Here is a 57,671-nt window from a genome sequence, read left to right as displayed (position 1 = left end):
GAATTCAATAAAACGGCTTTATCAGAATTCGTTAACGTGTAAGGGGCCGTGGCCGGTAAGCCCTTTAGTAACACAGCCTGTGGTTTTTACCCGAGCGCTCTGTAACAATACAGTGTTACCTAAAGGCTGGTTTGTACGGTCAGGTTATATTCATCCCGGCGGCGGTAGTTATGCCTCACGTTATTTGGAAAAGTATCCAGACAGTGTCGACAGCCTGACTGAGTATTTGCATATTCAGGAGCGGGCACTGTCACCAACCAATACGGTGCTGGGTCGATTGCAACGGATGAGCAGTGAAGAAATAACCGTTTTTAGTGCCGGCGCAGACGCTTTTATTTCAAATGGTGAGCTATGGTTCCGAAATGGCAATCAATACCATGTGTATGATCAACCGACATGGTCACTTGTGTTAAATCGGTACGATATCTATTTTAAGCGGCTAAACAAATCAGATTTTTGTCTCGTAAAAAGCGGTAACATCTGCTGGCAAGAAGAAGATAAGTCGCATTTAACCTTTTACTTGTTAATCAGTTTGCTGGTTATTAATGTGGGCTTATTAATTGGATGGATAGCCTACCGTTGGCAGATCCGTCGCAGAGCAATGCAGGAACGTATGCTTGTATTGCAGATCCTGACTCACGAACTCCGAACACCGATTGCAAGCTTAGCGATGACGGTAGAAGGCTTTCGGCGTCATTTTGATGATTTACCTGAGTCACTGTATGATGAGTTCAGGCGTTTAACTGAAGATTCAAGACGACTACGTCAACTTGCAGAAGCCAGCAAAGACTACCTGCAGGCAAATCAACAAGAATTAAGTGTTCACCAGGTAGATTCATTTAATGAGTGGATCGAGTATCTAAGTGAACCTTATGATGTAACACTGGCTTTATCTGAAGATATGGCAGTAAAAGTCAATATTTACTGGCTGGGTACCTGTATCGACAACTTATTGTCTAATGCTCAGAAATATGGTGTTGCACCAATGACATTGACCTCATCGTTCAATGATGGAAAGTTGATTGTAAGAGTGGAAGATCAAGGACTACTGGGGCCCAATGACTGGGCTAGATTGAGAAAACCCTTTGTCAGTGAAAAAGGCTTAGGGCTTGGTCTTACAATCGTTGAATCGATGATCCACAGAATGGGTGGACGACTGAAATTAGAAGGTCCGCCTACAACGTTTATTTTGGAGATACCGTGTGAATCAAACCCTGCTACTGGTTGAAGATGACCGCAACCTTGCTGATGGTTTACTCGAGAGTTTAAAGCAAGCTGGTTATGAATGCCTTTATGCCGATTGCGCGAGTAAAGTTGCAGACTTATGGCAAAGTGCAGACCTGGTGGTACTTGACCGTCAGTTACCGGAAGGTGATTCATTAGACTTTTTGCCTGCTTGGCTGCAAATCAAACATGTACCTGTCATTTTATTAACGGCAATGGTGTCTGTCACAGACAAAGTCATTGGCTTAGATTCAGGTGCAAAAGATTATTTAACCAAACCGTTTGCTGAAGAAGAGTTGCTTGCTCGAATTCGGGTCCACCTCCGTAATGGAGAGCAGGAGGCGGAGGCTGCGAACATTATCGCAGTTGGAGATACTATAATTAACCTAGATAGTCGCGAAGTACAGCAGGCGGGTGACACTGTCACTTTGACGCGTACTGAATTTGAACTGCTACTGTTTCTCGCCAGACATGCAGGCCGCGTGTTTACCCGTGACGAACTTTTAGATCAGGTTTGGGGCTATAATCACTATCCAACAACTCGTACTGTTGATACTCATATTTTGCAGTTACGTCAAAAACTTGCAGGTATTGAGATCGAAACGTTGCGAGGTGTCGGCTACCGCATGAAATCTTGAAACCAATGGCCAAGTTTTTTTTTACTTGTACGCTTCTCTTGTTGCACTCGGCGCTATTCGCGCCGAGAGCTTACGCTACATGGTTTGCAGGCAAAGATCTGTACACCACAGCACATCAACGCTTACTGGAAGGTGAAACTTCGGCCAGTTTTGAATCGATGATCCAGGCCTGGCAGCAGACACCGAATGCTGAACAACGCATTAATCTTAATAATCTGTTAGAGCTTGCAATATCAGAAGATTGTGGCCATAGCCTTGAGCAAAAAGTGTTGCCGCAATGGTTGTCAAAACTTTCCATTCAGCGCGAGGTGATTCAGAACCTGAACCAGGTTACGTTCAAAGTATCCATCATTGGAATGACTCAGGCTAAAATCAAGTCAATCAGATTAACCAAATGGCCCGATGAAACGATGATGGACCGCTCTCCTGCGATAGAAGAAGGGGGCTATTTTTCAGTTGAGGCTCGGCGATTAGAAAAACCAGTGAATGCGGGTTTGTATAAATTAGCGATTAATGCGGAAGGTGATCAAGACTGGATCAGCTGGATACTATTAACAGAACCTTCTTTTAAGCAGCGCATTGGTTGGAAAGACAGTAAAAACTGGCGTATTGAACGAGGTCAGTTATCTAACTCGGCATGTCCGTCACCGGCGTTATCCATCAACTTATATGATCTGAATGATACGAGCTGGACCCCATTATGGACCGAACAAGTGGATGGAAAACTACCAACAACTTTACCGAAAATTGATGTTCCTGATGGCCGATACTGGTTAAGCGTCGGGTTAATCGATAGTCGCTGGCAAGGCGAAATATCGATTCTTGATATACAACGTATTACTCGGCCAGTTGATTACCCCGATTTTTAGCCTGATTAGCAGGCTAAAACCGGCAACTCTTTTTTAGCTTTGGCTTATATTTAAATGTGTATTTTAATTACCTCTTTAAAGGTGTATGATTTATGCATGTTTAAGTGTGGGTCAAGGTATACCGATGATGCAAATTTTAGATAACGAGAAAGAACAGCGAATTACCCCCTTTTTTAGATTAGCTTTTCGTCCGTTTTTTCTTGGTGCAAGTATTTTCTCTGCAGTCTCAATGACTGTCTGGGCTCTGTTCTGGTCTGGTACCGCCGATGTTTCTCAGTTGATGTATGGGAGTCCCATTTGGTGGCATAGCCACGAAATGCTGATTGGTTTTACCTGTGCCATCATTATCGGCTTTTTGCTGACGGCAGTTCAAAACTGGACCGGTAGCCCCGGTATAAGAGGAGGGAAGCTGGCCGTTATTTTCCTGTTCTGGCTTGCCGCTCGTATCGGTCTACTGTTGGGCACGCCGAACATTATTTGGATGGTCATTGATCTGATCTGGATCCCACTAGCCGCTTACTTCCTGGCGAAGCCAATCGTGCAGCGAAAACAGTGGAACAATGTATTTTTTGCCCCTTTACTGCTGGTATTAACATACCTGAATGCAAAGTTGCACCTTATTAGTTTGGGACTGACCTTTGGTGCTGAGCAATATGATCTGCGTTCAACGGCGTTATCGATCGTTACTATTATTTCCGTTATTGTGCTTGTTGTTGGTGGCCGTGTTATTCCATTTTTCACCTGGCGAGGTACCAATACGGAACAAATTACACGCATTACGGCGATTGAATTGCTGGCAATGCTACCAAGCTGGTTACTGGTATTAAATGTGTTATTGCCCGTACCTCAGGCAATCAACCAGGTTACTCTGCCTGCGTTATTTATAGGAACCGGCTTTACCCATCTTATTCGTTTTGTGCGCTGGAGAAGCTTTCAGACACTGAAAACGCCGTTGTTATGGTCATTGCATACAGCTTATATCTTTATGATTATTGGCATGTTTATGCTAGGTCTGCACTTTATGTCCGGCGATATTAGTTACAGTGTAGCGTTACACTTTATTACCGTCGGCGGTATCGGTGGCATGATCTTAGCGATGATCGCCCGTGTGTCTTTAGGGCATAGCGGACGTCGACTACAGGTAGGGCGCTGGATTGTTTGCGCTTTCATTGCAATTATTCTTTCGGCATTAGCCCGCACGGTTATGATTTTGTTTCTGCCGTCTTTGGCTATAAACGGCTACGTGATCTCGGCGATATTATGGGTGATCGCGTTCACCATCTTTTCTGTGCTGTATTACCCTGTGTTAACACAACCACGTCTTGATGGCCGTCCGGGTTAACACTTGCTCTAGGCTACTTGGGTATAGTGACAGGCGAGTAACTGCAGGCAAAGAGTGACAAGCTTCATGTTTAGCCCTAGAATGATCACCCTTTAGAGATGCAGAATAATAGCTATGTTTAATAATGTGCCTACTTTGAATCACGAAGAACAACAAAAAGCCGCAGACCGAATTCATGAGTTTATGGCCAATGGCATGAGTAGCGGAGAGGCTATTTTGATTGTCGCTAACGAAATCCGCGAAGCTGCAGCCAAGAAACAGGCTGAGCAAACAAGCGAAGAAGAATAATCCCAATCGGCTCCTTTCAAGGAGCCGTTTTTTTTCAAAATGTGCGTTAAATCTCATACACTTCATGTAAATTTAGTATATTCAGTCTCGCTGGAATAAAATATCTGTTGGGTGCTTTTCGCTCAGCTGGATAATCGTTTTAGTTAGGGGGCAGGATGAATAACCGTTATATCAAAGCGCGTACACTGGCCAGAGCTAAGCATACTGGACAAATGTATGGCAACCTGCCTTATTATGTTCATCTCGAAACCGTCTCTCGCCTTGCAAGTCCTTTTGGTATTGATGCAATGATTATTGCCCAATTACATGATGTCATGGAAGATACTGAAACTAGTGTTGATGAACTTGCCGCTGATTTTGGTTTTCTGGTTGCTGATGCCGTTCAATACATGACTGACGGTAAATTAGAAGAGAGAGCAAAGCGAAAGATAGATATTAATCAACGCTTAGGGCTGTTGGATACCGCTGAAGAAGCGGCCCGATTGGCTTTGATCGTAAAAACCTGTGATCGGTTAGCGAATGTCAGGGCGAGTAAAAGTAGCTCAAAACGGCATTATGATATGTATCGGGAAGAGCACCCTTCGTTTAAAAAAGCGGTTTACCGAAAAGGATTATGTGAAGCACTTTGGTGGGAGCTTGATAGCCTGATTGATAACCATTTTGACGTTTAAGTGAAAAATGAAGGCTTGCTCGCTGATAGAAGCCTTCATAAGTTACTTTAAACGGCGTTATTCGTTATCATAAATTGTCGGGATTGGCTGACGCTTGTGTTGGGTGGCCAGATAAATTTCGACAAGACGTTCTGCAACCTCGGTCTCGACAGGTTTGCCTTCCAGGAAGTCATCAATCTGATCGTAAGTTACCAGAAGTGCATGTTCATCGGGTTTCTGTGGTGCCAACTCCTCCAAGTCTGCTGTTGGTATCTTTCTTACCAGCAAGTCAGGTGCACCCAGTGCCGCAGCAAGTTGGCGAACTTGACGTTTGTTCAGACCAAACAAAGGCGCAAGATCACAAGCACCGTCACCAAACTTGGTATAGAATCCCGTAATATTCTCAGCCGAATGATCGGTACCCAATACCATGCCACCGACAAGCCCCGCAATTTCATACTGGGCAATCATCCGGGTACGTGCTTTTACATTACCCTTCACAAAATCTATCTTGGCGTGGCATGAAGGAAGCAGTTCCGTGCCTTCCAGCGCAGCTAAAGTACTCGCATGCGTACCGTCTACACCGTCCTTGATATTCACGCTAACAGAATGAGATGGTTTAATGAAAGAGAGGGCTAACTGAGCTTCATCTTCATCGTGCTGCTCGCCGTATGGAAGACGTACTGCGATAAATTGATATTCTTGAGAGTTACTTTCGTCATTCATTCTGTTAATAGCCAGCTGAGCCAGCCGTCCACACAGCGTTGAGTCAACGCCACCGCTGATCCCAAGAACAAGGGATTTACAGCGGGCTTGCTTCAATTTATGTTGAATAAAGCTGATGCGGCGTTGAATTTCAAAGTCAACGTCAATTTCGGGCAATACGCGCATTTCAGCGCGAATAAGCTGTTCCATAGTAATGAATCCTTAAGTGGGCTTAGCCCAATTTTTAATCAGTTAAATGGGTTTAATACGAAAAAGTGAATTTTTACATTAAACCTTTGGCAAAATCATGCGATAACTCTAAGGCAGGATCAATGCTGAATTGCGAATAAAATTTAAATTGAAGCGATTTCTACCAAACAAAGTGAAATTCGTTTGGAAATAGTATAAAAAGAGGCCATTCAAGCGATGACGCATTCTACTGCCGTTTTCGGAAGTGCATTTAACCCACCCAGTTTGGGGCACAAATCTGTATTGGAACGACTCAGCCACTTTGATCAGGTATTGCTGCTTCCTAGTTATGCCCATGCATGGGGGAAGGTCATGCTAGATTACGATGCGCGTTGTGAGTTGGTTGAGGCGTTTATTGAAGATCTGAATTTGCCCAACCTGTTTCTTTCAAGACTTGAAGAAGAAATGGCTGTTGCTGATGAGCCAATTACTACGTATGCGGTATTAACCGAACTGCAGAAGCGAATGCCTGATACTGAATTAACCTTCGTTGTTGGCCCGGACAACTTTATAAATTTTAATAAGTTTTATAATTCAGAACAGATATTGGCACAGTGGCAAGTTCTGGCATGTCCTGAAACAGTAAGAATACGAAGTACGGTAATAAGAGATAATATTGTCAAAAAGCGTCCTATTTCACATTTAACAACACCAAAAGTAGCTAGACTTTTGTTAACCGATGAGCGATATTTTTTCGATAAGGCTGAAGGCTGAAGGCTTTTTTGTATAAGGCATAATTTGAATCGTTGTAAGATAAAGCTACTTACATTCTTGGTTTTAACTGTTGTTTTTGTTTCGTGGGAAGTATTTGCATTACCCTGTAACTACTACGATTCTGAACAATTGTCTGCTATGCCTGACGATGAAGTGCAGATTTATCTTCAATCTTGCTCATTGTATTCATATGATCACCGAGAACATCCAAGGGCGGATGATATAGCATTCAGAACCGAACTAAATTCAGATTGGACCGAAGATAAAGAAGCAACTGGCAGCGAATTCTGGGAAGACTGGGCAGGAGATGGTGACTCGCCGTTTCTTATTAATAAATCAGCTTCTACTTTTTATGGATTAGGAGCTTGGATACCGAAAAAATATGATCAGCAAGAGATCGATACTATTCAAGATGCTCAGAAGTGGCTTAGAAATCACGGTTTACAGATGAGCTTCGGTGTGGGTGGTGAAGATCGCCTATCACCCAGATTTCGCGTTGATTACCGCTGGCATCAAGATGAAAAGAACGATCTATTCTTGCAAGTCGAAATACCGTTCCAGTAATTTCATTCTCTCGCGACTAAGAAAGCGACATATCCATGCCGCTTTTTCTTGTCAGACTCTTTTACCATTCGCATAGCCAGACTTTAGCCCGGTTAGACATTACCGTTAAAACGATTCGCCCGTAATCGGCTGGGCCAGCGCTTTTAACGTCTCAACAGAGGTATGTAGTTGTTCTGCAATTTGAGATAATTTTCGGCCTGAGCGAGATAGCTTTAATGCTTCACGTAACATAATGCAGGTTTCGAACTCATGAAGCGTTACATCAAGCAGTTTTGCCAGTTCAGTCTGCGCTGCAGAGTCAATAACCTTTTTACCCGTCAATAAAGCTGCTAGCGAATCATGATAATTTTTTGCTAAATGCGGCGAAGCAAATTTTGAGCTAACCTTAAGTTGCGTTGCTTGGTCACCGATAACACGTAACAATCGTCCATAAGGATCTTTCCAGTTTTGTTTTGATTCTGGACTATTGGCGAGCTCAACTAATACCGAACTTAGCAAAGCTGTTATTTTAAAAAAGCCGGCTTCTTTGCACAGCGAACTGAACATAACATCGGTCTGTTCAGAAGCCGTAACACGGGCTGAGATCTCAACTTTATAGAACTGGCTGCCAGGAAGTATAGTCAAAGCATGCAGACAATCGAAAGGGATCCAGAAACCTGTTCCTTGAGAGAGCAAGAACTCTTGTTTACCTAAGCGAATTAATGCAGATCCTTTTGTCACAACAATCATATACGATGTGTTGCTTTTACGACGAGGCCCTACATAAAGGTAAGTCTGATCGTTTTTAGTAAACTCAATTGCCTGTTTCATAATGACCCTCTAGCAGAATAGCCCGCACATAGTGTTATGTTTTCCTCGGAGCGTCAACATCAGACAAGCCAATGGCTGAGAAATTAATGATTTTCACATTAAACTGATGACTTAATAGCTAACAAAAATCGATAAAATGCGCTAAAGTGGCTAAAAATCACGCTTAATGACCTGGTATGACCTCCAACCACCGTGCTTGTTGCGTCATGTCATTGGGTAATTTCCCATTTCTAAGTAAAATGAGCCCGTTTTTACTACAGACGAAGCATAATTGTGCAAACAGATAACGATATATATAAAGAAATTCGTCCCTATAACGATGATGAAGTGAGTGGCGCTATCTCACGTCTCATTGACGATAAAGAATTTATTACGGCAATTTTACATTACCGTTTTCCTTTACTCTCCGGCATTTTCGGATGGCTACTGACCCCAATAATCAAGCGCTTCTTAGTCAAGAAATGGTCGAACGTTAAAACCGTTAAAGATGTTCAATATCAGGTTTCCAAATACATGAAGGGAACGATAGATCACTCATGTGACGGCGTCACATTTAGTGGGCTTGATAAGTTGGACCCGAATCAAGCGTATCTTTTCGTTTCAAACCACCGTGATATTGCGATGGATCCCGCTATGGTCAACTGGTGCCTTTTTCATGATAACTATAAAACTGTTCGCATTGCGATAGGTGACAACCTACTTAAAAAACCGTGCGTGACAGAGTTGATGCGTTTGAACAAAAGTTTCATTGTAAAACGTTCGGCCAAAGGGCCTCGCGAAATGATGAAAGCGATTGGTTTGCTGTCTAGTTACATAACGCACTCGCTGGAAACTGGGAATTCTATCTGGATTGCACAGAAGGAAGGCCGTGCGAAAGACGGAAACGATAGAACAGATCCCGCGATCTTAAAAATGTTCAATATGGAGGGGCGTAAGCGTAAACAGCCTTTCCCTGAATTTATGGCAAGTTTAAATATCGTTCCTGTGGCAATCTCTTATGAGAATGATCCATGCGATGTTGCGAAAGCGAATGAACTTTATGAAAAACAGACTTCAGGCTCTTATGAAAAAGGTGAGTTTGAAGATATTGAAAGTATTATTCAGGGAATTGTGGGGCAGAAACGCCACATCCATATCAGCTTTGGCGATGTCATTACATCGTCATTCGATACACCAGAAGAACTGGCTGAAGAAATTGATCGCCAAATTACGGCTAATTATCGGCTATTCCCTGCAAATTATATTGCTGCTGGTATCGAAGACGAGTCTGTCACGGAAGAAGAAAAAGCAAGGTTTGAAGAAAAGCTTTCTGCACTTCCTGCCGGCGTCGCCAGCATTCTCAAAAACATGTACGCATATCCGGCTTTGAAAAAGAACAATAAGTAATACCAATAAACGAAGGCGATAGCATAAAACTATCGCCTTATTGTTTTTCGATAACGGATCTTAGTTGGTAAACTGTGTTCAATAATGTCAGTTACAATGACTTCTAATACAGTTCACCTCCTGTAATGGTACTCAGAGTTCTCACAATGGCTTTCGGAGAAATAACTTCAACTCGCCGATTATGCTGTTTTGCCTGTTCACTATCCCCCATACTTAGTGGCTCATCGTTACCTAAAGCAACAAGTTGTATCCGATCTTCATCAATACCGAATACCGATGAAATGTATATTGCTACGCTGAAAGCTCGCTCAAAAGAGAGTGTTAAATTGTATTCGGCAGAACCTTCGTCATCGCTATGTCCAATCACGATTAACTGACTATCCGGATGCTGCTTCAAGCGTATCGCAATGGGGTCAAGAGTTCGCTGGTTATCAATGCTTAATTCGTAGCTGCCTTGTTCAAAAAAGACAACTTCACGTTTCTCAGGTAGATTAACCAATAACATTTTTGGAGCTGGAGTCGTCACAAAGGAGGGCTCATTAGTGACACTGTCACCTTTATTGGTTGCATTATAAGATCCACTGCAACCGAACAGGTTGAATAGTAGAATGAAAAAAATTAAAGATGGAGTTACATTACGAAATTCAGTCATTTGAGAACCTGAGGAACATAAGCCTTTCATTTAGGTTTAGAACATTCAGCAGGAAACACAATGCAATTAGTGAAAAGAAGCAAAGAAAGGGTGGTATAACCACCCACACGGATTGCTTTAGTCGTTGTCAGTTATCGGGTTTATTTTTCGATAAGGCGGTTGAGACATACGTTCAGACATAAAATCGATGAAGCATCTTACTTTCGGTGCCAAATACTTACGCCTAGGGTATACCGCATAAATTGGCAGCTCAACATCAGCTTTCCATTCGGGCAGCAACTGAACGAGCTTGTTGGTTTCAAATTCATCGGTGAGCAGGTAAGTAGCAAGATACGCGATACCCAAACCTCTTTTTGCGGCTTCCAATACAGCTGGCGCATTGTCTATGCGGTAATTACCACGAGCCCGAATGGATTGATGAACCCCATCACGGGTAAATTCCCAGTTGATGTATTTACGTTCACGGCTCTGATAAGTAATGCAGTTATGATGGCGTAAATCACCGGGTACTTTGGGGGCACTATGTTCAGCCAAATAATCGGGGGAAGCGACAACAACAAATTTACAATTAGATAGTTTTCTCGCCACCATGCCTTCAGGCGGATGCTCATGAATCGCAACCCAGCAATCAAAGCCTTCTTCCAACAGGTTAGGGCGATGATCAAATAAGCTGACTTCCAGTTCTAAATCGGAATGGGCTTTTTGAAATTCGGCTAAGGCCGATGTGATGTTCGAATTGCCGAATGACTGGCCAATACCAACACGAAGCACACCTTTCACTTCATTACGATAGCCCGCCACCATAGCTTCCGCTTCATTGACGATATCTAGCAGTTGCTGGCCATATTCACAGTACTGTAATCCAATATCCGTTAATGCAACTGTGCGGGTGCTGCGCTGTACCAACTGACACCCAAGTCTTTCTTCAAGAAAACGAATTTGCTTGCTGACCTGAGATTTAGAGATAGCAAGCCGTTCTGCCGCACGAGTAAAATTTTGCTCGTGACCGACTGTTGCAAGGATAACCATTTGTTGAAGATTTTCTAGCATAGTGGAGAACCATTAGAACTGATTTGGGAAGTATACCACTGATATACGTAAGATTTAATAAACAGTGTGTTTGGTTCGTCACACTGTAACAGAATAAATAAGGGGGCGGTCTTACATCAATTTACCGTTGTAATTTAATTTGTAAATAATCTTGGCGAACAACACCTTACTTTATAAAACTTAAACAGATTGGCACTAATGCTGATCCATTCCAGTAGGTGTTGAACAGTGTTTTTTACTCTAAAACAGTCAATTATAGTGTGTGCTCACTCCTGTCGATATTTTAACAAAATCAATTAAAACAATGTCTTGTTGCCATTGTCTTTGTGAGTAAACAATTTGTGGTAATTATTTCTAATAAAAGTACAAAACAGCGCTGTACGGGATTATATTCTGATCCATTGCATGATCTTCCTTTGAATTATTTTTATTGATTGTATGAATCAAAACTAACGATTTTATCAATCCAATACCGACGGTTAGTATACGAACCAAAAGGAGGTAACATGTTCAACGTCTTATGGCATTTCTTTGTTTTAGGTTTGTATAGTTTTGGTGGCCCAGCCGCTCACATTGGTTATTTTCATAGAGAGTTTGTACAGAAGTTAAAGTGGCTGAAAGAAGAAGATTTCACCCATGCGGTTGCTTTATGTCAGTTTTTACCTGGACCGGCCAGTAGCCAGCTGGGTATGTATGTGGGTTATAAAAAAGCCGGTTATGCGGGGGCGCTCGCTGCTTTTATGGGGTTTACGTTCCCATCCTTTGTCTTGCTGACATTCTTTGCGATGGCGAATCATAAGTTCAATAATGTCGAATACGTTAATACATTTATTCAAGCTGCGAAACTTCTTGCTGTTGTGGTGGTTGCCGATGCTTTGTTGGGTATGACGAAGAAGCTCATCACCGATAAACAAACTATTATTGTGGCATTGCTAACGGCAATATGGGCATTTTTCAGCATGGGTTTAATAGGGCAGATTATCCCCATTCTTCTGGCCGCTTTGGTTGGTTTTATGATGTCTTTTATATCGGCTAAAAATAGCCTCCGGGGGATAAAGAATGAATCTATTCGGCCTAATATTCTGATCTTGGGGATATTTCTATTTTTCTTACTGGGTATGCCGTTACTGACCACTGACTCACCGTTAGCAGCCATTTTTAACGTATTTTATCAGGCGGGCAGTTTTGTTTTTGGGGGCGGGCATGTGGTATTACCTCTACTTCAACCGATGCTTGAAGATATGGTTGAACCAGACACATTCATTGCTGCTTACGCGTCGGCTCAGCTAGTTCCTGGTCCTATGTTTACTATGGCCAGTTATCTAGGTGCAGCAGCATTAGGAACCGCACCAATTATGGGCAGTGCTATCGCTACTATCGCGGTATTTATGCCAGGAAGTTTATTACTATTTGCATTCTTACCTGCCTGGAAAGCGCTCTTCAGTCATTCTCGTTTAACTGTGGCGATCAAACTGGTAAATGCTTGTGTTGTTGGCTTGTTGGCCAGTGCATTTGTAAAGCCCGTGATGACAACATCGATTGGTTCGCCGGCTGATATGGCAGCAGTTACTGTGGGGTATGGATTAATTAAATACGGTCGATGCCCGGTTTGGCTGCTAGCGATTATGTTGTTTTTCTATAAGTTATTTATATAGGATTTAAAGCCATATAGCCGCTCGATATTGGAGCGGCTTAACTTTTACCGTCTTAAAATAAAAGTTCATGAAGGAAATGTTTCTCTGCACGCTGTGTCCAAGTAGATGTGCTAACGCACTATAACTTACTAAATGATTTTCTCAGACAAACTCTCAGTACATTGATGTATCAATACACCATAAATTTATAAATAATCATAATGTTTGTTACGGAAGGGGCCTGACTGACATCTTCACTATGTTTAGGTAGATGAACCGAGGCTTACTATAAACCAATAACAATCTCATGATTTTTAATGATTAATTCAGGTTTTGCTGTTTTTAGCAATGACTGTTTTATGTCGTTTTCATTTAACCGATATACCGGTCTTGTTGATAGAAATTGCCCCACAATAGCAACGATGGGTGATATTAATTGCTTATTGGCAAAAATGCCTAGGTCGTCAGGTGTTACATTGAGGGATTCGACATTTAAATCGTTTAGGTAAATAGCGCCTTCATCCTCGTCGTAGTAGGGGGTTGCGCTGAAACTGATATCCACTTCAACCTTTTGTTTCGGTTGGCCTGTGATCATCAGTTCGGCCTGACTTTTAGCATCTAAATTCACTCTATCTTCGGCAATACGCCCGATGCCAACTTTAATATCATTAAAAATGATATTGGCATGAGCTATGCCTTTTATACCAATTGTTCTTTCAAAGTTCGTGCGACTATCAAGGTAATCTTGGATTTCAGATTCTGTGACGCTGTAACTCGCACATCCGGCAATAAGTAGTGCAATAATGGCGGAAATGATGTGCTTCAATTTTTTACCTATCAAATATTCAGGCTTAAGTATATTGATAAGTATCAGCAATTATTTATATTGTTGCCATAATATTTGAAAGAATCTGTCAAAAACAGTATTTAAACTCTAGCTTATAAAGTTTTTCTAGCTTGTTCCTATATTTTTCACCCTGTTTTGATGTGTATTTCTGACGCATTTTATGGTTGATCTTAATGATTTTGTCTTTTGTTTCGCGACATTTCTGCTTCTTATTGGACTTGGCTTCTAGCGGTAGTGCAGGGTTAAGTAAGAATATCAGGATAACTCCCAGCATTATTGTTTTGTATTTCATTTGTTTCTCTCATTCCATCAGGGGATGAACATAGATACACGATGCTAATGCTCTGTAGCAAGGATATAACTATCATGATATTTAATATGCTGATCTCACTCTGGAAAATGGGGATGGCACTTCAAAAGTTGTTACTACAGTGAGATCTTGATCAAGTCTATAAGCAAGGCTGAAAACGATAAAATAGGGTTTCAGGAGGTTCTGAACAAGAGCACCAAATTATTTAGTGCTCCTATTTAAGTGACAATGTCATGCGGTGTGGTGTTACGCAGTTTCGGCGAAAAGAGTTGCCATATCGTAATTATCGCGATGCAGGGTGTTCTTAAGTTTCTTCAAAGAGCTAACCTGTAGTTGACGAATGCGTTCACGCGTTAAGCCAACTTCATCGGCAACTTGTTGAAGTGTTTGGGCTTCATACCCCAGTAACCCAAATCGACGGCAAAGAATTTCGCGATCTCGTTGATTTAAACTCTCTAGCATTGCCATAGCCAGCTTACGAACATCAAGTTGATCGACATGCGTTTCAGGGCTAGTTGATGAATCATCAGCAATGAAGACTGAAATCGACTGAGAATTAGCGTCATCACCAATCGTCTGATCGATAGAAATTACCGGCGCATCATAAGCAAGCACTGAAGTGATATCGTCGACACTACGTTCAAGCTCTTTAGCGACTTCTTCATGGCTAGGATCATGACTGGTATTCTTCATCAACCGCTTATGCGTTCTAAAAATAGTATTGATTTCTTTAGAAACGTGCACAGGCAAACGGATTGTACGGGCTTGGTTATGGATAGAGCGCTCAATGGTCTGCTTTATCCACCATGTGGCATAGGTAGAAAAACGAAAGCCCCGCTCAGGGTCATATTTATCAACCGCTGTTATCAGCCCGATGTTTCCTTCATCAATCAGATCACTAAGTTGCATTCCACTACCGCGGTATTTCTTAGCAATACTCACGACAAGGCGTAAGTTACTCTCAATCATGACCTTTTTAGCCGCCATATCACCAGTAAGACTTTTACGGCTATACAAGATCTCTTCTTTTTTGGTAAGGAGGGGCTTATGTGCAATTTCTCTTAGGTACAACTGAATTACATCAGCATCGAAGCTTTGTGTTTCATGTTTAACGATATCCATATCGATCCCCTAACTGCAAATTGTACGGAGGTACTTCTCTTATATTTATTTGCAACACCAATAAACATTAACATACACCAAGGGTATATTCTACATGTTGAGTATATCGATGTATCAAATTGGAATGAAACTTAGGTATATAATCAAGGCAGGAGCGAAAATACTTCATTACTTCAACTGATGGCGACATTGCAATAGATGATGCGGTTAATAATGCATAGCGTGATAATGAAACTAATTGTCAATTATCAAATATTTATCTCCACTCCATTGAAATGGGGTCTATCCGAAGAAAAGTCTCAAATAGTGGTAGGATATTGCGGAAGGCGAGGGCAGTACTATATGGTTACTTGGAAAGTGTTTTAGCTCACGAGAGGTGACGGCGTCACTAATGGGTTTTCTGGGCCCCAAAATAATTCATCGGGTCAGACAAACCTTAATCTGCTCCCTGCTTCATGTTCCTCAAGTTCATTAATCAGGTTATCCAGCTGTTTCCTGTGACTTACAATTAAATCCATAGCCTGTTTTTCGGCATGGACTAAAAGCTCTTTTACTGCCTTATCAACCGACCGGGCCGAATTTTCGGAAAAGTGGCGTGGCTGGGCTATTTCTTTACCCAAAAACGGATGCTCCTCACTATTTTCAGAATGGCAATACGATCATTACGGTCAGGTAATTCCAGCACCACATGACGATCGAAGCGCCCCGGACGTAAAATAGCCGGATCCAGTACATCCGGTCGATTGGTTGCACTTTTAATTCAACATGCTGTGCTTCAATAACTTGTAGGTTATTGATTATTAATGCCAAAAGTCATAGCATGGCTTAAGTGGAAGTTATCGATTCGACAGATTATTTACCTTGTTATGTCGAGGTATTCGAAATCGGACCGTTGAATACAATGTTATTCATCTCGAAATAAGAGGGTTATCAGTGAGTAGAATAATAATTCGTCATAGTGAGCCTAAAGATGCTCAAGCAATTAAAGAGATTTATGAGTGTGTGAACGCTTATTCAGGGACACTTCAATTACCATATCCATCTGGTAGTGTATGGGAGTCACGAATAGCGAACATACCGGAAAATGTTTATAGCTTTATCGCCGAAATGGACGGGAAAATAGTTGGCAACTTGGGCTTTGAACTTTGTAAAAATCCTCGTCGTCGACATGCCGGCTCTTTTGGTATGGGTGTTCGGGATGAGTATCAAGGTAAAGGGATCGGTAGTGCGCTTTTATCTGCTTTAATTGAGTTAACCGACAAATGGCTCAATGTAAGACGTATTGAGTTGACCGTATATACTGACAATCATTCAGCTATCGCATTGTACAAAAAATTTGGTTTTGTCGTTGAAGGTGAGTCACAATACTACGCGTTCAGAAATGGTCAGTACATAAGTGTTTATCATATGGCACGCATTGGCAGCAATACATAAACAATCAAGGTAATGCATTACACTTGGCAGTTTTGGCATGGCGTTCAAATCTCAACCTGATTCGCAACACGTAAATTTTTAATACCCAAAGGCTAGGGAAGTCGCTTAGCTTTCTTGGCTTGAGCCTTGCGATAAGTGACCACGTTAGAGCACACCGGCACATAATCCAGTTCGCATGGTACTCATCAAACGTCGGCCTTCGGGCGAGACAATCACACAGCGGTGTTCATCAATCTGAAAACCTTGCCTACGGGTATCATCCGGCTGATAGCTACGGGAACGGATGTGTCAACCCAAGTTTGTGAAAAACGATTAACACAAATAGATGCATCAAGATCGCTCAACTTGAGGTCTGGGTGTGATTTGTGTGATAATTAAATGTGACAGTGAATTAGTAAGGGCTTAGATATGTTGCAGCCAGATCTTCCTGTTTCAAATTTCTGACGTATACGATGATTGGGTTGGTACGCCCCTGCTTTTTTCTAATTATTTTCTCTGATTTTGGAATTTTTTGTGAATATTGAAATTTGGGTCGCCTATTTCAGTGCGACGGTTATATACAGTCTGATACCTGGTTCAGGTACAATTAATTCAATCAACAATGGAATGGTATATGGTCTTCGAAAATCAGTGATTTCGATTATTGGTCTGCAAATTGGCCTTGCGTTCTATATCATCCTCATCGGCATGGGGGTAGGCGTACTTGTTTCACAGTCGGCTATCGCGTTTACGGCAATCAAGTGGGTGGGGGTGACTTATCTTATCTGGCTGGGGATCCAAAAGTTCCAGGAAAATGCCACCACTAGCTCAGTTGGCGCACCACTGGAAACCTCTGAATGGAGGCTGTTCAGGAAGGCAATTGTAGTGAACCTTACCAATCCAAAAACAGTCATTTTCTTTGCCGCTCTGCTGCCGCAGTTTCTTGATCCTACAGGTTCACAAAACCTGCAGATTATCCAAATGGGAACAACAACTATCGTGGTAGATACTTGCGTGATGTTGATCTACGTCATCTTGGCCGCCAAGCTGTCCAGATACATCCAGTCTCCACGGATCTTAAAAAAGCTCAACCGCGTTTTTGGCTCGATGTTTATCAGTTGCGGTGCCCTGCTGGCTGCGGCTAAGGCATAGCTCCAAAAGCTAATTAAAAACCAGCAACTCATACGCCAATGCGATAGCCCGCTTGAAGAAGGAGCGACGACTGCGAGCTGATGTCGAGCAGCGGCAAGTGAAATCTGCTCGTCGGATTCGTTTATCACAAACATCTCGGATAGCATTCAGGCGTAAAATCTCTTTGTCATTCATAGTTACCAACATCGTTTGTTAACCTCACATCGACCAGATAGATACTGATCACCGTAGGAAAAACAGGACATTTTCACTTTGCAGAAAAGAGACACTTTAGCTTTGTGGCTACACCCTCAGTGCGCATTATGTACCTTATGTTAAATAGGTAGTTATGAATGATGACCCATCATGATGACCCATCATGACGGCCTTTAATATTCAGCTGTAATTGATGCTCTGTCCTCTTCATTTTACCATTGAGCAAACTAGTACGGTGAATTTAACAGTATTTACTATTTACCATAAAATAGGTAATAAACACTTTCTTTTTAGTCCTGCTGCAAATGGTCAGTTTGCCTGGTTCTACAAAGTCTGTGTTTATTCTTGTACTGCGATTTGGTTTGAGACTAATGCCAAGAAAAAAGCCTGAAGAACTTTCAGGCTTTAAAGTGATTATCCCCCCGCAAGTTTTACGGTGTGACCTTTTTTTTCTAACGCGGCTTTGATGATATCGCGTTTATCGCCCTGGATCTCAATTGTTCCATCTTTGACGGAACCGCCGCAACCGCAAACTTTCTTGAGCTCTGCAGCTACAAGTTTAAGTTGGGCATCTTCCATGTCCAGTCCTGTGACAATACAAACACCTTTGCCTTTACGGCCTTTGGTTTGGCGCTGAATGCGAACAATGCCATCACCAGCTTGGCGTTGCGGTGCGACTTTTTCTTCTTTGATTCGGCCTGTTTCTGTTGAGAATACTAAGCGGCTGTTATCATTCATTATATAACAATCTCGTGATTTTCTATGATTTGTGAGTCTGGTAACTAAGACTACCCATGTACCTTGCGCATTACCAGTTAAGGAATATTATCAATAAAAGGTAGTTGAACGGAAACGCTTATGATCCGTAATGTCATTTTTGATTTTGGGGCTGTGCTTTTTCAATGGAATCCTTGCAAAATCGTTCAAACATTCACGGATTCAAAGTACGAGCAACAGCTGTTATTGAATCAAGTTCTCCAGCATCCTGATTGGTTATCTCTCGATCGAGGGACGATGCTGATTGCTGAAGTTATTCCGAAATGTGCCGCCAGAACGGGGTTTTCTGAATCGAGAATGGAAGACTTTTTTGACCATATTCTCAACAGTCTAGTTAAGATTAGTTGTACACAAACACTTTTCTATCAAATATTAGATCATCACTACTCTATTTACTATCTGACCAACATGAGCAGTGCATTTTTTGAAACCCTTAACGAGCGCCATAGCTTTCTATCACTGTGTAAAGGTGGCCTGGTGTCAGGTAAAGAGCTGATAGTAAAACCAGATCCTGAAATATTCGAATTGCTACTTGAGCGATATAACTTACAAGCTGATGAATCCCTCTTCATTGACGACAGCGAAGATAACATTAAGTCAGCACGCAGCTTAGGGTTTCACACCGTACGTTTTGAGCAATCTGATGAGTGTTTAGAAGCCATTTATGATTTGTTAGATCTTACTAAGATCATTGAGTAAGATATCTTCAGAGTTCTTGTTGGTGAACAATATCTTGAATCTATTGTCTACTATTGATACTAAGGCTAACAGCTAACTTATCGGAGACTATGTGAATAAAATTCTACTATCAGCTGTGATTTTTCTTTCAGCCACATCCAGTTTTGTCACGGCAAACACTAAAATTCAAGATCACAAATCCATTGTTGGCCAGGTTGAAACAATCAAGGTTCACGAGCTCGGTATGGACTACAAAGCACGCATTGATACTGGTGCTGCCACAACATCTATCCATGCTATTGATATTACAGTGACAGGCGAAGATAGTGATAGTGATGATATGCGTGATCACTTAGGCGAAACCGTTGAGTTTACTTCAATGAATGAAAATGGTGAAAAAACCAGATTCAAGGGACGAATCATTAAAGTCAGTAAAATCCGTAATGCTCAGGGTGTAGAACGTCGATATGCGGTTAAAATGGATCTTGGCTGGAATGGTGAGCACAAGAGAGTCTCGGTCAACCTGAGAGATCGCGGCAAGTTAGAGTATAAATTACTAATAGGTCGTAACTGGCTTGAAGGTAGCTATTTAGTTGATGTGGAAAAGGCAGATGAAGACGATTAATCAGTCCCCTCTTCATCTTTTTTAATCCTTATAAAAAATGCCCTTTTGGGCATTTTTTCTGCGAATAAAACCACCACAGATGCGGCTTTAGCTGATTCATTTCTTACTTAGCTTTTCGAGCACTAGATCAAGGTGCCTTTTAATTGCAACGGGGGAACCTTTCAGCAGTTGCCCTCTTAGAATAATATACCATTCGTTTGGTTTGCCACTGTCATTCATGAGTTTGAAGCCTTTGTAGTTTTCAAAGTTTGAAGCTGCTTGCTGGTTTTGGCTCGACCCCTCACGTTCAAAACTTTCCGGTGGCAAGAATGTTTTCATATCACACCACCAATCGACGCTTTTCTTTAATAGCGCTAAACGACCAGAGATGGCATTACCGTTGATAGTTGTTTTCCAACCGTCTGGTGAACCAGTTGTGTTTTCAATGTTATAACTGCGATGGAACAGTCTCTTTTTCATCCATGCTCCTTCGCTATACGCTTCGACAAGCTGCTGATACAAAAAATAATTATAATAAAGCTCTTATATATTGAAGCATTTATCAATTGCTAATATTGAAGCATTAACCGTTGGTTCTGTATAGAGTTCTGCCTTCTATCAAGCAGATAAATTTCGATTTTGTGTTGTCATCTTATTTTCTGATGGCTGTTTATGGTTATTGGTTTATACTAATAAAGTTATAGTGCATTAGGTGATACTAAAATGGCTAAAAATATTCCCGCGATTAAAAACAATGAGCAACGGAAAATCAGCCAGTCTGCTTTTTCGGAAATCATGGATGGCCTTGATTTCTGGCAATCCCTAACTCATCGTTGCTACGCAAAAAATACTTTATTGGCCTTTAAAAACGACTGGAACACCTTCGTAGCCTATTGTCAGGCGAATAAAGCGTCAGCTCTACCCACCACCGTTCAGACCGTGCATAATTTCATTGAACTGATGTCGAAGACGCGTAAGCTTGCGAGTCTAAAGCGTTACATTGTCACGATCGGACTGGTTCACCGTTGCCATGCCCTGCCCGATCCCTGCTCGCACACTGAGGTAAAACTCGCCATGCGGAAGCAACGTTTAGAGAAGCACGATGACTACCGTCATGCCAAGGGGTTCCGAGATAACCACCTTCAGCAGTTAATCGCACTCCTCGACTTTTCACCGAAGGTTAAAGACATCCGTGATATCGCAATCTGGGCCGTTGCTTTTGAAGCTATGTTGAAACGAAGTGAACTCGCAGATCTAACCGTTGATAAACTCGAAGTAGAAAAAAATGGCCTTATCAATATTATTATCGACGAGCGTATTATTTCTCTTAGTAACGTTGCGTCAAAAGCCCTACAGCGATGGTTAGTCGTGGGTATTATTGATACCGGTTTTGTGTTTCGACGTATTGATCGCCACAGTAATATCGGAGATAAACCGTTAGACCATTCTTCTATCTATCGTGTGTTCCGTCGCGCCAGTGAGGAGCTGGGGTTACCTGCGAAAGTTATTTTCTCAGGGCAATCACCGAGGGTCGGAGCGGTTAAAGATCTGGCTGATTCTGGTTTGTCGATTAGTGAGATACAAACTCAGGGACGTTGGAAAAGCCCGGTAATGCCGGCGCAATATGTCGGCAATACTGAGAAACGAGATCAGGAAATAGCGAAATTTGTAAAAGAGAAACCATGGGAACATTAAACGTAGAGTCTCCCCCATACGGCTTCAACGGGTCTCACTACTATGTTGAACTTGGGCTGTCATTCCAGTGCTCACGATAGCCCTGATGGACGTCGATAGGAACAGTAATACGTTCAAAAAGCTTTTCTAATAAGCCTAAATGGCCAAAATAGCCCGCCTGGTTGGCATCAACCCATTCTTTTAGATTGATCCCTTCCCAGCAGATTTCGTACCCCGCGTTAATGGCCAGTATTTCAAAGAATATGCGCTGTACACGGCCGTTGCCTTCTCTGAACGGATGGATAACATTCAGCTCACAATAGTAATGGGCTATTTTTTTAATAAAATGATCAAAAGGAAGGTCGCAAAGGTAGTTGTCTCGTGCCAGCGCGGCAAACAGGCGTTCAGCTTCTCGTTCGATGTTATGGACATGGCAGAAACGTGTCTGGCCTTTGGTGATATCGACTCGCCTTATCTGGCCAGCCCACCGATATAAATCTTGAAATAAGATATAGTGAATTTTTTTCAGGTATTGAAGATTAAATTGATCAAACTCAGGCTCAAAGTGCTCAGCTCGCACCTTGGTAAAGTCTCGCTCGGCAAGGGCAAGTTCATCCTCATCAAAAATCGATAATTTATTAACCAAAACCGAGCTGCCGGGGTAGCAATCAGGGTCTTGATTCACTCCATACTTATCTCGCATAGCGCTGCTTTAAATTGGCAATTAGTTCAGCTTCACTTAAAGTCTTTGGCTTTTCACCGTGACTCCCGTTCTCAAACTTGATCTTTGTTGGCTCAATATCGAACCCTTCTAGTTGAAGACTTGCCCGGTAATTACGAGCTTGCAAACATTTAAAATGTTCACTTTTTTGCTTCTTCGTTAGCATAGGGCTCCTTGTTGAACATCTATAACGAGTATTACAGGTATCATAAAAAACGCCAGTAAAGCATCATTCTGTAAAATCAGAGAAACTAACTGGCGATAGAGTCAAACACTGTAAATTATACTGCTATCTAACTGACAATAATGTTAGATAGCTGCTGATTTAATGGCGCTTTCAATGAAAGTTGAAAATCTATGACCATGATGTTCCAGCATTTTAGGGAACATGGATATCGGCGTCATCCCCGGGAATGTGTTGATTTCATTAAGCAAAATTTCACCGTCTTCACTTAGGAAAAAATCAATCCGCGACAAGTCTTTTAATTTCATTTGAATGAACGCTTTACGTGCAAAACCACGGATTTGCTCAATTTGTTCGTCACTCAGGTTTTGCGCTTCAACCGTAGTAACGGAATGGCTGTCTGCGCTGTATTTTTCTTCGTAACTGTAGAATTTATCATTCGGGCATGACACTTCACCCGGTTTGGTGATCACAATTTCATCACCATACTGATAAGCAGCAATTTCCAGTTCACGCGGTTTAATTGCTTTTTCAATCAGTACCTGATTTGAATAGGTGAAGGCTTCATTAACAGCTTCGGCTAATTGAGCTTTTTTAGTGACATTGTAACAACCAACCGATGACCCCTGACAAGCCGCTTTGACAAACACCTTACCCCAGTCATCAAACGCAGACTCCGCTATCTGATGTGCAGCTTCATCGTTTTCACTTAAAAAGACGTAGGGGGTATTCGGGATATTCAGAGCATCAAACCACAGCTTGGTGGTAATTTTATTGAAGCAATTAGTACTAGCCTCTGCGCCACACCCCAGATAAGGTAACCCCGCCATGTCTAAGAAGGATTGCAAATCCCCTGTTTCACCGGGGTAACCATGAACACAAGGGATCACATAGTTAACGGATGTTTTTTCATCTCCGATCTGTAAAGACCGATCCAGATTAAGCTGGCATGGCATATTGTTAGTATCAAACCAACCCTCCTCTTTCATCTCAACGCGTGTATAAGAGATGCCTTTAATACACTTGAGTTGTTCTTCAATATAGTTCGCCGAGACGAGAGAAACTTCGTGTTCGGCACTGCCGCCGCCACACAGTAATAAAACATGGATCGAGCTCATGATCATCCTTTGTAGTACATACTCGGCTATTCGAGCCAGCCGATGTCATTGTTATCACTGCTTTGACGTAAGCTGATAAGTTCAAAAAAGGCACGCCAAAGCTATATATCGACTGCCATAATAATAAAAAATAGAGAACTATTGCACCTTTCATGGCCGGTAATAGCTAAATAGATAAAAACTAAGCCTTAGTGCGGTTAAGGTGACTAACTATTGGCCATTCACCAGCGTTTTTATGACTTTGGCAGGTGTCCCCCCAACCATGACGTCTGGCAAAACATCTTTAGTCACTACACTACCCGCAGCTACTACCGAGCGGGCTCCGATGGTCACTCCCTGGCAAATCGAAACATTGCCACCAATCCAGACGCCGTCCTCAACTGTAATCGGCTTGCACCAGGTTTCCCACTTTCGGCGTGAGCGGTGATCCAATGAGTGGGTCGGAGTATAGAACTGCACACCAGGGCCAATCAGTACATTATTACCGATGCGAATATCTGCCCCATCGAGCATGATCACGCCAGCATTGATGAAGGTATAATCACCAATATGCACGGTTTGTCCAAACTCACAGCTGAAAGGTACACGGACAATAGACTCCTTACCAAAAGAGCCGAACAGTTGTCTGAACAAACCAGGATGCTGGTCAGAGCCGGTAGTTTGGATTTTCAGTAAAATACGTTCTGCTTGCTGTCGTAACGCGCTTATTTCCGGATCACGGCCATTGAACAGTTCACCAGAACGCATTTTTTCAAATTCAGTCATCATTGTTAGCCTGCTTCAATAACACCATCAGAAAAAGAGCGCATACAAGCCCTCTTTCTGTTCGTTGTTCTTACCTAATTTAATTTTGTTAAGTTTGGGGTAGAAGACGCTTTAATGTCATCCAGACTACGAATAAACGGACCGTAAGCTTTTACGTCTTGCGGTAAGGCATCTAATGCTCTTTTTGCCTCAGAACGTGTTTCATACTGACCGAATAACAAGGTATACCACGGCAGACCTTCAAGTTTTTTCTTATTCATCCATACCGGTTGATTTGAAGGCAGCTTATTCAGATAGGTGGTAAAACTCTGATTATGACTAAGTGCTAGCACTTGAATGGTATAACTACGACTTGCAATGATTGAATGTTTATAATCCGACGAGGTTTGCGTCGGTTTTACTTGTTTTTCGGGTGGTTGTACTTTCGTTAACTGGAGCTCTTTCGATGAGTCAACCCTAACGACCTTTTGGACAGGAGCTTTTGCTACATCCTCTTTCAGGGCAATAGACTCTTTCTCAGCCTTGGCCTCACGCATTTGCGCCATCGCAGTTATCTGTTTGGTAGAATAAACCTCTTCCGACGATGAACTGATGATTTGTGTTGTTTTATTATCTGATGCGCAACCGGCTAATGCCGTTACGACGGCTAAAACGGCGATTTTTTTCATTACTACTCTGCCAAAACGATTTTCTGTTTTCATTCTGCCGATGGATGGAGCCCCAATCAACCCTAATATGACGTTAGATCAATAACTATCAGCCACATGTCACATGAATCCGATTCTCTTTCGAAATTATCAACAGTACAATACCGTGTTTTTTGACGATATTGGAGTAAACAATGGCCGACCCTCACATTCAAAGTGATTTGGACGGATTAGATAAACTGACCGTTTTGCTTTATCGCTGTGCGCTGACCCTTTCGGCAGCAGCTATGTCTATCGTTGCTTGGGAAACTGAGTTTGCCACCTCTGCACTGATTATTGCCGCATTAATCGCGTCCAGTACCGTTCATATTTATGATAAACGCTTTCGCTGGCTAATTCAGGGAAGTGGACTCTTCGCAGTGATTTGGCTATTAACCGGATTATGGCAACCTTTGGCACTCGGTGCCGCTTTATTTACCTTCAGTGCACTGGCGATTAAAGAATATTTTTGCTTTCAGTTGAAGGTACTGTTAATGACGCCAGTAGCCCTTGCCGGCTTTTGGTTTTGCCTGATATTTAATGAGTTTCAAATCGGGATGGTGTTCAGCATGTCTGGTGCCATATTATTGGCCGTTGCCGCATTCTTTAAATGGCGCATGCCGCTTCATTACGATATTGGTGACAAAACCCGCTATCAGATCTAGCCTTATATGCTGATATAAAAGAAAAAAGGCACATAAACTCAAGCGCTTATTTAAAAGAGCTTGGGTTTGATCACAGCCCCCGTATTTTAGTCAGAAACTCTTTCGAGGTTTAGCTACTATGAATGTTAGCTAGCTGATAGTTAATATCATAATTCGGGGTGAAAATATGGGTGGATTGGATAAACTCCTCAAGCCGAAATCCATTACAGTAATAGGTGCATCAGATAACCCTAATCGTGCCGGAAATGTAGTGATCCGTAACTTGCTGTCAGGCAGCTTTCACGGTCCTATTATGCCTGTTACCCCAAAATATGACGCAGTTGCTGGCGTACTTGCCTACCCTACGATTGATAGCCTGCCCCGAATTCCAGATTTAGCGATTGTTTGCACCAACGCCCACCGCAACGTCGATATTATCGATCAGCTCGGTCAAAAAGGCGTTAAAGTCGCGATCGTGCTGGCTGCGGGGATGAATATGCCTCTTAACCGTCACGGAGAAACAGAAGAGGTCCGCATGTATCAAGTTGCTAAAAAACATGGTATGCGCATCGTCGGCCCAAACAGTATAGGGTTGATTCTGCCGTGGCTTAACCTGAATGCCTCTTTCTCTCCTATTTCCGCCAATAAAGGCAATATCGCTTTTATCTCTCAATCTGCCGCCGTATGTACCACCATTCTGGATTGGGCAAAGAACAAAAGTATCGGTTTCTCGACGTTTCTCTCTCTCGGCGATGCTGGCGACATTAACTTTGCAGAGCTACTCGATTACCTGTGCCGTGACAGCAAAACAGAAGCCATTTTGCTTTATGTCGATTCAATCAAAGATGCCCGCCGCTTTATGTCTGCGGCCCGAGCCGCTGCACGTAATCGTCGGATATTGGTACTGAAAAGTGGCCGTACTCGGGCTGGTAGCGCAGCGGCACACTTGCATACTGGAGGTGAAATCGGGCTGGATGCGGTGTATGACGCCGCCATCCGACGGTCTGGTATGCTACGGGTAAACAACACTCATGAGTTGTTTACCGCCGTTGAAACATTAGCCCACTCCGTTCCCCTGCGCGGTGAACGCCTGGCCATTCTGACCAATGGTGGTGGCCCGGCAATTATGGCCGTTGATGCCTTATCGGACCTCGGTGGTAAATTAGCCGCACTGAGCCCTGAAACCATGGCGAAACTCTCTGGTGTATTACCGGCATGCTGGTCACACGCAAACCCTATCGACATTATCGGCGATGCTGATCTTACCCGTTATGTAAAAGCGATTGAGATCCTTCTCGACAGTGATGATTTTGATGCTTTACTGATCATACACTCACCGTCCGCCATTGCCCCCGGAAATGAAACGGCAAAACGTTTGGTAAGCGTGCTTCAATCTCACCCCCGAACTAAACGATTTAATATTTTGAGCAACTGGACCGGCGAAAATGAAGCAATTATATCGCGCAATATTTTCACTGCAGCCGGCTTCCCAGCCTATCGAACACCTGAAAGTGCTATTTCTGCATTCATGCATCTGGTCCAGTACCGACAGAACCAAAAACAACTGATGGAAACCCCGGTTTCATTTGGTGAAACACCCTGTAATCATCGCCATGTTCATGATGTACTGAATCATATGATTTCTCAGGGCATATCTCATTTGGAAACACATGAAGTACGTCCCGTACTGGAAAGTTACGGCTTTAAAACCCTGCCAACCTGGATAGCGTCTGATGCTGCCGAAGCCGTCCACATTGCTGAACAAATTGGCTACCCGGTTGCCGTAAAACTCCGTTCGCCCGATATTCGCCACAAGTCGGAAATACATGGCGTATTGCTGCATCTGCGTAATGCTGCAGAAGTCGCTAATGGCGCCCAGGCTATTTTAGACCGGGTAGCGCTGAACTATCCGAGTGCACGTATTGACGGTTTACTGGTACAACGCATGGCCAATCGTGCCGGTGCCCAGGAACTGAGAATCTCAGTACATAACGACCCGGTCTTCGGGCCGGTTATTCTGATTGGTGATGATGCCGCAGACTGGGATATACACAAAGATGCTGCCGTTGCGATTCCGCCATTAAATATGGCTCTGGCTCGTTATCTGGTTATTAATGCCATTAAAACGGGGAAAGTTAAACACCGCAATCTGCCGGAGCGTCTCGACATTCCCGCCCTGTGTCAGTTGCTGGTGAAAATTTCTCAACTGATCATCGATTGCCCTGAAATTGTTGATTTTGATATTCATCCGTTACTGGCTGCAGGCGACGATATGACAGTCATTGATGCCTCGATGACGATCCACCATTTTAAAGGCGATAAACAGGCCCGATTAGCTATTCGCCCTTACCCTAAAGAGCATGAAGAACGATTCACCTTAAAAGATGGCCGGACCATTTTGCTGCGCCCGATTCTTCCGGAGGATGAGCCAAAGCACAAAGCTTTTATCTCTGCAGTATCGGTAGATGATCTGTATAAACGCTTTTTCTCTGATATGGGCGAATTTAACCATGAAGCCATGGCAAACTTGACCCAAATTGATTACGACCGTGAAATGGCCTTTGTCGCCATCAGCGAAGTAACCAACGAAAAAGGAGAAAAAGAAGACGTTATTTTAGGGGTGACCCGCGCATTGTCCGACCCCGACAACCAAGAAGCTGAGTTTGCCATTCTGGTCAGATCCGACTTAAAGGGCATCGGCTTAGGCCGGATATTAATGGAGAAAATTATTCGCTACTGCACCCAGCGCGGTATGGTTCGTATAACCGGAATGACCATGCCGTCCAACCACGGGATGATTATGCTGGCGCAAAAAGTGGGCTTTCAAATCGATGTTCAGATGGAAGATGGCATTGTTGAGATGTTGCTTCCTCTCAATACTGGTAAGTAAATCTGACCACAAGAAGACAGACGCCCATGACTACAGAGCGCCTTCTGTTTGTGGATTATTCCCAACCGTCGCGATTCTTACCGCCGCTGTTTTTTCCACAAATTTTCGATGTGTTTAATGCACCAGGTTTTTGCTTTTCCCATTCGAGTACGGTTCCAGGCCAGAACCATGTCTATCTCATAAACAGGGTTATCACCAATCACAACCAGTTCGCCTTTTTCGAGCGCATCCGCAGCATAACAATGTGATAGGGTTCCAATACCGATCCCTTCTTTCAGGGCTATCAATTTATCATTCATCGTACTGACGGTAAGCAAAGGTTGATCATCTAAAATATTGTGCGATAGCGGTGGCATGTTTCGTGCGGTATCTGCAACGGCAATGCCTCGATATTGCCGGCGGATAGCAGGGTCTAACGGGTTATCATGTTGATGAATGGGATGGTCAGGGTGCGCAACCCAAATAGTATCGAGCTTGCCAAGCGGGAGTATTTTCACTTGCGGTGGCGCAACATTCGGCGCAGGAGCAATTAAAATATCAGCCCTATCTTGCGCTAATGCCTCCCAGCCCCCGGCCAGAATTTCTTCCGTAAATCGAATTCGTGTTTTACTTTCTTTGCCCAGTTCATCCACCAGCGGCAACATCCCTTTCAGGCTAACCAAGCCATCAAAAGCGATGTTGATATCCAGCTCCCAACCATGAGCAAGTGCACTGGCATCTGAAATCATGTCATCAGCCGCAGAAAGAAGCAGACGCCCGCGTTCCAGTAACAGCTGACCAGCTTTGGTAAATACCGCGCGATGCCCTGATCGGTCAAAGATCACCAGATCTAAATCTTGTTCGAGTTTTTGAACCTGATAACTCAATGACGATGGGGCTCTGCCAAGATCTTCTGAAGCCGCAGCAAAACTACCGCGACGCTCAATCGCATCCAGCACGAGTAATGCCTCAAAAGATAACAACTTATTCATAACTTATCCTACCCTGACGGCTCTGCTGGTAAATAACTCGGGGTTGTATACCCGATCGCCTTTCTGTGACACCTGTATAGCACTGTATGTGAAGACATGAAAATTTTTTTGAATTAACGAAGTGATGCCATTACACACATCCTTCGCTCCGTTATCTCACACGAATTAATCGATCCGAGATAAAAAATAGTCATATTAATGAATAGGTTTGCATTATCTGGTGTATTTCCCCTGATAAATTTCTTACCTAGCTGACAATTTACTCACAAAGTTGAATATCCAGTGTTGCCTGACTAATATTCACATCACTGGCATCTATCTTGACCATCACGTTATCGTGTTGATGTTCAAGAGTAAATATACGGTTCGTTGATCCAAGTTAAGATTTGTCCGACAAAAGTCGGATACAGTGGCTACACCCACGGCAGGAAAAGTGGAATTAGTTTTAAAATCAAGCATTAAGGACGAATCAATATGAATAAAACTTCTCAATCACTCTCTCAGACTATTTCATCCCTCACGCATTACACCTCTCAAATGCCGTCTGAACTCGAACAAGCATCGCAACAGATAAGCCTTGTTCAAGAAGAGCTCACCCGTGCGCTTGTTGCACTTGAAAATAACGATAATGTGTCAGTAAAAAAAGCGCTGCTCTCTGCGATAGACGAAATAGACGGTAGCATACAACGCCCATCCCAACTTAAATTCGAGCCATCCGAACCGGCACTTGCAGGCTAATAACATCTGCCTACGCCAGTAACGATAAAAAGCTGGAAGCCTTGAAAAAGGCAGGCTGCCAGCTTTCATTTTAGGTCCACGTTTTGCGAACGCCTTGACTGAAGGCTCTGTCGCTATAATATTCCAAGCAATAGAGCCAGCCTCGGACTATTGTAATTTAAACTTACTAACCAGCTCGTCCAATTGTGCATTGGCAGCAGACAGGCTTTGCGTACTGTCGACCGTAGCTTGCCCGTTTTGAGTCAACTCATGAACCATCTCGCGGATGTTGTTCATATTGCGGCTGACTTCTTCGGTTACCGAACTCTGCTCCTCTGAAGCGGTTGCAATCTGAGTACTGAGATCATTAATTTCGACAATGGATCCTGTCACGGCATCCAGACTGTTTGATACCCGATCGGCCTTTTCAGCGGTACGTTCGCAGCTTGTTTTCGTCACATCCATTGCAGCGACCGCACTAGCAGCATCCTGACGTAATGTTGCTAAGATCTCATTAATTTCAGCGGTGCTGGACTGGGTTCGTGCGGCAAGCGATCGTACTTCATCGGCAACAACAGCGAAGCCTCGTCCTTGCTCTCCGGCGCGTGCGGCTTCAATAGCCGCATTAAGTGCCAGCAAGTTAGTCTGATCGGCAATTTCACCAATCACACCTAATACACTGACAATTTTATGAGTATTCTCGTTCATCGTGTTGATGCTCGATGAGGCGGTAGCTACTTCCTCCACCAGAACAACCATACTGCCAGATGCCTCAAGCACATCATCTTTTGCCAACATCGCTTTGTTATTCGCTTTTTGGGTGTTAGTGGCCGTCTCGGTAGCATTCTGCGCAACGGTTTCAGCCGTTGCGCTCATTTCAGTAATAGCCGCGACAACTTGATCTGTTTCTAATGCGTGCTTGTTCAGCGCCTGGTTATTTAAGCCCGACTGTACATCAAGCTGCTTGATCCCCTCGGAGATATGAGCAGAAGCTTGAGAAATTTCCAGGATCATGGATTGCAGGTAAATAATGAAGTTGTTGACTGAATTGCCAATATCGCCCAGCTCATCATGAGAAGTAATATCAATCCGCGAGGTTAAGTCAGCTTCACCAGTCGATAAGGTATCAATACGCTCTTTAAGAACCACTAAGCCTTTAACAATGATGTTAAGTGCCCACACAACCACAAGCAAAGATATTATGAGTAGCACAACAACTATTGCTGTACTCATGTATACTTTTTCGGAAAATATCTTTTGCGTAGCACTTGTTAAGCTATTTTTAATGCCTGTGATCTCGCTCTCATACGCCCCGGTCGCAATTGTCCAGCCCCATTTAGGGAAAATATTTCGGGCATAAACAATTTTATTTTCTGTTTCTTTGGTATTTGGGTTTTCGAAAACTATTTTAGTAAACGTTTCAGATTTACCGTTTATGGCGTTCGCTACGACCTTGTTTGGAATTGTGCCGATAAGAGACGATTTGGGGTGAGCCAAAATCTTGCCGTCCTTGTCTTGTATCCAAAAGTAGCCATTCTCCCCATACTTGGATGAATTGATGGTATGCAGTGCCGCTTCAAGGTTATCTTGTCTTAGTTCGCTTAAGTATTCACCCGTGCCAACAACAAGGTTTAGAGGTTCAAAGTAAAAAGAGGCAGCCAGCTTGTCTTCCGCTTTATTTGTTTTAGGATTGATGAAGAAAAAACGGGTAAAACCAATCGTGCTCCCTTTGGCATCACTGACAATATCTCTTGCGTACAGATTGCCTTTGATATCTTTACTGTCATAAGAACTCGTTCCTATAAGCTTTCGATTGGCTCCATGTGCCTTGTTAACCAGCGATGTTGCATCATAGGAAAAGAGATAACGACCATCATTCCAGTGATGCTCATTAATAAAAGCATAAATACTCGCTTCGGCATCAGCAGCAGAGGTACTGTTTTTATAAATACCGTCAATGGTATTTATAATGTCTGATACCTCGGCAGCTAAGTCTGCCTTAATGTTTTCCAGCTTAGTTCTTTCATAATAACTCGAAATGGATTGGGTCACGGTGTCAACTTGCCCAATTAAGTTGTCATTCAGCATTTCAGTTACTTTTTCATCTACATTGCTATGTTCTGTCGCAAGCACAGATTTCTGAGTATCCACAAGACTGATAATAAAATAGGCACTTAGTATAAGAATGGGCACTAAAAACAATATCAATAACTTAGCTTTTATTGTCATCTTCACAATTTAATTCCTTTGCTTTTTTTCATGTATATTTTTTCACCAAGTCTTCCTGAGGAAACTTGCAGCGCGGCATACATAAAAATCCAGCCTGACCAGAACATATTAAAGATCGACCACCATGCGGGGATACCGACCTTTTGCATGGCTGGTTGATTTATAGCGCTTTCATTCATGACACTTCCTTTTTCACGATTCTCAAATATTTTTTATTTACGCCTATCGAGGTAAAAATTTAAAGTGACAGGCACGACGAAACGGCAATTTTTTAAAAATTTAAAACAATAAGTACTACAAGGTTAAAAAATACCACCCACCACTCACGACTTGACCATAAGCGATTGATTGGGAATGAAAAATAAGCAGGCATAAATGTACAGCTTTTATTAAACCCCAGACAGCTGTAAGGGATAGTTCATATATTGCAAAGAATCAAAAAAGACACCTCTACCCAGTGATGAGCTTAATGCTCACTGATTGATAAAAGTCAGAAGTATTCCCATTTTGTTGGTTATCACAATTTGGGTATATGCTTGAAAAGAGCCTTTAAAGCCCTTTCACTGATGAAGTTGATAAGTTGACGTTTTATCGCTTCACTTGCCTTATGAGGTTGTATGAACGATTGATGAATGAGCCTAAACCGATACCACCAGCAACACCACCTTCTTTGCGGACTCAAAGCGCCAAGCTGAGAAGGAAACGTTATATACGCTATGCGGTGCTGCTCTTTTTCTGTGTTTTACTCATTCCTGCTATTTTTATCCCGCCCTGGCTGGCGACAAAAGGTATCGAGATAAAGGCAATCTCAGGTATAAGTTTCCATCAGGGGCTGGTTATTAAAGAAGTGTCGCTATCCATCAGCAAAACAACATTAACTTTGCACAATATTACCTTGGGTCGTTATGTCGATGCTGAAAGTGCCATCTCGCCATCATCCTGGCGACTGTTTGCAGAAAAAACACAGATAACGCCAGCTCCTCTGGTGGAATCGTTTCTCAATAAGCAAGGGATCAGATTACAGCATATCGATTTAACCAATACCGCCCTGAATTTTACTGACTGGTCTGCCCCATACATCTTCAGCGCCCATGCCAAAAAAATTGCCGTGTCTGCTTTTCACCATGACAATAAGCAGAAGCAAATACAGCAGGAGATCAATAATGTTGATTTGATACTGGCTACCAAACCAGTCTTGACGATAACGGGCTTCATCAAACAAGGCGACTTAACCTTATTTTTACCCAACCTGACATCATCCCCCCATTATCCGCTCAACTTTAGCAAAGCCAATTTTTCAATTGCCTGGCACCCTGACGCCACCCCCTTATCGGTGCATATAGAACAACTTAATCCGCAATGGCTAACGCTCAATAATGGCTTCAAACAACAACTCAGCAATATCTCTTTGCAAATGGATATCGAACAGCCAGCCAACAGCATCGAGTTACTGGCAGATAAAGTCATATTGGATCAACCCGTGTCGCTGCCCGCTTTTGTTGACAAACCTGACACTGAGCACCAAGGGCTCCATCTCGGCAAGGTAATTGCGAACCTGGCGACATTGCCTTTTCAAGTACTCCGGGTAAAAGAGTTCAGCTACGGGGAATTAATCATTGATTCAACGTTAGTATTAGAAACACCGAGCCAACAGCCGGGAAAGTCAACAACGCTGGCAAAACTGACATTAGCAGGAAAAGCGTTAGGACCGGAACCCTACGATATGAATTTTCAGATCAAGCATGTAAATGATCAACAAGCTCGCTTCAGCGTAGTCATATCAGGCCCTGACGGCAATGCGCTGGAATGTCAGGCAGAGATTCGTTTTCATCACCCCCTTCCCAAAACGATGACGTGTAAAGCCAATTTCCGCAGCACCAAAGAGCTGACTGACCGGCTCAAGCTCTATGGACTTCCCAGTGCCTTATTATCTGAGCCTATCATTATTACGGCTCATCAAATTGAAGGTCCTGAAAAAAAGCAGATAGTAGATAACAAGGAGGATAACAAGCTTGTTAACGCCAGCTATCAACTGGCCATTCAGCTACCTTCCACTATTGCGATTGATCTAAATCGGTATTCCCTCCCTGCACATCTGCTGTATGTTGTCCCTCCGGAGCACGACATCAAGACAGAAAAGCAAAGTGCCCAATCAAAGAAAATCGCTCAGCCACAAAAAAAGACCGTTATCTCTGATATTAAGCTCGAAACTGACGGGCAACTCAATTTAACGGCCCACTACCAAAATAATCAGCTACAGCTGACTCTGACAGATAGAAATGAGAAGTTATCACTCAAAAACAAAGAGATTAATACTCAACTGTCTTTTTTAATCAATCAGTTAACGTGCACAGACCGGGCGCTACACTGTCACATAATCGCAGGTATTAATGGCACGACAAAGCAACTGTATCCATCTAAGGCGACTGAAATTAATCACGTTACCTTTTCTTCTGATATCATATTGCAGTGGTCAGCAATCACACTGACAAATACAGCCTTAGCCGAAAACACGCTATTGCTTGAAAACATAAAAATAAACGCAGCCAATTTACTGTTTTCAGGGCACTCCGACCTCCATACCGGTCAGGCAAGCAAGCTTAATCTGGCTATTGATGCGTTAACGCTACAGCAGTCTTCATCACAGCCCGCTGGCCAGTACATTCTCAGCCAGCCACAAGATAGCCAGGCGCATTTCTCTGCTGACTTCTCTGCTGAAAAGATCATTTCCGATAGCCAGCAGACTTCGCCCCCCGGTAAAAAATCATTGAACAGTAAAAGCCAGCTACCCGTACAAAAATACAATGGAAAGCTAGAGCTGGATCTGAGTAAGTTTACCCTGGAAAAACCAGTTGATACTAATCTGAGGATAAAAACAGACTACCTGACCACCCTGCATATCAAGCAAAATAACCAACGCCTTCCTTCATTTTCCAGCCAAGGAAATATCGATCTCACTCCTGCTAGCGTCACTCTCACAGGGCAGTTAACGAACGGTAACAACGCTCGACTGCTGCAATTTACTATCGATTCAGATTTCGATCAGCAAAAGACACACGTTAAGTTACACCGTAATGAAATTCGTTTTTCAAATAAGCACTCTTTAAAAAAGTACTACCTTCCACACTTACCGATAAACTATGACTTATATAAAGGCTCGATGAGCCTGAAAGCGAATATAATACTTGATAAGAGTGATCTTTCAGGGGACTTCGCATTATTTACGGAACGACTATCCGGGTATTTTGAAGGTTTTCGCTTTGCCGACGTGAACCTTTCTATCACATCTATGTTTACTCCACAGGGTATTCAATCAAAATATCCGATCAGTCTTCATATCGGATTACTCCATTTTGGAACACTCTTTGAAAATATTACGGCAGCCTTTGAGTTTGATTCCCGGCATGAACGCTATCAGTTAAATCGAGCTTTTGCCCAGGTGTTTGGTGGCAATATAAGTGCCCAGCAGGTTTCTAGCCGCAGTCTGACAAACATCGAGAATATTCCCATTACTGTGCATGGTATCGATCTGAGGCAGATTATTAAAAATATTGAATATGAAGGGATTGAATTAACAGGTATTTTAGATGGTTCACTGCCTTTGGCAGTTCAAGACGGGTTACCTGTTATCCGTAATGGCCTGTTACGATCACGTTACCCTGGCGGGCTGTTACGTTACTTAGAAGGTTCAGCCATCGATCAAAATATCGAAGCCGCCGGAGAAAACAGCATTCTGGTCGTTAGTAAGATCCTGAAAAATTATCACTACGACTCACTTGCCGTTGATATAGACTATTCTAAAGAAGGCAGGTTAAAAGCGAGTTCACGTTTTAAGGGCCATAACCCTGAATTTCAAAGTGGTCGTCCCGTGTATTTAAACCTGAACATCGAAGATGACATACCAGCACTAATAAAAACAATGAATGCGATAAATTCTCCCAAATTGGAAGGTTTATTTTTAAAGCAGCTTGGTTTAGATGAGTAGCAACTTATGCGCTTAATTGATATGAATGGCTAAGAAGGTCATGGCTCATGGACATACAGCTAAAATTTTCATGCATACTCACATTCCTTGCATTAACGTTAATGCTACCGACTATTGGATTAGCCGGTTGCACTCCGACCGTGCAAGTCACGGCCTCTGATAAGCCGATTGAAGTGAATTTGAATGTCAAAATTGATCATGAAATCAGAATAAAAGTCGATAGGGAACTTGATGAGTTGTTCAGTGACGATGATGTATTCTGAGTCGGCAGGGAGAATGTCATGAAGCATTTCTTAATTCTATTTTTCACATTTTTTATATGTGCCCAGGCATTTGCACTCGATCTGCAACAAGCAAAATCACAAGGTTTAATCGGTGAAACGAGCAACGGATACGTTGCTGTGGTTACGTCTAATGCCCCGCCAGAAGTCAACAAACTGGTTGCTCAGGTTAATGCGCAACGACAAGAACGCTATAAGGAAATTGCTATGTCGCACGGCTTAAGCATAATGGAAGTCGGTCAATTGGCGTATAAAAAAGCGGTAGAAAAAACCGAGCCTGGCCACTATTACCAAAACACAGCAGGCAAGTGGGTAAAGAAATAGCCTTTTATGTTAAGTTTTACTTAACCCTGCCATCAATATATTTAAATTAACGAAATAGCTGCTTCAGAGTATACTCACCGCACTTTTAGACTCATTTTTGCTGAATCCAATGCCTCTGAACAACGCTATGAAACGATTTCAGACTTCTGACATGCCTTTCTTCTTGGTGGCTCTCATTTGTTTACTGCCCATTATCAGTTCTCCTGTTGCACTTATTCTCGGTTTTTCTCTCGCCAGTTTGGGGCTGGTGCCGGCACAGTTTAATATCGCAGCGGTCACCAAAAAACTCCTCTCTTATTCAATCATTGGTTTGGGGTTTGGTATCCATCTTGAACAGGCCATTGAAGCCAGCAAACAAGGTTGGGGCCTGATTATATGCTCTATTTTTTTCACTCTGATCATTGGCTGGCTATTAACCAAAATATTGCGTATTGAACAAAAGACAGGACACCTGATTGCATCCGGTACGGCCATCTGTGGTGGGAGTGCGATTGCAGCCGTTGCACCTGCAATCAATGCCCGCGATGATCAAACCTCGTTAGCATTAGCCACGGTCTTTGTGCTGAACTCCGTCGCGTTATTTGTTTTCCCTGCCATTGGGCACCTGCTGGAGATGAGCCAGCACGCTTTTGGTACCTGGGCTGCCATTGCGATCCATGATACCTCTTCGGTTGTCGGTGCGGCGGGGGCTTACGGTGATGAGGCGCTCAGAACGGCGACGACATTGAAGCTGGCCCGCGCACTATGGATAATTCCCGTCGCTTTTCTCAGTGCGTTCCTGTTCAAGGGCGATAGCAAGAAGATTGGAATCCCTTATTTTATTCTGTTCTACTGCCTGGCTATTTTGTTCGCCCACTATGTTCCTTCTTTACAAGATGTTTACGACCAGATCTTTATGGCCGCCAAACGGATCCTGGTGTTGTGCCTGTTCCTGATTGGCTCTGGCATCACAGTACAGAAGCTCCGGACGTCCGGTTTTAAGCCTCTGCTGCTTGGCATTATGCTTTGGCTGGCAATTGGCATCGGATCGCTGGCCTATATCCAGACCGGTTTATAATATCCAACTGATTTTGAGGTGATTTCGGGATACCAGTCGGAACTATGCTTCCGATTGGTTTTGAGTGATTTTGTTACAGTGTGACATCGAGTTGCAATCACTGCTTCCCTATTGTGTTGTGCTGGCTGATCGCTCTCTTTCCGACCACCACGAGTAGCACCAGAAAAGCAGTAAGGTCGAGTAACGCACTGACCCCACCAGATGTCGTCAACGACAACACCACTAACACCAGCACTAAACCTATCCATTTAACCATCAAATCATACCCTTTCAATTCTCTTTATATCCAAGCCGCCGCAAGATGCCGCGTTTGGCGAGAATTCATTGGCTTTTATTCTCTGCCTATATTATTGAAAAGGTTTGGCCATAATGAAAAATACTATTTGCCACTATGACATAAGCAAATGCTATATACCCAGGTGACTTTAACACTTCGCGGTTTGTAGTTCATCCAGCCGGGTTGTCCAACGGTTAGAACGAAAGGCCTGGCGCATATGCCAGTTGGTAGAACCAATCACCGAGGCCAGTTTAATGCCGTTTTTATATTTCGCGTTCATTTGATCGGTAATTGCCATCAAGTCACGGCGTTTAGACTCCTCCAACGCGCTGTTATCAAACATATCAAGCTGGAAGCTGTTGTTCTCCGCTGCTGTCAGATCATCTAATATCACCCCTATTTTGTGGTATTCATAACCGGGGCGATACAACTGAACCAGCTGAGCCAATGCCAGCTCGAGAAACTTATAGGTATCCTGACTCGGGCAGCCCAGCGGCAGTGCACTGCTTTTGTTATGTTGTGGTAACTCTTTGTAACGGTTGGTACGCAAAAAGATCCCCACCAGGTTTGCCTGGCTTCCCTGCTTGCGCAGCTTTTCTCCGGCGCGCTGGCAATGAAAGGCCAGTGCTGCCTTCAGTTCATTAAAATTTGAAATACCTGCGCCAAAACTACGACTGGATAAGATCTGCTTGCGAGCCTCGTCGATATCTCCCGGCTTAATACAGGCTATTCCCTGCAATTCCAGTACTGTTCGCGCTAGCCCGACATTCCATAACCGCCGCATGCCTGCCGGATCCTTTTCTGCCAACTGCAGGGCATTTTCGACCCCGGAGGTGCGTAATCGGGTTGCGGTACGTGTCCCTACCCCCCAGATATCCTGAATATCCGTACGCTCAAGCAACCAGCGTCGCTTATAGTCTGAATCTATCTGAATCACTCCCTTGACCCGCATTTCATAATGCTTCGCAGCCTGGTTGCCCAGCTTCGCCAGCGTTGGCGTCGATCCGATGCCAACCCGTACAGGCAACCCTATATTACGCATAATGGCTTTTCGGATCTTGTTGCCGTGATCTTCAAGGGTATCTAATTGAAATCCGTCTAAACGAATAAAGGCTTCGTCTATCGAATACTGCTCGACATGGGGAGAAAACTGACTCAGCTCTTCAATAAACCGTCGGCTCATATCGGCGTATAAGGTGTAATTGGAGCTTCTGACCTGAACGCCTAATCGCCTTGCCTCTCGCTCAATTTTAAACCATGGCGCACCGCGTTTGATGCCTAAGGCTTTCGCCTGTTCTGACAGAGCAACACAGCAACCATCATTATTCGACAACACGACAATGGGTTTATTGGCCAGTTTCGGATCAAAAAGTTGTTCACAGCGGCAATAAAAGCTCTTGGCATCCACCAGCGCCCATACCTGATTTTGATAGCCTTCAAGGTGTAACGCCATTACACTTTTAACAAATCATGGATGTTACGTGTGACAACACCGAAGATTTCAGAATCTTCGGGCATAGGAAACGGTTTGAAAGCCGGACTTTCTGCTTTCAACCACCATGCGCCATTATGCCGAATTAAGCGCTTGCAGGTAAATTCATCATAGATCCGGACCACGACAATTCGCCCGGGAACAATAGACTCCGCTCGGTCTACCACCAGCAAATCCCCGTCATAAATGCCGATACCGACCATCGACTCGCCGGAAGCTCGCAGTAAAAAAGTCGCATTCGGATTGCGGATCAGATATTCCTCCAGCTCTAATTGCTCCTGATGGCCATCAGCCGGTGACGGGAATCCGCATTTCACCGACTCAATAAATAAAGGCAGTACAGTCATCGCTTCTCTCACACATAAATACTGTATATAAACACAGTCTAACGGTAAACCGGTACAATCGTCACTTATTGTGTGTGTTTTTTCTGTATGAATACACAGTCTTTAAAAAATTGGAAAATGCGGTGATTCCCTCCCGAAGGTGATGAAAAAAGAATCACACAAAAACGGCTTGTTCAGTTTTATACATCAAATATTTATCTTCTTAATAAACTTGTCGCTTAATTACTTATAACAATACGCCCACCGGCAGAATGCAGAAATCATTCTGCCACCATTCATCTAATGGGCAGAAAACGTTTTATGGAGTCTCTTATGCGTAAGATGATCGCAGCTTTAGCACTGCTTGTTCTTTCCGGTTGTTCAACCACTAAAAGCCAGTGCGTCGGTGCAATGACAACGCAGGAAGCTTACGGGCATCTCGATCCTGCTCGTTTCACCATTCAGGTACTTGCATTAAGTGAAGAACGAGATGTTCGCGGATATATCCGAGATATCCAGGGGCAGGATCCGATTTGGGTTAACTGGAAACACAGCCGCGGACAAAACTGGTACGCGGTTATTTATGGGGACTTTGCATCGAAAGAAGAAGCCAAACGAGTGATCCAGGGATTATCACCTCGCATTCGCCAGCAGGGCCCATTTATTCGCAGCTTTGCGGAAGTACAAAATGATAAAAAAACAGATGTCTTCCGCATGCGTTAAACCGTACCGCAAAAAAAAAAAGCCAGAATCATTTTCTGGCTTTTTATTTTTTAAATTAGATGAACTGGCTGAAAACTTATACCACTAAGGCTTGGGCTTCAATTTCACGCGTTTTATCTTCTGTTCCAATATTCATATATCCATTAACAGCAGAGGCCTGACTGACATCGTGCTCGAACTTCGCGATATGCTTGAACAGTAAAAAAACTAACATCACCCCCGTAGCGGCCAGACCAATCCCCATACCGGCCCATATACCTTCCACGCCCATCTGATTCATCAGTAACCACGCAGCAGGCAAACCAATCAGCCAGTAACCAACCACAGTCGAGACCGTTGGACCTATCACAACTTTCATACCACGCAATACGCTAATTGCCGTCAGTTGCCATGCATCCACCACAAAGCACATCGCAACGATGATCATCACGCCTGGTAATACGCTCACCAATTCTTGTGCCAGAACATCACCTTCAATACTAAATACCTGAGTCAGAAACTCTGGCCAGATACTAAGCAATAAACCAATGACCGCACTGGTTGCCGTGACAACAAACATCCCTTGCTTGGCGTATTGACGGACCATTTCGGGCTCTCTGCTACCCACATGCTGACTCACCAGAATCGAGGCCGCCTGCGAAAAGCCAAAGGCGATGTTCCAGGAGAGGTTCAGGCACTGCATGGCAATTTGGTGAATCGCCAGCGATACCGCGCCTAATGTTCCCGCAAGCAGGGCGCCGCCAGAAAACAGTGCATGCTCTAGCAAGGTGGCAATCATGATTGGTCCCCCTATCCCTAACAAGGGCTTCATTGCGCCTAGCTTATATTCACGCAAATCTGAAAATGGTGTGTATTGACGGTAGAGCGGGTGACGAAAAACCCAGCCCCCATAAGCCAGCATCATGATCAGTGATGCCAATGACGTCCCATAGCCTAAGCCTGCGATCCCCATGTTCATGCTGAAGGCAAACAGATAGCTAATTGGTACGTTCAGTATCACTGTTGCCAGAGACATGATCATAATGGAGCGGGTATCGCCAAATGCACTTACCAGACTTCGCAATACCAGCAAGATCAAGGTCGGAAACATTGACCACTTCAATGCATTTAAGTAATCCATTGCCAAGGCCACGGACTGAGGATCCTGATCCGCCTTGAGTAACCAGCCTTCCAGCATAAAAAATACCGGCTGTAACACAAGCGTCAGCATGAGGGTCAGTAATATCCCCCCTTTTAAAGCCGTTCTGATCTCGCTATCGCCGAGCTCTTTTTGATGCATCCGCTTGCCATAGGCAATGGCAATAAGATTTGCGACACAACCAACGGTACTCCCTGCAATAATAAAGACAAAGGAGTAAACCGAGGCACCAAGCCCCCCCCCGCCTATTGCCAAAATACTTAATTGTGCCATCATCCAGACATCGGTAAAGACAAGTAGTTGCGCAACCAGTTGGGAGATAATCAGCGGAACAGCTAGGCTGAGCAGTTTTTTCATGGTGATCCAATTATGCAGATTAATATTATTTTTATACCTTAGATGTTAAGACATAATAATTGATTTTCAAACGACTTTTATGGCACTTTGGCATTCTAAAAACTCATGCAGGAAAAGTCAGGCATTATGGCTACACGACACGCTTTTTTACCGGCATCATTAAATGGGCTTCGAGTCTTTGAAGCAGCAGCAAGATACCTCAGTTTTACGCTCGCCGCACAAGAGCTGAATGTGACCCAAAGTGCCGTTAGCCGTCAGATCCGTCAACTGGAAGATAACCTTGGTTTTCCGTTGTTTACTCGCCAACACCGGGCTTTGCTCTTAACCGATGAAGGTAAAGAAATAGCCCTCTTGCTGACCCGGCAATTCAGTGAGTTAAACGGCACGATTCGCCAGCTAAAAAATCAAGATAGCCATACCTTGCGGTTGAAAGTCGCGATGAGTTTTGCCGTGCGCTGGCTGATTCCCCGCCTGCATTCGTTCAAGGAACAACACCCGGATCTGGATATTGTGCTCTTTTCCACCATCAGCCATAGCGATGATGAACTAAATTTGGATGTCGATGATTACGATATTGCCATTTTTGGTCAGCTGGCGCAGCCTAAGGCTAAATATCAAAACAATTTTTTGCGCAAAGAATACCTGGCACCGGTTTATTCCACATTGCTTACCAAAAAGGATACTTTGCTGACTGTCGATGAACTTCTGACCTATCCTCGCCTGCATCCCACGCCAGATCGTTCTGACTGGCGCGAGTGGCTGAAGAAAAACGACAAGCACCTGCTGAATAACGATACCGGCCTGACCTTTGACACCCTAGACATGGCTTTGACGTCTTGCCTTGCCGGACAAGGTGCTACGATCACCGACTTAATGCTGGTGGCTAATGAACTCAAGCAGGGCTACCTGAAGTTACCAGTATCAGTGAAAATCATTGGCAGCCCATGGAATTACTACTATTACTGCAACACTAAAGGTGACAAGGTCACTAACTTTATCTCATGGTTAGTCAATAAGTTAGACGAAGAAATGGCACAACTGCTCGAACAGGCCAAGCAAAATAACTGGGAAGTGGAGCCGGATGAGTAACGGGCATGAGTAGCGTAGTGATGAGATCCTGGAGGCGGAAGAATTGTAATTTGAACAAAAACCCAAAAAGTGACAGCGTCACTAAAATAGGTGTCGATAATGCCCTTCCAGCGGTTTTTTGGCAATGTTCAGGTACTTCAAATACTAAAAAGGGTACTTAATAAGCACCCTTTCATTACTGCTCTTGAAGCGAACATTGCCCTTTGCTTTATAACGAAGGGCATATCTATTAATCGCCGCTGTTAACGTCGACGTTACGCTTCTTTTTCGGCATGAAGACATTATCACCCACAGCAACGTTTTCATAAAAACGCTTATCTGTTTTTTTCTTCGCACTTGATGTAGATGTTTTCTTAGGAGCAGAAGGTTTCTTATCTGTCGGTTTCTTCTTAACAAATTTTTTCTTCGGTGCAGGTTTCAGCCCTTTGAACTTACCTTCCAAACCTTCGATGGTAGAAAATGTAATTTCTTGCTGCAGGTAAGCCTCTACATTTTTGAAACTCTTCCAGTCTTTAGGGCCGACCAAAGAAATGGCATCACCTTTGTTACCGGCGCGACCTGTGCGACCGATTCGGTGCACATATTCTTCAGCATGCTTTGGCATATCAAAATTAATAACATGCGATACATTGTCAAGATCCAGACCACGAGAAGCAATATCGGTTGTTACCAGGATCTTATGGCAAACACGCTCGAATTGGCTCATGATACTGTTGCGCTGCGATTGGTTTAAGTTACCACTCAGAGCGACCGCTTTCAGCTTACGTTCGTTCAGTTCTTTGGTCAGGCGATCGGTATCTGCACGCGTTGCAGTAAAGATGATCATCTGCTTGTAATCTTCGGTTTCCAGCACTTTATCAAGTAACGCTTGTTTGTGATCCAAGTGATCACAAAGAACAAAGCGCTGAGTGATATCAGTGTGCTCTTCGTTAGAATAGCCAATAGAAATACGCTTAGGATTGTCCAGCATATCAAATGAGATATCGATAACTTCTTCATGATCTAATGTTGCCGAGAACATTAGCGTCTGACGGCGGCGGTGGTTAGCCGCTTCGTGAATACGACGTAGCTGAGCTTCAAAACCCAGATCCAACATACGGTCCGCTTCATCTAGAATAAGCATTTCCAGGCCGTCAAGATGAGTGCTGCGATGCTCAAGGTGATCCGCCAGACGCCCGGGTGTTGCAACCACGAACATTGGATCTTTACGGAATTCTTTAACCTGATCATTGAAGTTTTCACCACCAACAATCAAAGCACCGTCATACGGAGTGCCCGCATTCAAGGTACGCAGCTGAGCAAAAACCTGTTTTGCCAACTCACGTGTTGGCGTTAAAATAAGAACTCGAGGATCGCGGCGTGTAAACGGCTTACTACGATACATGCGCTGCATTGCAGGCAACAAGAATGCCAGTGTTTTACCAGAGCCTGTTTTCGACGAGGCAAGCACGTCTTTACCCATAATTGCCACAGGGACGGCGGTCCGTTGAATTTCAGTTGCCCGATCAAACCCAAGGTGTGTCAATTTCTTAAGAAGGCGTGGGTCTAATCCAAGATCTTTAAAATGCAAAATGATGCTCCGGTAAAAACGCTCTGATTCAGAGTTTACAAATCCCGCGTGACCAAACTCACACCAGGATGGAAAATATTAGCGGCGGATTATAACACAAATCTCTCTATGAACATCTAATATCATCATTATTAGACGAGCAAGCACGCAATTGAACGACGTGCAATTATGTGCTTTAATCAACCTGGTAACTTATGAAGAGATCACCGGTTCATTTAAAGGTACGATGATGCTAAAACACTACCAACCCCATTTATTCGCCATTGTATTTATTGTGTTCTTCATTGCTTTAGGTATTGACCCCGTATTCCGTGAAGTCTGGGTGGTCGAAGTCATCCCCGTTGTTATCATCTTTGCGTACTTAGTCGTCAGTTTCCACTCATTCCGCTTCAGTAACCTTGCTTATGCTTTAATGTTTTGCTGGCTGGTCGGGCACACCATCGGGGCACATTACACTTTCGCTCATGTACCCTTCGAATGGTTTAGCGATTTAACCAACTCTGACCGAAACCATTTTGACCGGCTGGCTCACTTTTCTATCGGTTTCTATGCCTTCCCTATTGCGGAATGGCTGGTACGTAAAGGCCACTGTAAACCTGTTATCGCCGCCCTGTTTGGGGTGTTTACTATTATGGCGGTGGCAGCAGCGTATGAAATTATCGAATGGTGGTATGCCGTCATTGCCGGTGGCGAGGCTGGTATTGAGTTCTTGGGCTCGCAGGGTGATATCTGGGATGCGCAAAAAGACATGCTGGCAGATACATTGGGGGCGATATTTAGTCTGGCTCTGTTCTTTATCGATAAACCTTACCGTATCGAAATAAAGGGATAGCGTATCCAACGTTGATTGTCCACTTCATCGCTTTACAACAAAACTAAGAATAATTACCCATTGCTTAGTGATATCTCCATTTTGAAAGGTTAAAATCCCCCACATTAAGCCCCCATGAAGCTTTATTTTTCGTGGCTAACGTTCATCACAATAGATCAGAATATGCACTTCCAAGAAAATTGTTTTACCCCATTTGAAGAATCAATTGACGCATATCCCTTACCAGAGCAGTTCACCTTCCCTTTCTATTATGAACCCCACCCTCTGTGTCTGTTAGCGGCAAAAGAGCTGCAAAACCATCTTGAGACGCAAACGCAATGGCAGCATAACTTCGGTCTTACAGGTAATACTGAGACAGCGATTGGTAAGATGTTCGGTGTATTGCTGGTACAGAAAGAATGTGGTGACATTGGCTATTTATCGGCTTTTTCTGGAAAAATTGCCGATAAGAATCTGCTCCCTAAATTTGTTCCGCCAGTCTTTGATATGTTGACAGAAGATAGCTTCTTTCTTGCTGAACAATCAGAAATTAATTTAATAAACAACCAACTGATAAACTTGCAAGCAAACCCGAAAATTACCGAATTCAAAATGGCATTAGCCGGAGAAAAAGAAGCGGCTCGCGTGCAGATTGAATCACACCGAGAGGCGATGATTGAAGGGCGAAAAATCAGAAAGGCACAAAGAGAATCGGGAGCGACAGAGCTCGCCCCTGCTGATTTCTTACAGCTTAAAGCACAATTAAGTACCGAAAGCATCAAAGAGAAATACCAGCTAAGAGATGTAAAGCTGTATTGGGATGAACGAATTAGTGCTGCACAACAACGCTATAATCAACTTACCAATGAACTCGATTTGCTACGAAACAAACGTAAACTCTTGTCGGCCTCTTTGCAGCAAAAGTTGTTTGAACAGTATCGCTTCCTCAATGCCGGAGGTGCCGAGAAAAACTTAAACGAAATTTTCAACGAGACTCCTGACCATACTCCGCCCGCGGGATCTGGAGAATGCGCAGCACCCAAATTACTCCACTACGCCTTTAAATGGGGGATGAAACCGTTAGCTATGGCTGAATTCTGGTGGGGAGCGCCACCTAAATCAGAGATCAGACAACACAAAAATTTTTATCCCGCATGTAAAAGTAAATGCCAGCCAATTTTGGGTCATATGCTGGCAGGCATCGAGATGGATGAGAACCCGTTATTGGCCAATCCGGCGGAAGGAAAAACTATCGACATCGTTTATCAAGATGATGACATGGTGGTGGTAAATAAACCCGCAGAGTTTCTATCTGTACCGGGAAAAACAATTGAAGATTCGGTCTATCTACGAATGAAACAACGCTTTCCCGAAGCGACCGGCCCTTTAATCGTCCATAGGCTCGACATGTCTACCTCGGGCTTAATGGTCATCGCGTTGACCAAGCGAGCGAATAAAAGCTTACAGAAGCAATTTATCAGTCGTACCGTTCAAAAACGCTACGTTGCCTTAATCGACGGCGTATTAGAGCACGACGAAGGCATTATAAACCTGCCAATGCGCGGGGATTTAGACGACAGACCACGCCAGTTGGTTTGCTACGAACATGGCAAGCCCGCCGAAACAACATGGCAAATCGTCGAGCGAAGCAACACACAAACAAAAGTATATTTGCACCCCAAAACCGGCCGCACGCATCAACTTCGAGTTCACTGTGCCCATTCGCTAGGACTGAACATGCCCATTTCAGGCGACGACCTTTACGGTCATAAGGCCAGTCGCTTACATCTGCATGCAGAATCGTTAACATTGGAACACCCTATCACTCACGAACCAATGCGGTTCCAGGTTGAAGCCGAGTTTTAAGGGGGGGGGGGGGATTTTATTCATCTCATGGAAATAGGTCTGACAGTCACCGAGAATTGGTGACTGTCCGGTCAAAACATGTCAATCCTTACTGTACTTAACTTGGTAAGCCCCCACACAGTATGTTTTTTCCTCCGGTATCAAGAGTGATTTCAAAGAGGAACGGTTGCCAGAAATTCTCAATGCTAAACCGTATACCAACATCGTTTACATCAACCTCTTCAGAACATCATGAGTAAAAGATTCTCGAATAACTTCCAATTAGCGGTATCAAAGCCTATGTCCTATGCTTAGTGGACGCAGCCATACAGGTGTAAATCATTGAAGATACTAATTATTGGTGGCTCTGGTGGTATTGGCTCAGCCTTGGTCAAACTATTATTGACATCAAAGCCTGAAGCCACTATTTATGCCACCTACCGAACCCATAAACCATCCATCGAGAATATTCGTGTTCACTGGTTCAAAATAGACGCATCTTCTGAGCAAGATATTCGCTCACTCGCCAGCAATATCTCGAGTCTAAACATATTGATTAATGCAGCAGGAACCCTACACTTACCAAATCATAAACCCGAAAAATCAGTTAATGAGTTTAGTCCTGACTTTTTTAATCACAATCTTCACTCAAACGTCTTACCTAGTATTTACCTTGCAAAGCACTTTTCTAATTACTTGAAATCAAATAAAAATACTTATTTCATCTCAATTTCTGCACGAATTGGGAGCATAGAAGACAATAAAATCGGTGGATGGATTAGTTATCGAAGTTCTAAAGCTGCACTGAACATGGCCCTCAAAACCATTAGTATTGAATGGAAGTATAAATTACCTAATTGCTGTGTACTCGCGTTTCATCCAGGAACCACCGATACCAATTTATCTAAGCCATTTCAGAGAAACGTTCCTTCGAATAAGCTATTTACACCCGATTATGTCGCACATTGTCTACTGGATCGTTTAGAAACAGCAGTACCAACAGATTCAGGCAAATTCTTTAGTTATGATGGAACAGAAATACCGTGGTAGTGGGTGTGCCACGTTAAACCGGCTAAGTACCGAAATCCATATCAAAAATGCGAGCGTAAGACATCGCTTTGATTGCATTATATGTAAACACCTGGGGATAGTTGGCAGAGTTCTGAGGTTTTGAAAATAAGTATGGCAGTAATATTTGCTTATTCTGCAACACATAAAGCCTAAGTTGCTCTAGGCTCTATGTGTTAATAGTAAGTAGTAGTTACAGAAACGACTTAACTATAAAAGGCCTCAACAGTTCCTTTTAACGTAATCAGAATAGGCTGTCCGCGACGATCCAATGCTTTAGGTGATGGAATTTTAACCCAACCTTCGCTAATGCAATATTCCTCGACATCAAAACGCTCTTTACCGTTAAGTCGAATACCGATTTGATGATCGAAGCATTCTGCTACATGATGTGGGCTGCGAGGGTTACCTGCAAGGCGGTCTGGTAACGCTGGTTTTGAGTTAGTATCGCTCATGTTCATGACCTGAAATAAATAAAAGTGCGCTATTGTAGACAATACAAGCCTCACGCTCAAGAACTGTAATAGGAATTAGAGTCACAATTAAAACCTGTCGATTCTTGGTACAACATTCAAGAATATCGCAATAACGGCCAGCAACTAAAGTGATGATTTGATCTGAACCAGCAGTTTTAGACACCGAGTTAAGCGAGTAAAATCACTTAACGAGGTAAATAATGACAAACACTAAAACACGTATCAAGCACACCGAAGAGTTTAAGGAACAGGCGTTTAAGCTTACTGAAAGAACGTCGGTTCCAGAAGCAGCACGGCAACTCAATCTACATGCTTCCCAAATATACGGCTGGCGTAAGAACAGAAAGAAGGACTCCGCCAGTGAACGCGAGGCTGATCTTGCAGCCGAAAACGCTCGTCTGAAGCGCCTCCTCGCCGAGCAAGCGGAGGAGCTTGAAATAGTAAAAAAGCCGCCACCTACTTCGCGAAGCATCTAAAATAGCGAGTTTCGAGTTCATGCAAGTGCACCTTGAGCAGTTCTCCGTAATGAGAATGGCCAAGGTTCTTGCTGTATCGCGTAGTGGGTTTTACTACTGGCTAAAGCATCGTCATGAAATTAGTCAAAGGGATAGAGCACGTAAGCTGCGTGACATAACGGTCAAAAAGGCGTTCGAAGCTAGCAAAGGTCGTGACGGCGCAAGACGTATCCAGGTAGAACTGGCAGAGCAAGGGAACAATCACAACCTTAAGACGATATCAGGCAGCATGAAAAGGCAGAGTCTGGTTGCAAAAGCTGCGCGTAAATTTAAGGTCACAACAGATAGTAAGCATTCCTTACCCGTTGCACCTAACCTTCTGGAGCAAGATTTTACTGCTGATGCGCCGAATCAGAAATGGGCTGGCGATATCACCTACTTGATGACAAGTGAGGGCTGGCTTTATCTTGCGGTAATTATTGACTTGTACTCACGACAGGTAGTCGGCTTGTCAATGGATCACCGTATGACAGCAAACTTAGTCGGAGATGCGTTGAAGATGGCACTGTTCCGTCGTGGACTGCCTGAAGAAGTCATCGTTCACAGTGATCGTGGCAGCCAATACTGCTCAAAAAGTTACCGCGAAATAATCAACGCTCATAATTTAAAACAAAGCATGAGTCGAAAAGGAAACTGCTGGGATAATGCTTGTGTAGAAAGCTTCTTCCACTCGCTAAAAGTTGAAGCTATCCAATATGAACCGATTATGACCAAAGAAATGATGCGGCAAACGGTATTTGAATATATTGAGGTTGATTACAACCGAACAAGAAGGCACAGTGCTCTCGGGTATCTAAGCCCCGTTGTATTTGAACAGAAGAATGTCGCTTAACTTGGTGTCCAATCTTGTTGGGGCAGATCAGTTAGCTTAGCTTCGTTATTAAAACGATCCCTGTCTCTGAATGTAAATAAGTGTGGTCTCACAGAAACTTTGTTGTGAGATCTTTGAACAAAAAACTGTCAAGCAGTAAAGAACAATGCACATAGAGCAATTATTTCTGCTCCAAATTTATCTAAGATTTCCAAACACTCCTCCTAGATGGCTAACGCATAGGATAAGGTTCGCTACGACCAACTCACCAAATCCACTGAATTTTATACCAAAAATGCCGAGTGTAATACGTCACCTTGATTGCATTGTTACCTGCGCGGCGGATTCGATTGTATTAAGCTTGATAGTGATAGCGACAAGAAATGATGGTTATGTGAATATCATCAACTGCATAAACAAGACGATTTGCTTCGTCTATACGACGTGACCAGAAACCAGATAAGTTTTCTTTCAAAGCTTCAGGTTTACCAATCCCTTCAAAAGGTGAACGTTTTGTATCTACTATTAATTTGTTAATGCGCTTGAGAGTTTTCTTATCCTGACTTTGCCAGTATAAGTAATCATCCCAAGCGGCATCAGTCCAAGCTAACATTCTACTCATCAATGATATCTCGTTCTGTTACCTTACCCGCTTTAAACTGCTCAATTGATTTGTTTAAGTGAGCAGCATTTGCTGGTGATTTAAGTAAATGAACGGTTTCCATAAGACTGTTGTAGTAATCCATTGACATAACAACTGCATCTTCAGAATCTCGACGAGTGATAACTGTGCAATCAGCATCGTTAACGACACCATCTAGCACTGATTTAAGACCATTTCTTGCTTCAGTAAAAGAAACAATACGCATAATTAACCTCAATTTAAGTTGTACACGTTATTGCACAAGTTTAACCCATCAGTCAGACTTATACAAGATAACGCACATAACTTAATTGAGCGCAGGTAACACCAAACATAAGGTGCGCCACGATAAACTTACCAAGTACACCGAACTCCATACAAAAAATGCCGAATGTAATGGCATCACCTTGATGTTTTTGTTATGCGAAGTTTTACTCATACTTTTTGATGCGTACTTTACCAAGCTCATTCTCACGACTGTAACGATATTTAGGATAGTAAATCCAATATAAGTATGGGTTCTTTGAATCTTGAGCAACCTGTAGCTCAAACTCTCCCGAACGAACTACTACACGTATACTACGCTTTTCTAAGGAGCGCGTTTTATGAGTACTAACATATTGCTTATTTTTTAATGCTTTGAGTAACATCGTATTATCAAAGCCTTCATAAGATTCAATTACGAAGCTATTCTCATTAATCAGTTCTGACACTTCATTTTTGATCAAGTATTCCAGCAAAAATAATGAAAGAAAACTTGTTACCACTATACAAAACAATGCGACAACAACTATCCCTCTTTTCTTCCAATGATTAAATGGAATTGTAACAAGGGCTATGAATACACACAGCGCAATTATCCAGAATACCGCTAATGCCCATGCATCAAATATTGCTGCCATAAAACTCCTAATCGCATAACGCATCACCTTGATTGCCTTGTTACATGCTGATGCTGAATTCAATGCGGCTTGCCCGCCCCACCAAGGCAACAGGAAAACAATCAACAATCACAAAGCCGGATGTAACCCATACTCAAAAAGTCCGACAATCGAGTGACTATCTGGGCAAAAAAAGTACAGCGACTTTGTAACCGTAAGACCTACAACGTGCCTACTCGAAACCCAATAGTGCGGCTTCATGAACTTGGGTAAGACAATGCCATTTAGGCCAAAGAAAATCCGGATACTCAGAACTTAAACCGCACATACACTAAACGACTCTTTCTGCATTGCGATCACCGCAGAAACCACTGAACAGCCAATAACGATAAAACCCAATCCATTGAAAAACCAATGCATGTAACGTCGCGTTAAGCGGACGAAAATGGTTGGCTATACTGTGTAGCGAAGCGAAACGAGCCAACCGTTTTAGTTCCGTTTAAACGCCTTGTTATGTGGTTACGGGCTTTTTGCCACTTATTTTATTAAAAACAACCCTTTCGAAATGGAATAGTAACGAAAACCACCACGATTAAAAGCAACTTATTGATTAACTTTGAACTCCGCAGAAAAAGCACAATGCAGACAACAAAAAGCGAATAATTAAACCGTTGATGAACGTTTAAAAAAACCAATTTAATTCCAGTAATTCAATTCAAAAACTGACTGACGAAATGAAAAAACATAAACGGTATTTAACAAAAACACCGCGATTTACAAATTGATGAAACACAAAATACCAACCAAAGTGATAGCACAAACAAGATTACAAATCACTTTTTAGATTTAAATTCACAACGCAAACAGCATGGTAAAACATAAAACAAAGCGTATCTGAAAAGCCAAACCACAACTGAATTGGTAGCAACACATAACGCCCGCCATAAGGTGTGCCCCATTGAACCAGCAAAGCGCACCGAACTCCATACCAAAAATGCCGAGTGTAATGGCATCACCTTGATTGCATTGTTACATGCTGATGCTGAAGTCTATGCGGCTTGTCCGCCCCACCGATGCAACAGGAAAACCCTCAACCGACGCGGAGTTAGATGTAATCCAAACAACACACTACCGCTAACCACTTGATTGAATTGGCATCATAAATACAGCGGCTTAGTAACCACCGGAATCATAACCGACCAATACTGAACTCAATAGTGCGGCTTCATGGATTTGAGAGAGACAATGCCAACTGGACCAATGAATATTAGTCACGAGGAACGTTAACCGCACTTTCAATGAACTATTCTATCTGCATTACGACCACCGCGGGAACCACTGGAAAACCAACAATCGCCGAAGCCAAAACCTTTAAAAAACTAGGCATGTAACGCCCGCCATAAGGTGTGCCCCGTTGAACCAGCAAAGCGCACCGAACTCCATACCAAAAATGCCGAGTGTAAGGCATCACCTTGATGGCATTGTTATGCGCAGTTTTCTGACCACACAGCAAGCTCATTGCCACTTGGCTCAATAAAATGGAATCGCCAACCACCCGGAAATTCAAAAAGTGGACGATTAACTATCCCACCATTTTGTTCGACTTTTACTAATGTAGCTTTGATATTTGAACTATAAAATACCAATAATGCGCTGCCTGATTCTGTCTTTGACGATAAATCAGATTGGAAAAAACCACCATCTAAACCTTCACCTGAGAAAGCTGAATATTCAGGTCCATAATCAACAAACGACCAATTAAAAACAGCAGAGAAAAACTGTTTCGTATCTTGGATACTTTTAGCCGGAAATTCTACATAATTTAACTTTCCATGTTCATTCATATTATTTCCTCAATACTGATTTAAGCGCATAACGCCCGCCATAAGGTGTGCCAACGTTGAACCCACCAAGCACACCGTACTCCAAGCCAAAAATGCCGAGTGTAATGCATCACCTTGATTGCTTTGTTAAATTCCGTTTCGATTGATAAGCTATAATATGTACAGATCCTTTTCCTTTATATTTTTTCATTTTAAAATGTTCACTTAGCCGTTCAATTATTTCAGGTAATTTGTTTACATTATAATTTTTCGGATAAAAATCAGGCTTAGTTCTTTTTATAAAAGAACCAGCTGATGATACATTTGCCCAACCATCTTCATCTTGATGCTTTTTCCAAGCCTTATCTAATAACAAAATAATTTCGTTTTCACCACTTTTATCTTGACTATTATCAACACGTTTTTTAGGTTTGTCAGCACTCTCGAGTAATATTTCATTAAGGTTTTCAGTATAAATAAAATCATCGCAGGCATTACGGAATGAAATAGGTGTTTTCTTTTCACCAACACCAACACCAACACCAACACCAAAAACATACTTTTCCGACTCTCTTAGTCTAGATGCTAACTTAGTAAAATCACTATCACTTGAAATTAATGCAAAAGCATCAAACTTCTCAGTGTATAGTAAATCCATGGTATCAATTACCATTGCCGTATCAGTAGAGTTTTTACCTGTTATGTATGCAAACTGCTGGATTGGTTGAATCACCAACTCATTTAACGACTGCCTCCAGTTTTTTAACTGACTACTCGACCAATCACCATAAGCTCTTTTTACAACGATATGACCATGAGCTGAAATCTCTTCAATTATCAGCTTTAATTTTGACATTTGAGCGTTATCAGCATCAATCAATACTGCAATCTTTTTATGTTCGTTTATATCTTTCATTTACCACCTATCTATAGGAATTTAACGCCTATGATAAGGTGTGCCACGTTGAACCAACCAAGCGCACCGAACTTCAAACCAAAAATGCCGAGTAAAATGCATCACCTTGATTGTTTTGTTATGGCTCAAAGCTACTGTTTTTATTGCGTTTTTTTCTTAACTCTCAGCATTCTGATGCCTTGCTCTTCATCATGCAAGGTAGTGGCAACAAAAACATAACCTCATTAGCAATAAATCTGAAAGCGACTTAGTAAACGAGAAAACAACCACTAACCAAATGCCAATTCTTTGTTGCGGCACTCGGACTTTGGCACCCCAAAGCCACTGAGGAATAAGAACCTTGTGACCACCAAACGGATAACCGCAACCTGCGTAAAATCCATCATCGCGTGATGACAAATTGCGGCCAGAGAACTTGGGATAACCAATACCAAATTGGCAATGAACTTTGATTGCACCAAGCAGAAAACCGCAATAATCGCTGAACGATTTTCACGGCATTGCACTGACAAGATATTGATGCAATAGCCACTTTCGATGGCTTAAACCATGATGACTACAGGCAAGAAAGAGCCATAACGCCTAGAATAAGGTGTGCCCCATTGAACCGACAAAGCGCACCAAACTCAATACCAAAACCGCCGAGTGTAACGCATCACCTTGATTCTTTTGTTAGTTGCCTGGCTTACTACTTAATCAGGCCTCCATGATAGCTCAGGTCATAAACTTTTTTATCCTGATAATCTATCCATTCATAACCTGTAAATGACGTAACATCGCCCTTATTTGTATCGTGATAAACACCTAATTCAGTTTGATGGGTTGAGTCTCCAAGAAAATGACCTGATCCATACAATAAAGCCAAACTTTCTAGAATTACGTTTCCTGCCTTCTCCCCATCATAAATATCTGGACACAGAATCTTGCCGTAATAATTCATTGCCCAAACCGGAACATCGTTAAAATAGACAACTTCTTGCCCTAAAAAATCAGTTCCACCAAAGTAGCTATCCAGATATTTGAAGAAGCCCATTTGAAATTGAATGTCATGTGATCCAGGTCGATAGGATAAACACTTTGGAGCGCGCCCCACATATGAGTTTGCTTTCGCTTTGACTATAAAGTCATACAGCTCTTGTTTTGTAAAGTTGCTCATGTAACCTCCTGAAGTAGTGGATACATGATAACTGTATATATGAACAGTAATTGCGAGTTAATTCATAATTTGTGCAAGAGTAGAACAAGGGCAACTAACGCCTGCCATAAGGTGTGCCCCACTCAACCAGCAAAGCGCACCAAACCCCAAACCAAAAATGCCGAGTGTAAGGCATCACCTTGATGGCATTGTTAAGTGTGGGCTTCACAACACGCTTCCAACTCAATGGCTTAGACGAAATTCCAGCGACATGCACCGAAGTCAGAGGCACCGGTTCGAAAAACTATCCTTTGCTGAACTTCAATGCCGCAATTTGTACGGATTAAATTCTCCATCATGAAAATTTCGATTGCGGCAATCCGTTGAAACCAATTTGCTGACTTAATGGCGGTGATTGCGGTAAACTAAAAAGCCGAAAGATCACTGAACTTCTGGCATACGACGCTGAAGTTACTCTTCATGCTCGAAAGCATCACCGCAATTTTCGAGAAAATAACCACAACCAACAATGTCAAAATTGCGGCTCGCGGAACCAACAAAATACTACGCGCCCACATTTAACGCCAGCCATAAGGTGCGCCCCACTGAACCCACCAAGCCAACTAAACTTCAAACCAAAAATGCCGAGTGTAAAGCGTCACACTTGATGGCCTTGTTATGTGCGGTCTATTTGTTGAGACTATACAAATTGGCGTTTACATGAAAAAGGGAAATTCTATCACGACTGTGGATATTATTATTTTTCTCATTTCCTTGCCCACGATTAAACATTTTTAGATGAATAGTTTTAAATTGCCATCGCGCCTTGCTTATTTACTTTCGCAAGCCATTTTTGTCTTTGGCTTTCACTAGAATTTAACACAGCACCAAACTCAGTGACCTTAACAGGATTAAATCCACAAAACTCTAAAACAGTCTTTTTCATCATTTTTGTTGCGGGAGCGCCATAAATCAACTTGTAGTACCAGATCGGTGTATCCATCGTAACAATAATTCTCGCGGTTCTACCTTTTAAAAGCCGCTGAGGTAACAAATCACCCTTTTCGTACTTAAAAGCAAACCCTGGTAAAAATATACGATCCAGCATACCTTTAAGCCCTGCAGGAACTGAACCCCACCAAACAGGATACACAATAACGACATGATCAGATTGTTGAATTTTTTCTTTTATATTTTGTAGAGAGTCTTCCAAGGATTGCTTGCTTTCGTAACCCGATTTAAGAACTGGATCAAACTTATAATCCGACAGATGAATGACATCCAGATGGCAGCCAGCATCCCTCGCACCCTGAGCATAACTTTCAGCCAAAGCTCGGCAAAGACTTTGCTCTTTTGGGTTTCCATTCAAAACCAATATCCGTTTCATTTAATACTATTCCTTTAAGTTGAAAAGCACATAACGCCTAGAATAAGGTGCGCCACGATGAACTCACCAAACCCACGGAACTCCATACCAAAAATGCCGAGTGTAATGCGTCACCTTGATACTTTTGTTAGGCTCTGTTCAGTAACTTAGTTGAGAGCCCAGTACCCAGCGACTCTCTCTGTAAAAGTAGCCTTTGATAGTGAATCATCACTCAATATGCGCCGCCACCCTAAGTACTTAGTAAGGTTTTTAGTCGCCACACCGCAGAG

General features: G+C 43.0%; 59 protein-coding genes and 2 pseudogenes (1 of these 61 running past the window's edge). 30 read left to right on the top strand and 31 right to left on the bottom strand.

The genetic code is table 11. The features are described 5' to 3' along the window. The 6 genes from vxrA to R3289_RS10905 all read left to right on the top strand — a co-directional run. Positions 1–1,228: the 3' portion of a sensor histidine kinase VxrA gene (gene vxrA, locus R3289_RS10930; RefSeq protein WP_318925532.1), read on the top strand. The gene continues 212 nt to the left of window position 1, outside the view; the window shows 1,228 of its 1,440 coding nt (coding positions 213–1,440); its start codon lies beyond the left edge, outside the window; it ends in the stop codon at positions 1,226–1,228. Next, positions 1,203–1,862 carry a response regulator transcription factor gene (locus R3289_RS10925; protein ID WP_318925531.1) on the top strand — a complete coding sequence of 220 codons (660 nt, stop codon included), beginning with the start codon at positions 1,203–1,205 and terminating at the stop codon, positions 1,860–1,862. Before vxrA ends, R3289_RS10925 begins: the two co-directional genes overlap by 26 nt. A 5-nt stretch (positions 1,863–1,867) precedes the next feature. After that, positions 1,868–2,731 (top strand): DUF2861 family protein, encoded by an 864-nt coding sequence (locus tag R3289_RS10920; RefSeq protein ID WP_318925530.1) that lies wholly within the window; start codon positions 1,868–1,870, stop codon positions 2,729–2,731. A gap of 124 nt (positions 2,732–2,855) precedes the next feature. Beyond that, positions 2,856–4,073 carry an NnrS family protein gene (locus tag R3289_RS10915; protein ID WP_318925529.1) on the top strand — a complete coding sequence of 406 codons (1,218 nt, stop codon included), beginning with the start codon at positions 2,856–2,858 and terminating at the stop codon, positions 4,071–4,073. 114 nt (positions 4,074–4,187) lie between these two features. Beyond that, positions 4,188–4,361: a YoaH family protein gene (locus R3289_RS10910; protein ID WP_107283006.1), complete on the top strand. Its 174-nt coding sequence runs from the start codon at positions 4,188–4,190 to the stop codon at positions 4,359–4,361. 155 nt (positions 4,362–4,516) lie between these two features. After that, the gene (locus R3289_RS10905; protein ID WP_318925528.1) at positions 4,517–5,032 is read left to right on the top strand and encodes a phosphohydrolase; all 516 of its coding nucleotides are present in this window, start codon (positions 4,517–4,519) and stop codon (positions 5,030–5,032) included. Between the two features lie 57 nt (positions 5,033–5,089). Here the strand turns inward: R3289_RS10905 and nadE are convergent, their stop codons facing one another. Then, complete coding sequence (nadE, locus tag R3289_RS10900) at positions 5,090–5,926, bottom strand: ammonia-dependent NAD(+) synthetase (protein WP_318925527.1); 837 nt, start codon at positions 5,924–5,926, stop codon at positions 5,090–5,092. 216 nt (positions 5,927–6,142) lie between these two features. Here nadE and R3289_RS10895 point away from each other — a divergent pair, with 216 nt between their 5' ends. Both R3289_RS10895 and R3289_RS10890 read left to right on the top strand, forming a co-directional pair. Beyond that, positions 6,143–6,679: a nicotinate-nicotinamide nucleotide adenylyltransferase gene (locus R3289_RS10895; RefSeq protein WP_318925526.1), complete on the top strand. Its 537-nt coding sequence runs from the start codon at positions 6,143–6,145 to the stop codon at positions 6,677–6,679. Positions 6,680–6,703: 24 nt separating this feature from the next. After that, positions 6,704–7,243: a hypothetical protein gene (locus tag R3289_RS10890; RefSeq protein ID WP_318925525.1), complete on the top strand. Its 540-nt coding sequence runs from the start codon at positions 6,704–6,706 to the stop codon at positions 7,241–7,243. A gap of 105 nt (positions 7,244–7,348) precedes the next feature. On the opposite strand, the gene R3289_RS10885 is transcribed toward R3289_RS10890, so the two are convergent. Next, a complete protein-coding gene (locus R3289_RS10885; protein ID WP_318925524.1) occupies positions 7,349–8,053 on the bottom strand; it encodes a hypothetical protein in 705 nt (234 codons plus the stop codon). Positions 8,054–8,326: 273 nt separating this feature from the next. Here R3289_RS10885 and R3289_RS10880 point away from each other — a divergent pair, with 273 nt between their 5' ends. Beyond that, positions 8,327–9,439, top strand: a complete 1,113-nt coding sequence (locus R3289_RS10880; RefSeq protein WP_318925523.1) for a 1-acyl-sn-glycerol-3-phosphate acyltransferase — start codon at positions 8,327–8,329, stop codon at positions 9,437–9,439. A gap of 103 nt (positions 9,440–9,542) precedes the next feature. On the opposite strand, the gene R3289_RS10875 is transcribed toward R3289_RS10880, so the two are convergent. Beyond that, positions 9,543–9,965, bottom strand: a complete 423-nt coding sequence (locus tag R3289_RS10875) for an OmpA family protein (RefSeq protein ID WP_318925522.1) — start codon at positions 9,963–9,965, stop codon at positions 9,543–9,545. 243 nt (positions 9,966–10,208) lie between these two features. Then, a complete protein-coding gene (locus tag R3289_RS10870; protein WP_318925521.1) occupies positions 10,209–11,141 on the bottom strand; it encodes a LysR family transcriptional regulator in 933 nt (310 codons plus the stop codon). A gap of 506 nt (positions 11,142–11,647) precedes the next feature. On the opposite strand from R3289_RS10870, the gene chrA reads away from it, so the two are divergent. Then, entirely contained in the window at positions 11,648–12,796 is a 1,149-nt protein-coding gene (gene chrA, locus R3289_RS10865) for a chromate efflux transporter (protein WP_318925676.1), read from the top strand. 265 nt (positions 12,797–13,061) lie between these two features. On the opposite strand, the gene R3289_RS10860 is transcribed toward chrA, so the two are convergent. From R3289_RS10860 to R3289_RS10845, 4 genes and pseudogenes are all read right to left on the bottom strand, one after another. Then, positions 13,062–13,601: a DUF1439 domain-containing protein gene (locus R3289_RS10860; protein WP_318925520.1), complete on the bottom strand. Its 540-nt coding sequence runs from the start codon at positions 13,599–13,601 to the stop codon at positions 13,062–13,064. A 577-nt stretch (positions 13,602–14,178) separates the two neighbouring features. Further along, positions 14,179–15,054, bottom strand: a complete 876-nt coding sequence (rpoS, locus tag R3289_RS10855) for an RNA polymerase sigma factor RpoS (protein ID WP_318925519.1) — start codon at positions 15,052–15,054, stop codon at positions 14,179–14,181. Positions 15,055–15,479: 425 nt separating this feature from the next. After that, complete coding sequence (locus tag R3289_RS10850; RefSeq protein ID WP_318925518.1) at positions 15,480–15,674, bottom strand: hypothetical protein; 195 nt, start codon at positions 15,672–15,674, stop codon at positions 15,480–15,482. A gap of 17 nt (positions 15,675–15,691) precedes the next feature. After that, a pseudogene (locus R3289_RS10845) lies at positions 15,692–15,808 on the bottom strand (AAA family ATPase); the annotation flags it as partial. Positions 15,809–15,987: 179 nt separating this feature from the next. Here R3289_RS10845 and R3289_RS10840 point away from each other — a divergent pair. The 3 genes and pseudogenes from R3289_RS10840 to R3289_RS10830 form a co-directional block, all read left to right on the top strand. Continuing rightward, on the top strand, positions 15,988–16,488 hold the full coding sequence (locus R3289_RS10840) for a GNAT family N-acetyltransferase (RefSeq protein WP_318925517.1): 501 nt from the start codon (positions 15,988–15,990) through the stop codon (positions 16,486–16,488). A 513-nt stretch (positions 16,489–17,001) separates the two neighbouring features. After that, positions 17,002–17,619: a homoserine/homoserine lactone efflux protein gene (rhtB, locus tag R3289_RS10835; RefSeq protein WP_318925516.1), complete on the top strand. Its 618-nt coding sequence runs from the start codon at positions 17,002–17,004 to the stop codon at positions 17,617–17,619. 25 nt (positions 17,620–17,644) lie between these two features. Continuing rightward, positions 17,645–17,722: pseudogene (locus R3289_RS10830) on the top strand (IS6 family transposase); the annotation flags it as partial. 506 nt (positions 17,723–18,228) lie between these two features. Here the strand turns inward: R3289_RS10830 and yciH are convergent. Continuing rightward, positions 18,229–18,552, bottom strand: coding sequence for a stress response translation initiation inhibitor YciH (gene yciH, locus R3289_RS10825; RefSeq protein WP_318925515.1), 324 nt, complete (start codon positions 18,550–18,552; stop codon positions 18,229–18,231). Between the two features lie 120 nt (positions 18,553–18,672). Here yciH and R3289_RS10820 point away from each other — a divergent pair, with 120 nt between their 5' ends. Both R3289_RS10820 and R3289_RS10815 read left to right on the top strand, forming a co-directional pair. Further along, the gene (locus R3289_RS10820) at positions 18,673–19,290 is read left to right on the top strand and encodes an HAD family phosphatase (protein WP_318925514.1); all 618 of its coding nucleotides are present in this window, start codon (positions 18,673–18,675) and stop codon (positions 19,288–19,290) included. Between the two features lie 91 nt (positions 19,291–19,381). Continuing rightward, positions 19,382–19,894: an ATP-dependent zinc protease gene (locus R3289_RS10815; protein WP_318925513.1), complete on the top strand. Its 513-nt coding sequence runs from the start codon at positions 19,382–19,384 to the stop codon at positions 19,892–19,894. A gap of 96 nt (positions 19,895–19,990) precedes the next feature. Here the strand turns inward: R3289_RS10815 and R3289_RS10810 are convergent, their stop codons facing one another. Then, positions 19,991–20,353 (bottom strand): DUF3319 domain-containing protein, encoded by a 363-nt coding sequence (locus tag R3289_RS10810; RefSeq protein WP_318925512.1) that lies wholly within the window; start codon positions 20,351–20,353, stop codon positions 19,991–19,993. Between the two features lie 243 nt (positions 20,354–20,596). Between R3289_RS10810 and R3289_RS10805 the strand changes: the two genes are divergently transcribed. Continuing rightward, positions 20,597–21,568 carry a tyrosine-type recombinase/integrase gene (locus tag R3289_RS10805; protein WP_318925511.1) on the top strand — a complete coding sequence of 324 codons (972 nt, stop codon included), beginning with the start codon at positions 20,597–20,599 and terminating at the stop codon, positions 21,566–21,568. 40 nt (positions 21,569–21,608) lie between these two features. On the opposite strand, the gene R3289_RS10800 is transcribed toward R3289_RS10805, so the two are convergent. From R3289_RS10800 to R3289_RS10780, 5 genes are all read right to left on the bottom strand, one after another. Beyond that, entirely contained in the window at positions 21,609–22,250 is a 642-nt protein-coding gene (locus tag R3289_RS10800; protein ID WP_318925510.1) for a putative adenosine monophosphate-protein transferase Fic, read from the bottom strand. Beyond that, a complete protein-coding gene (locus R3289_RS10795; protein WP_318925509.1) occupies positions 22,240–22,434 on the bottom strand; it encodes a YhfG family protein in 195 nt (64 codons plus the stop codon). Before R3289_RS10795 ends, R3289_RS10800 begins: the two co-directional genes overlap by 11 nt. A gap of 143 nt (positions 22,435–22,577) precedes the next feature. Next, positions 22,578–23,570 carry a D-alanine--D-alanine ligase gene (locus R3289_RS10790; protein WP_318925508.1) on the bottom strand — a complete coding sequence of 331 codons (993 nt, stop codon included), beginning with the start codon at positions 23,568–23,570 and terminating at the stop codon, positions 22,578–22,580. A gap of 210 nt (positions 23,571–23,780) precedes the next feature. Next, on the bottom strand, positions 23,781–24,335 hold the full coding sequence (locus R3289_RS10785) for a sugar O-acetyltransferase (protein WP_318925674.1): 555 nt from the start codon (positions 24,333–24,335) through the stop codon (positions 23,781–23,783). Between the two features lie 74 nt (positions 24,336–24,409). After that, positions 24,410–25,003: an SPOR domain-containing protein gene (locus tag R3289_RS10780; RefSeq protein WP_318925507.1), complete on the bottom strand. Its 594-nt coding sequence runs from the start codon at positions 25,001–25,003 to the stop codon at positions 24,410–24,412. 173 nt (positions 25,004–25,176) lie between these two features. Between R3289_RS10780 and R3289_RS10775 the strand changes: the two genes are divergently transcribed. Both R3289_RS10775 and R3289_RS10770 read left to right on the top strand, forming a co-directional pair. Then, complete coding sequence (locus tag R3289_RS10775; RefSeq protein ID WP_318925506.1) at positions 25,177–25,686, top strand: DUF2301 domain-containing membrane protein; 510 nt, start codon at positions 25,177–25,179, stop codon at positions 25,684–25,686. 166 nt (positions 25,687–25,852) lie between these two features. Then, complete coding sequence (locus tag R3289_RS10770) at positions 25,853–28,555, top strand: bifunctional acetate--CoA ligase family protein/GNAT family N-acetyltransferase (protein WP_318925505.1); 2,703 nt, start codon at positions 25,853–25,855, stop codon at positions 28,553–28,555. Positions 28,556–28,632: 77 nt separating this feature from the next. Here the strand turns inward: R3289_RS10770 and R3289_RS10765 are convergent, their stop codons facing one another. Further along, the gene (locus tag R3289_RS10765; protein WP_318925504.1) at positions 28,633–29,526 is read right to left on the bottom strand and encodes a LysR family transcriptional regulator; all 894 of its coding nucleotides are present in this window, start codon (positions 29,524–29,526) and stop codon (positions 28,633–28,635) included. Positions 29,527–30,000: 474 nt separating this feature from the next. Between R3289_RS10765 and R3289_RS10760 the strand changes: the two genes are divergently transcribed. Next, positions 30,001–30,264 (top strand): hypothetical protein, encoded by a 264-nt coding sequence (locus tag R3289_RS10760; protein ID WP_318925503.1) that lies wholly within the window; start codon positions 30,001–30,003, stop codon positions 30,262–30,264. 147 nt (positions 30,265–30,411) lie between these two features. Here R3289_RS10760 and R3289_RS10755 read toward each other — a convergent pair whose 3' ends face one another. Then, positions 30,412–32,472: a methyl-accepting chemotaxis protein gene (locus tag R3289_RS10755; protein WP_318925672.1), complete on the bottom strand. Its 2,061-nt coding sequence runs from the start codon at positions 32,470–32,472 to the stop codon at positions 30,412–30,414. Between the two features lie 2 nt (positions 32,473–32,474). Beyond that, complete coding sequence (locus R3289_RS10750; protein WP_318925502.1) at positions 32,475–32,651, bottom strand: hypothetical protein; 177 nt, start codon at positions 32,649–32,651, stop codon at positions 32,475–32,477. A 449-nt stretch (positions 32,652–33,100) separates the two neighbouring features. On the opposite strand from R3289_RS10750, the gene R3289_RS10745 reads away from it, so the two are divergent. The 4 genes from R3289_RS10745 to R3289_RS10730 all read left to right on the top strand — a co-directional run bounded on the left by R3289_RS10745 (position 33,101) and on the right by R3289_RS10730 (position 38,119). After that, positions 33,101–36,457, top strand: coding sequence for a YdbH domain-containing protein (locus tag R3289_RS10745; protein WP_318925501.1), 3,357 nt, complete (start codon positions 33,101–33,103; stop codon positions 36,455–36,457). Positions 36,458–36,504: 47 nt separating this feature from the next. After that, entirely contained in the window at positions 36,505–36,720 is a 216-nt protein-coding gene (locus R3289_RS10740) for a YnbE family lipoprotein (protein WP_318925500.1), read from the top strand. A gap of 18 nt (positions 36,721–36,738) precedes the next feature. Next, complete coding sequence (locus tag R3289_RS10735; protein ID WP_318925499.1) at positions 36,739–37,062, top strand: YdbL family protein; 324 nt, start codon at positions 36,739–36,741, stop codon at positions 37,060–37,062. A 127-nt stretch (positions 37,063–37,189) separates the two neighbouring features. After that, positions 37,190–38,119, top strand: a complete 930-nt coding sequence (locus R3289_RS10730) for a YeiH family protein (protein WP_318925498.1) — start codon at positions 37,190–37,192, stop codon at positions 38,117–38,119. Positions 38,120–38,216: 97 nt separating this feature from the next. Here the strand turns inward: R3289_RS10730 and R3289_RS10725 are convergent, their stop codons facing one another. The 3 genes from R3289_RS10725 to R3289_RS10715 all read right to left on the bottom strand — a co-directional run bounded on the left by R3289_RS10725 (position 38,217) and on the right by R3289_RS10715 (position 40,235). Next, positions 38,217–38,375 carry a hypothetical protein gene (locus tag R3289_RS10725; protein ID WP_318925497.1) on the bottom strand — a complete coding sequence of 53 codons (159 nt, stop codon included), beginning with the start codon at positions 38,373–38,375 and terminating at the stop codon, positions 38,217–38,219. A gap of 169 nt (positions 38,376–38,544) precedes the next feature. After that, on the bottom strand, positions 38,545–39,849 hold the full coding sequence (locus tag R3289_RS10720) for a Y-family DNA polymerase (RefSeq protein WP_318925496.1): 1,305 nt from the start codon (positions 39,847–39,849) through the stop codon (positions 38,545–38,547). Next, positions 39,849–40,235 (bottom strand): translesion error-prone DNA polymerase V autoproteolytic subunit, encoded by a 387-nt coding sequence (locus R3289_RS10715; RefSeq protein ID WP_318925495.1) that lies wholly within the window; start codon positions 40,233–40,235, stop codon positions 39,849–39,851. Before R3289_RS10715 ends, R3289_RS10720 begins: the two co-directional genes overlap by 1 nt. Before the next feature lie 312 nt (positions 40,236–40,547). Here R3289_RS10715 and R3289_RS10710 point away from each other — a divergent pair, with 312 nt between their 5' ends. After that, positions 40,548–40,937, top strand: a complete 390-nt coding sequence (locus tag R3289_RS10710) for an SPOR domain-containing protein (protein WP_318925494.1) — start codon at positions 40,548–40,550, stop codon at positions 40,935–40,937. A gap of 76 nt (positions 40,938–41,013) precedes the next feature. Here R3289_RS10710 and R3289_RS10705 read toward each other — a convergent pair whose 3' ends face one another. Then, the gene (locus R3289_RS10705) at positions 41,014–42,432 is read right to left on the bottom strand and encodes an MATE family efflux transporter (RefSeq protein WP_318925493.1); all 1,419 of its coding nucleotides are present in this window, start codon (positions 42,430–42,432) and stop codon (positions 41,014–41,016) included. A 126-nt stretch (positions 42,433–42,558) separates the two neighbouring features. On the opposite strand from R3289_RS10705, the gene R3289_RS10700 reads away from it, so the two are divergent. After that, the gene (locus R3289_RS10700; protein ID WP_318925492.1) at positions 42,559–43,521 is read left to right on the top strand and encodes a LysR family transcriptional regulator; all 963 of its coding nucleotides are present in this window, start codon (positions 42,559–42,561) and stop codon (positions 43,519–43,521) included. Between the two features lie 229 nt (positions 43,522–43,750). Here R3289_RS10700 and R3289_RS10695 read toward each other — a convergent pair whose 3' ends face one another. After that, positions 43,751–45,091 carry a DEAD/DEAH box helicase gene (locus R3289_RS10695; RefSeq protein ID WP_318925491.1) on the bottom strand — a complete coding sequence of 447 codons (1,341 nt, stop codon included), beginning with the start codon at positions 45,089–45,091 and terminating at the stop codon, positions 43,751–43,753. Between the two features lie 229 nt (positions 45,092–45,320). Between R3289_RS10695 and R3289_RS10690 the strand changes: the two genes are divergently transcribed. From R3289_RS10690 to R3289_RS10680, 3 genes are all read left to right on the top strand, one after another. Continuing rightward, entirely contained in the window at positions 45,321–45,923 is a 603-nt protein-coding gene (locus tag R3289_RS10690; protein ID WP_318925671.1) for a DUF2238 domain-containing protein, read from the top strand. 162 nt (positions 45,924–46,085) lie between these two features. Then, positions 46,086–47,768, top strand: a complete 1,683-nt coding sequence (locus R3289_RS10685) for an RluA family pseudouridine synthase (protein ID WP_318925490.1) — start codon at positions 46,086–46,088, stop codon at positions 47,766–47,768. Positions 47,769–48,089: 321 nt separating this feature from the next. After that, positions 48,090–48,797 (top strand): SDR family NAD(P)-dependent oxidoreductase, encoded by a 708-nt coding sequence (locus R3289_RS10680; protein ID WP_318925489.1) that lies wholly within the window; start codon positions 48,090–48,092, stop codon positions 48,795–48,797. A gap of 224 nt (positions 48,798–49,021) precedes the next feature. Here the strand turns inward: R3289_RS10680 and R3289_RS10675 are convergent, their stop codons facing one another. Beyond that, positions 49,022–49,270 (bottom strand): DUF3297 family protein, encoded by a 249-nt coding sequence (locus R3289_RS10675; protein WP_318925488.1) that lies wholly within the window; start codon positions 49,268–49,270, stop codon positions 49,022–49,024. Positions 49,271–49,491: 221 nt separating this feature from the next. Here R3289_RS10675 and R3289_RS10670 point away from each other — a divergent pair. Then, positions 49,492–50,638, top strand: a protein-coding gene (locus R3289_RS10670) for an IS3 family transposase (protein ID WP_318925487.1) whose coding sequence is annotated in 2 segments (ribosomal slippage) — positions 49,492–49,742 and positions 49,741–50,638 — 1,149 coding nt in all. Because the reading frame shifts where the segments join, the coding sequence is not laid out codon by codon here. Between the two features lie 334 nt (positions 50,639–50,972). Here R3289_RS10670 and R3289_RS10665 read toward each other — a convergent pair. The 6 genes from R3289_RS10665 to R3289_RS10640 all read right to left on the bottom strand — a co-directional run bounded on the left by R3289_RS10665 (position 50,973) and on the right by R3289_RS10640 (position 56,036). Beyond that, positions 50,973–51,239, bottom strand: a complete 267-nt coding sequence (locus R3289_RS10665) for a Txe/YoeB family addiction module toxin (protein ID WP_303558019.1) — start codon at positions 51,237–51,239, stop codon at positions 50,973–50,975. Then, positions 51,232–51,486, bottom strand: coding sequence for a type II toxin-antitoxin system Phd/YefM family antitoxin (locus R3289_RS10660; protein ID WP_303558021.1), 255 nt, complete (start codon positions 51,484–51,486; stop codon positions 51,232–51,234). The genes R3289_RS10665 and R3289_RS10660 overlap by 8 nt, the downstream gene beginning before the upstream one ends. 205 nt (positions 51,487–51,691) lie before the next feature. Next, positions 51,692–52,162 (bottom strand): hypothetical protein, encoded by a 471-nt coding sequence (locus R3289_RS10655; protein WP_318925486.1) that lies wholly within the window; start codon positions 52,160–52,162, stop codon positions 51,692–51,694. A 1,463-nt stretch (positions 52,163–53,625) separates the two neighbouring features. After that, positions 53,626–53,985 (bottom strand): VOC family protein, encoded by a 360-nt coding sequence (locus tag R3289_RS10650; protein WP_318925485.1) that lies wholly within the window; start codon positions 53,983–53,985, stop codon positions 53,626–53,628. 109 nt (positions 53,986–54,094) lie between these two features. Continuing rightward, on the bottom strand, positions 54,095–54,880 hold the full coding sequence (locus R3289_RS10645; RefSeq protein ID WP_318925484.1) for an NYN domain-containing protein: 786 nt from the start codon (positions 54,878–54,880) through the stop codon (positions 54,095–54,097). A gap of 688 nt (positions 54,881–55,568) precedes the next feature. Next, positions 55,569–56,036 (bottom strand): DUF5680 domain-containing protein, encoded by a 468-nt coding sequence (locus R3289_RS10640; protein WP_318925483.1) that lies wholly within the window; start codon positions 56,034–56,036, stop codon positions 55,569–55,571. A gap of 182 nt (positions 56,037–56,218) precedes the next feature. Here R3289_RS10640 and R3289_RS10635 point away from each other — a divergent pair, with 182 nt between their 5' ends. Next, positions 56,219–56,362: a hypothetical protein gene (locus tag R3289_RS10635; RefSeq protein WP_318925482.1), complete on the top strand. Its 144-nt coding sequence runs from the start codon at positions 56,219–56,221 to the stop codon at positions 56,360–56,362. Between the two features lie 461 nt (positions 56,363–56,823). On the opposite strand, the gene R3289_RS10630 is transcribed toward R3289_RS10635, so the two are convergent. Further along, positions 56,824–57,402, bottom strand: a complete 579-nt coding sequence (locus R3289_RS10630; RefSeq protein ID WP_318925481.1) for an NAD(P)H-dependent oxidoreductase — start codon at positions 57,400–57,402, stop codon at positions 56,824–56,826. Positions 57,403–57,671: the final 269 nt, after the last annotated feature.

The organism is Photobacterium sp. (assembly GCF_033720175.1).
Classification (GTDB): Bacteria; Pseudomonadota; Gammaproteobacteria; order Enterobacterales; family Vibrionaceae; genus Photobacterium.
Note: the sequence above shows the minus strand (reverse complement) of the source record. Positions and strands in the feature narration are given on the sequence as shown.

What these genes read in the sequence shown, in the direction of transcription:
- R3289_RS10790 (WP_318925508.1), bottom strand. Translation starts at nt 23,570, where the DNA reads ATGAGCTCGATCCATGTTTTATTACTGTGTGGCGGCGGCAGTGCCGAA.
- R3289_RS10810 (WP_318925512.1), bottom strand. Translation starts at nt 20,353, where the DNA reads ATGAAAAAGAGACTGTTCCATCGCAGTTATAACATTGAAAACACAACT.
- R3289_RS10795 (WP_318925509.1), bottom strand. Translation starts at nt 22,434, where the DNA reads ATGCTAACGAAGAAGCAAAAAAGTGAACATTTTAAATGTTTGCAAGCT.
- R3289_RS10870 (WP_318925521.1), bottom strand. Translation starts at nt 11,141, where the DNA reads ATGCTAGAAAATCTTCAACAAATGGTTATCCTTGCAACAGTCGGTCAC.
- R3289_RS10710 (WP_318925494.1), top strand. Translation starts at nt 40,548, where the DNA reads ATGCGTAAGATGATCGCAGCTTTAGCACTGCTTGTTCTTTCCGGTTGT.
- R3289_RS10725 (WP_318925497.1), bottom strand. Translation starts at nt 38,375, where the DNA reads ATGGTTAAATGGATAGGTTTAGTGCTGGTGTTAGTGGTGTTGTCGTTG.
- R3289_RS10915 (WP_318925529.1), top strand. Translation starts at nt 2,856, where the DNA reads ATGATGCAAATTTTAGATAACGAGAAAGAACAGCGAATTACCCCCTTT.
- rpoS (WP_318925519.1), bottom strand. Translation starts at nt 15,054, where the DNA reads ATGGATATCGTTAAACATGAAACACAAAGCTTCGATGCTGATGTAATT.
- R3289_RS10715 (WP_318925495.1), bottom strand. Translation starts at nt 40,235, where the DNA reads ATGACTGTACTGCCTTTATTTATTGAGTCGGTGAAATGCGGATTCCCG.
- R3289_RS10700 (WP_318925492.1), top strand. Translation starts at nt 42,559, where the DNA reads ATGGCTACACGACACGCTTTTTTACCGGCATCATTAAATGGGCTTCGA.
- chrA (WP_318925676.1), top strand. Translation starts at nt 11,648, where the DNA reads ATGTTCAACGTCTTATGGCATTTCTTTGTTTTAGGTTTGTATAGTTTT.
- R3289_RS10675 (WP_318925488.1), bottom strand. Translation starts at nt 49,270, where the DNA reads ATGAGCGATACTAACTCAAAACCAGCGTTACCAGACCGCCTTGCAGGT.
- R3289_RS10730 (WP_318925498.1), top strand. Translation starts at nt 37,190, where the DNA reads ATGAAACGATTTCAGACTTCTGACATGCCTTTCTTCTTGGTGGCTCTC.
- R3289_RS10720 (WP_318925496.1), bottom strand. Translation starts at nt 39,849, where the DNA reads ATGGCGTTACACCTTGAAGGCTATCAAAATCAGGTATGGGCGCTGGTG.
- R3289_RS10645 (WP_318925484.1), bottom strand. Translation starts at nt 54,880, where the DNA reads ATGAAAGATATAAACGAACATAAAAAGATTGCAGTATTGATTGATGCT.
- R3289_RS10630 (WP_318925481.1), bottom strand. Translation starts at nt 57,402, where the DNA reads ATGAAACGGATATTGGTTTTGAATGGAAACCCAAAAGAGCAAAGTCTT.
- R3289_RS10765 (WP_318925504.1), bottom strand. Translation starts at nt 29,526, where the DNA reads ATGAATAAGTTGTTATCTTTTGAGGCATTACTCGTGCTGGATGCGATT.
- R3289_RS10905 (WP_318925528.1), top strand. Translation starts at nt 4,517, where the DNA reads ATGAATAACCGTTATATCAAAGCGCGTACACTGGCCAGAGCTAAGCAT.
- R3289_RS10635 (WP_318925482.1), top strand. Translation starts at nt 56,219, where the DNA reads ATGGCATTGTTAAGTGTGGGCTTCACAACACGCTTCCAACTCAATGGC.
- R3289_RS10705 (WP_318925493.1), bottom strand. Translation starts at nt 42,432, where the DNA reads ATGAAAAAACTGCTCAGCCTAGCTGTTCCGCTGATTATCTCCCAACTG.
- R3289_RS10895 (WP_318925526.1), top strand. Translation starts at nt 6,143, where the DNA reads ATGACGCATTCTACTGCCGTTTTCGGAAGTGCATTTAACCCACCCAGT.
- R3289_RS10650 (WP_318925485.1), bottom strand. Translation starts at nt 53,985, where the DNA reads ATGAATGAACATGGAAAGTTAAATTATGTAGAATTTCCGGCTAAAAGT.
- R3289_RS10640 (WP_318925483.1), bottom strand. Translation starts at nt 56,036, where the DNA reads ATGAGCAACTTTACAAAACAAGAGCTGTATGACTTTATAGTCAAAGCG.
- R3289_RS10760 (WP_318925503.1), top strand. Translation starts at nt 30,001, where the DNA reads ATGAATAAAACTTCTCAATCACTCTCTCAGACTATTTCATCCCTCACG.
- nadE (WP_318925527.1), bottom strand. Translation starts at nt 5,926, where the DNA reads ATGGAACAGCTTATTCGCGCTGAAATGCGCGTATTGCCCGAAATTGAC.
- R3289_RS10805 (WP_318925511.1), top strand. Translation starts at nt 20,597, where the DNA reads ATGGCTAAAAATATTCCCGCGATTAAAAACAATGAGCAACGGAAAATC.
- R3289_RS10885 (WP_318925524.1), bottom strand. Translation starts at nt 8,053, where the DNA reads ATGAAACAGGCAATTGAGTTTACTAAAAACGATCAGACTTACCTTTAT.
- R3289_RS10920 (WP_318925530.1), top strand. Translation starts at nt 1,868, where the DNA reads ATGGCCAAGTTTTTTTTTACTTGTACGCTTCTCTTGTTGCACTCGGCG.
- R3289_RS10740 (WP_318925500.1), top strand. Translation starts at nt 36,505, where the DNA reads ATGGACATACAGCTAAAATTTTCATGCATACTCACATTCCTTGCATTA.
- yciH (WP_318925515.1), bottom strand. Translation starts at nt 18,552, where the DNA reads ATGAATGATAACAGCCGCTTAGTATTCTCAACAGAAACAGGCCGAATC.
- R3289_RS10755 (WP_318925672.1), bottom strand. Translation starts at nt 32,472, where the DNA reads ATGACAATAAAAGCTAAGTTATTGATATTGTTTTTAGTGCCCATTCTT.
- R3289_RS10690 (WP_318925671.1), top strand. Translation starts at nt 45,321, where the DNA reads ATGCTAAAACACTACCAACCCCATTTATTCGCCATTGTATTTATTGTG.
- R3289_RS10685 (WP_318925490.1), top strand. Translation starts at nt 46,086, where the DNA reads ATGCACTTCCAAGAAAATTGTTTTACCCCATTTGAAGAATCAATTGAC.
- R3289_RS10745 (WP_318925501.1), top strand. Translation starts at nt 33,101, where the DNA reads ATGAATGAGCCTAAACCGATACCACCAGCAACACCACCTTCTTTGCGG.
- R3289_RS10820 (WP_318925514.1), top strand. Translation starts at nt 18,673, where the DNA reads ATGATCCGTAATGTCATTTTTGATTTTGGGGCTGTGCTTTTTCAATGG.
- R3289_RS10750 (WP_318925502.1), bottom strand. Translation starts at nt 32,651, where the DNA reads ATGAATGAAAGCGCTATAAATCAACCAGCCATGCAAAAGGTCGGTATC.
- R3289_RS10785 (WP_318925674.1), bottom strand. Translation starts at nt 24,335, where the DNA reads ATGACTGAATTTGAAAAAATGCGTTCTGGTGAACTGTTCAATGGCCGT.
- R3289_RS10775 (WP_318925506.1), top strand. Translation starts at nt 25,177, where the DNA reads ATGGCCGACCCTCACATTCAAAGTGATTTGGACGGATTAGATAAACTG.
- R3289_RS10660 (WP_303558021.1), bottom strand. Translation starts at nt 51,486, where the DNA reads ATGCGTATTGTTTCTTTTACTGAAGCAAGAAATGGTCTTAAATCAGTG.
- R3289_RS10800 (WP_318925510.1), bottom strand. Translation starts at nt 22,250, where the DNA reads ATGCGAGATAAGTATGGAGTGAATCAAGACCCTGATTGCTACCCCGGC.
- R3289_RS10910 (WP_107283006.1), top strand. Translation starts at nt 4,188, where the DNA reads ATGTTTAATAATGTGCCTACTTTGAATCACGAAGAACAACAAAAAGCC.
- R3289_RS10735 (WP_318925499.1), top strand. Translation starts at nt 36,739, where the DNA reads ATGAAGCATTTCTTAATTCTATTTTTCACATTTTTTATATGTGCCCAG.
- R3289_RS10665 (WP_303558019.1), bottom strand. Translation starts at nt 51,239, where the DNA reads ATGAGTAGAATGTTAGCTTGGACTGATGCCGCTTGGGATGATTACTTA.
- R3289_RS10655 (WP_318925486.1), bottom strand. Translation starts at nt 52,162, where the DNA reads ATGGCAGCAATATTTGATGCATGGGCATTAGCGGTATTCTGGATAATT.
- R3289_RS10780 (WP_318925507.1), bottom strand. Translation starts at nt 25,003, where the DNA reads ATGAAAAAAATCGCCGTTTTAGCCGTCGTAACGGCATTAGCCGGTTGC.
- R3289_RS10770 (WP_318925505.1), top strand. Translation starts at nt 25,853, where the DNA reads ATGGGTGGATTGGATAAACTCCTCAAGCCGAAATCCATTACAGTAATA.